General features: G+C 62.3%; 36 protein-coding genes. 15 read left to right on the forward strand and 21 right to left on the reverse strand.

The features are described 5' to 3' along the window. The 4 genes from BSZ35_RS11500 to BSZ35_RS11515 form a co-directional block, all read right to left on the reverse strand. Positions 1-289, reverse strand: a 289-nt coding sequence (locus BSZ35_RS11500) for a PAAR domain-containing protein (RefSeq protein ID WP_181149313.1), incomplete at its 3' end; no start/stop codon positions are given. A gap of 170 nt (positions 290-459) precedes the next feature. Beyond that, positions 460-738, reverse strand: a complete 279-nt coding sequence (locus tag BSZ35_RS11505) for a hypothetical protein (RefSeq protein ID WP_105012571.1) — start codon at positions 736-738, stop codon at positions 460-462. A 108-nt stretch (positions 739-846) separates the two neighbouring features. Continuing rightward, positions 847-1,266, reverse strand: coding sequence for a hypothetical protein (locus BSZ35_RS11510; protein WP_105012572.1), 420 nt, complete (start codon positions 1,264-1,266; stop codon positions 847-849). 507 nt (positions 1,267-1,773) lie between these two features. Next, on the reverse strand, positions 1,774-5,751 hold the full coding sequence (locus BSZ35_RS11515) for a hybrid sensor histidine kinase/response regulator transcription factor (RefSeq protein WP_181149314.1): 3,978 nt from the start codon (positions 5,749-5,751) through the stop codon (positions 1,774-1,776). Positions 5,752-6,459: 708 nt separating this feature from the next. Between BSZ35_RS11515 and BSZ35_RS11520 the strand changes: the two genes are divergently transcribed. Together BSZ35_RS11520 and BSZ35_RS11525 are read left to right on the forward strand one after the other, a co-directional pair. After that, on the forward strand, positions 6,460-8,814 hold the full coding sequence (locus tag BSZ35_RS11520) for a TonB-dependent receptor (RefSeq protein ID WP_105012574.1): 2,355 nt from the start codon (positions 6,460-6,462) through the stop codon (positions 8,812-8,814). Positions 8,815-9,038: 224 nt separating this feature from the next. Next, positions 9,039-10,253: a PepSY-associated TM helix domain-containing protein gene (locus tag BSZ35_RS11525; RefSeq protein ID WP_105012575.1), complete on the forward strand. Its 1,215-nt coding sequence runs from the start codon at positions 9,039-9,041 to the stop codon at positions 10,251-10,253. Between the two features lie 381 nt (positions 10,254-10,634). On the opposite strand, the gene BSZ35_RS11530 is transcribed toward BSZ35_RS11525, so the two are convergent. Continuing rightward, the gene (locus BSZ35_RS11530; protein WP_146110067.1) at positions 10,635-12,062 is read right to left on the reverse strand and encodes a hypothetical protein; all 1,428 of its coding nucleotides are present in this window, start codon (positions 12,060-12,062) and stop codon (positions 10,635-10,637) included. Between the two features lie 177 nt (positions 12,063-12,239). On the opposite strand from BSZ35_RS11530, the gene BSZ35_RS11535 reads away from it, so the two are divergent. The 3 genes from BSZ35_RS11535 to miaB all read left to right on the forward strand — a co-directional run bounded on the left by BSZ35_RS11535 (position 12,240) and on the right by miaB (position 15,899). Then, complete coding sequence (locus BSZ35_RS11535) at positions 12,240-13,502, forward strand: hypothetical protein (protein WP_146110068.1); 1,263 nt, start codon at positions 12,240-12,242, stop codon at positions 13,500-13,502. A gap of 99 nt (positions 13,503-13,601) precedes the next feature. Then, the gene (locus BSZ35_RS11540; RefSeq protein ID WP_105013819.1) at positions 13,602-14,273 is read left to right on the forward strand and encodes an ABC transporter ATP-binding protein; all 672 of its coding nucleotides are present in this window, start codon (positions 13,602-13,604) and stop codon (positions 14,271-14,273) included. A 111-nt stretch (positions 14,274-14,384) separates the two neighbouring features. Continuing rightward, positions 14,385-15,899 carry a tRNA (N6-isopentenyl adenosine(37)-C2)-methylthiotransferase MiaB gene (gene miaB / locus BSZ35_RS11545; protein WP_105013820.1) on the forward strand — a complete coding sequence of 505 codons (1,515 nt, stop codon included), beginning with the start codon at positions 14,385-14,387 and terminating at the stop codon, positions 15,897-15,899. A gap of 170 nt (positions 15,900-16,069) precedes the next feature. On the opposite strand, the gene BSZ35_RS11550 is transcribed toward miaB, so the two are convergent. After that, entirely contained in the window at positions 16,070-16,330 is a 261-nt protein-coding gene (locus BSZ35_RS11550; RefSeq protein ID WP_105012578.1) for a hypothetical protein, read from the reverse strand. A gap of 485 nt (positions 16,331-16,815) precedes the next feature. On the opposite strand from BSZ35_RS11550, the gene BSZ35_RS11555 reads away from it, so the two are divergent. Next, positions 16,816-17,316 (forward strand): hypothetical protein, encoded by a 501-nt coding sequence (locus BSZ35_RS11555; protein ID WP_258096198.1) that lies wholly within the window; start codon positions 16,816-16,818, stop codon positions 17,314-17,316. An 11-nt stretch (positions 17,317-17,327) separates the two neighbouring features. Here the strand turns inward: BSZ35_RS11555 and BSZ35_RS11560 are convergent, their stop codons facing one another. The 6 genes from BSZ35_RS11560 to BSZ35_RS11585 form a co-directional block, all read right to left on the reverse strand. Next, on the reverse strand, positions 17,328-18,167 hold the full coding sequence (locus BSZ35_RS11560; protein WP_105012579.1) for an MBL fold metallo-hydrolase: 840 nt from the start codon (positions 18,165-18,167) through the stop codon (positions 17,328-17,330). Positions 18,168-18,344: 177 nt separating this feature from the next. Beyond that, positions 18,345-18,842, reverse strand: a complete 498-nt coding sequence (gene mscL / locus BSZ35_RS11565; protein ID WP_105012580.1) for a large conductance mechanosensitive channel protein MscL — start codon at positions 18,840-18,842, stop codon at positions 18,345-18,347. A gap of 702 nt (positions 18,843-19,544) precedes the next feature. Beyond that, positions 19,545-20,951, reverse strand: coding sequence for a YARHG domain-containing protein (locus BSZ35_RS11570; RefSeq protein ID WP_105012581.1), 1,407 nt, complete (start codon positions 20,949-20,951; stop codon positions 19,545-19,547). 162 nt (positions 20,952-21,113) lie between these two features. Next, a complete protein-coding gene (locus BSZ35_RS11575) occupies positions 21,114-22,286 on the reverse strand; it encodes a hypothetical protein (RefSeq protein ID WP_105012582.1) in 1,173 nt (390 codons plus the stop codon). A gap of 150 nt (positions 22,287-22,436) precedes the next feature. Beyond that, positions 22,437-23,594: an aldose epimerase family protein gene (locus BSZ35_RS11580; protein WP_105012583.1), complete on the reverse strand. Its 1,158-nt coding sequence runs from the start codon at positions 23,592-23,594 to the stop codon at positions 22,437-22,439. Between the two features lie 66 nt (positions 23,595-23,660). Further along, entirely contained in the window at positions 23,661-26,495 is a 2,835-nt protein-coding gene (locus BSZ35_RS11585; protein ID WP_181149316.1) for a CHAT domain-containing tetratricopeptide repeat protein, read from the reverse strand. A gap of 644 nt (positions 26,496-27,139) precedes the next feature. On the opposite strand from BSZ35_RS11585, the gene BSZ35_RS11590 reads away from it, so the two are divergent. Continuing rightward, positions 27,140-30,865, forward strand: coding sequence for a multifunctional oxoglutarate decarboxylase/oxoglutarate dehydrogenase thiamine pyrophosphate-binding subunit/dihydrolipoyllysine-residue succinyltransferase subunit (locus BSZ35_RS11590; protein WP_105012585.1), 3,726 nt, complete (start codon positions 27,140-27,142; stop codon positions 30,863-30,865). A gap of 152 nt (positions 30,866-31,017) precedes the next feature. On the opposite strand, the gene BSZ35_RS11595 is transcribed toward BSZ35_RS11590, so the two are convergent. The 4 genes from BSZ35_RS11595 to BSZ35_RS11610 form a co-directional block, all read right to left on the reverse strand. After that, on the reverse strand, positions 31,018-31,803 hold the full coding sequence (locus BSZ35_RS11595) for a class I SAM-dependent methyltransferase (protein WP_105012586.1): 786 nt from the start codon (positions 31,801-31,803) through the stop codon (positions 31,018-31,020). 154 nt (positions 31,804-31,957) lie between these two features. Beyond that, positions 31,958-32,737 (reverse strand): queuosine precursor transporter, encoded by a 780-nt coding sequence (locus BSZ35_RS11600; RefSeq protein ID WP_258096199.1) that lies wholly within the window; start codon positions 32,735-32,737, stop codon positions 31,958-31,960. Between the two features lie 300 nt (positions 32,738-33,037). Then, on the reverse strand, positions 33,038-33,418 hold the full coding sequence (locus tag BSZ35_RS11605) for a DoxX family protein (protein ID WP_105012587.1): 381 nt from the start codon (positions 33,416-33,418) through the stop codon (positions 33,038-33,040). Between the two features lie 99 nt (positions 33,419-33,517). Beyond that, entirely contained in the window at positions 33,518-33,856 is a 339-nt protein-coding gene (locus tag BSZ35_RS11610) for a hypothetical protein (RefSeq protein ID WP_105012588.1), read from the reverse strand. Positions 33,857-34,226: 370 nt separating this feature from the next. Here BSZ35_RS11610 and BSZ35_RS11615 point away from each other — a divergent pair, with 370 nt between their 5' ends. From BSZ35_RS11615 to BSZ35_RS11645, 7 genes are all read left to right on the forward strand, one after another. Next, positions 34,227-36,098, forward strand: a complete 1,872-nt coding sequence (locus tag BSZ35_RS11615) for a glycoside hydrolase family 15 protein (protein ID WP_105012589.1) — start codon at positions 34,227-34,229, stop codon at positions 36,096-36,098. Between the two features lie 118 nt (positions 36,099-36,216). Continuing rightward, positions 36,217-36,579 (forward strand): thioredoxin domain-containing protein, encoded by a 363-nt coding sequence (locus tag BSZ35_RS11620; RefSeq protein ID WP_105012590.1) that lies wholly within the window; start codon positions 36,217-36,219, stop codon positions 36,577-36,579. Between the two features lie 363 nt (positions 36,580-36,942). Beyond that, the gene (gene gnd, locus BSZ35_RS11625) at positions 36,943-37,854 is read left to right on the forward strand and encodes a phosphogluconate dehydrogenase (NAD(+)-dependent, decarboxylating) (protein WP_105012591.1); all 912 of its coding nucleotides are present in this window, start codon (positions 36,943-36,945) and stop codon (positions 37,852-37,854) included. An 83-nt stretch (positions 37,855-37,937) separates the two neighbouring features. After that, a complete protein-coding gene (gene zwf, locus BSZ35_RS11630; protein ID WP_105012592.1) occupies positions 37,938-39,449 on the forward strand; it encodes a glucose-6-phosphate dehydrogenase in 1,512 nt (503 codons plus the stop codon). Positions 39,450-39,553: 104 nt separating this feature from the next. Further along, the gene (locus BSZ35_RS11635) at positions 39,554-40,582 is read left to right on the forward strand and encodes a kelch repeat-containing protein (RefSeq protein WP_105012593.1); all 1,029 of its coding nucleotides are present in this window, start codon (positions 39,554-39,556) and stop codon (positions 40,580-40,582) included. 104 nt (positions 40,583-40,686) lie between these two features. Next, on the forward strand, positions 40,687-41,325 hold the full coding sequence (locus BSZ35_RS11640; RefSeq protein WP_105012594.1) for a DsbA family oxidoreductase: 639 nt from the start codon (positions 40,687-40,689) through the stop codon (positions 41,323-41,325). A 382-nt stretch (positions 41,326-41,707) separates the two neighbouring features. Further along, on the forward strand, positions 41,708-43,372 hold the full coding sequence (locus BSZ35_RS11645) for a HAMP domain-containing sensor histidine kinase (protein WP_105012595.1): 1,665 nt from the start codon (positions 41,708-41,710) through the stop codon (positions 43,370-43,372). Between the two features lie 175 nt (positions 43,373-43,547). Here BSZ35_RS11645 and BSZ35_RS11650 read toward each other — a convergent pair whose 3' ends face one another. Together BSZ35_RS11650 and BSZ35_RS11660 are read right to left on the reverse strand one after the other, a co-directional pair. Continuing rightward, positions 43,548-45,785 carry a carbohydrate binding family 9 domain-containing protein gene (locus tag BSZ35_RS11650; RefSeq protein WP_105012596.1) on the reverse strand — a complete coding sequence of 746 codons (2,238 nt, stop codon included), beginning with the start codon at positions 45,783-45,785 and terminating at the stop codon, positions 43,548-43,550. 642 nt (positions 45,786-46,427) lie between these two features. Next, complete coding sequence (locus tag BSZ35_RS11660) at positions 46,428-47,255, reverse strand: zinc metalloprotease HtpX (protein ID WP_105012598.1); 828 nt, start codon at positions 47,253-47,255, stop codon at positions 46,428-46,430. 193 nt (positions 47,256-47,448) lie between these two features. On the opposite strand from BSZ35_RS11660, the gene BSZ35_RS11665 reads away from it, so the two are divergent. Continuing rightward, entirely contained in the window at positions 47,449-48,498 is a 1,050-nt protein-coding gene (locus tag BSZ35_RS11665; protein ID WP_105012599.1) for an aryldialkylphosphatase, read from the forward strand. A gap of 14 nt (positions 48,499-48,512) precedes the next feature. On the opposite strand, the gene BSZ35_RS11670 is transcribed toward BSZ35_RS11665, so the two are convergent. The 3 genes from BSZ35_RS11670 to BSZ35_RS11680 form a co-directional block, all read right to left on the reverse strand. Further along, on the reverse strand, positions 48,513-49,244 hold the full coding sequence (locus tag BSZ35_RS11670; RefSeq protein WP_105012600.1) for a CPBP family glutamic-type intramembrane protease: 732 nt from the start codon (positions 49,242-49,244) through the stop codon (positions 48,513-48,515). 44 nt (positions 49,245-49,288) lie between these two features. Continuing rightward, complete coding sequence (locus BSZ35_RS11675; RefSeq protein WP_258096200.1) at positions 49,289-50,314, reverse strand: LysM peptidoglycan-binding domain-containing protein; 1,026 nt, start codon at positions 50,312-50,314, stop codon at positions 49,289-49,291. A gap of 271 nt (positions 50,315-50,585) precedes the next feature. Then, positions 50,586-50,915 carry a tetratricopeptide repeat protein gene (locus tag BSZ35_RS11680; RefSeq protein ID WP_105012602.1) on the reverse strand — a complete coding sequence of 110 codons (330 nt, stop codon included), beginning with the start codon at positions 50,913-50,915 and terminating at the stop codon, positions 50,586-50,588. Positions 50,916-51,119 lie beyond the last annotated feature (204 nt).

Consider the following 51,119-nt stretch of genomic DNA (forward strand, 5'->3'; position numbering starts at 1 on the left):
CGCTGTTGATCATCACCGTCGGCTCTCCGCCCACGATCGTGTCCGGCGGGCCGCTGCACGTGCACACGTCGCCCATCCGGGCCGCCGGCATTCCGTTGATCAGAACCGTGGGCGCCCCCATCGAAATCGGGCCGTCCACGTGTGGGGTCGGGCCCGGGTTGCACATCGGGCACACGTGCATGTCGCCCTGGCGGGCGGCGGGCAGGCCGTTGATTAACACTGTCGGATCTCCCACGGCGATCGTCCCGCCGTGGGCCGTCGGGTCTCCCTGTCGCGCTGCTGCCGGCATAGAAGAGGATAGACGTTATTCGAGAAGTGATTTACCAAGGCCAAACACTATATAACTTTAATTTAATTCACCACTGATACAGAAAAATGCAAATGGCGGCCCGCAGAGGAACCGCCACTAGACATAGAAAACTGAGTGAATGATAAATCACCCCTAAACCTTGGCTGTCCTCACGACGATACGGTGGATCGTTCCCGTTTCCAATGCCGCCCAAGTACCGTTCCGTCCCTGGGCTTCCGTTCCGTCCAGTCGGCCACGGTCCACCCGTCGAGCCACGACAGAGCCGGACGAAAGTCCGACATCGGATAGGGATTTTGAGTTCGGCCCTCGTCCTGCTGCCGTGCGTCCCATCCTTCCCGAAACGCCCGATAGCACTCAGGCTCCTCAAATGGATGATAGGGATTCTGAAATGGATCCGGTGACCGAGTGTCCTCCGAGGAAGTGTTCATACTGAGCTGAGAAATGTGCAGGGATGTGCGCAGTACAGGATCAGAAAATCCACGAAGCCCCGCCTGCTACCCCTTCCGGCGGGGATCCGTGGCCCCCATCACAGCACGCTACAGAAGGAAGTTCTGCAGAATGGTCCAAACCCCGAGGCCCATGCCGACGAGGCCCAGCGTGACCTGATATGGCGAAAGCTTCTCGACGGTCTCGTCGAGCTTCTCGTTTGCCTCCTTGCTGCTGCTAAACGACTTCAAGACCCCCACACCGAGCAACAGCCCGAGGAGAAGCAGAATGGCGCCGTTGGCTGTCATCGTCCACCACTGCACGGGAAACTCCGTCATCCAACTCATGCGGAAGAGCACCTGGTTGATGACGGTCCAGCCGCCCCAGAGGGCCGAGACGGCACCGATCCAGCCCTGGTAGGGGGCCAGCTGATCGATGAGTTCCTTCGCATCCGGGCGTTTGGAGATGACGAAACTGGAGCCGCCCAGCATGCCGAGAACAGCAATCCAGATTCCAGTGACCAAACCCATAGTATTGTGAATGTTGTTCGAGAGAAGAGCGGACATCGGCGGACGCCTCTGCTGTCCGAGGTCCCGGTTCAACCGACGGTCCGTATTTACCGAAAGACGGGAGAGAGCGGCTTTACATTCCGTCCCGAATGTTTTGCAATCTGTCCCAAACGGCAGATTATCTCTTCGTTCATTCACTTTAAGATGTCAAAAAGTGGGCATAGAAGGGGGTGGTAGTCAACGAGTTACGGAGAATTGTAGGGGCAGGCGTCTACGCCATGCCGACGTGTGGAAAAGTCCTATTGGATCCCAGCGGCGTTCATAGAGAGGGGCCTTTGTCTCACTGTCCCAGGGGATCTCATGTCAAATCCGGGCGCTTAATGCCCAACCATAAAACTGATTTGTAGCGTCGTTGGACTCCAACGGCGCTACGGAAGCCGCTTCCTTCAGCGCAGGAATGGACGTTTTCCCCTTTTGCCAAGGAAAGGCCTTTTCGTACCTGATGCCTGCAGCCGGACGTCGCATCACTCACCCGCTTTCAGCCGAAGCTGTCTTTGTGACGGCACTCGGGGGCTGCCCGGCGTACGAACGAAAGGCCCGACTAAAGCTGGAGAGGCGCTCGTAGCCCACGGCGTACGCTACCTGCGTAACGGTTCCGCGTTCGTCTCGCAGGAGGGAGGCCGCCTGCTTCATACGCTCGTTCGTAATGAGGGCCGACGGGGTCGTGTCGGTTTGTTTCTTGAACGCCCGATACAGAGCTGAGCGGCTCATGGCCAATTCGTCGGCGAGGGCTTCCGCATCGAAATCAGGGTGCGTCAGGTGTTCTTGAACGGCCCGTCGCGCTTTTCGCTCGATCTCAGAATCGACACTCGTCTCGCTTGCATCCGGCTCGGCAGCGTCCAGCTCGGCGCGAAGCCGTTCGCGGAGGCGTTTCTGGAAGGTAATGACGCCTCCCACGCGTTGTAGCAACACATTGGCGTCGAATGGCTTGGTGATGTAGTCGTCTGCTCCGGCTTGAAGGCCCTCCACCTCGTCGCCGGTGCCGGCCCGGGCCGTGACCATGATGACGGGAATGGCCTGCATTTCCGGGTCGTCCTTCAGCCGGCGCGTCATCTCATGTCCGTCCATTTTTGGCATCATCACGTCTGCCAGAACGACGTCGGGTAGTTGGGCCCGAGCTACTTCCAGCCCCTCTTTTCCATTCGATGCGTCAATGACGTCGAAGTCCGGCGTTAAGATGGAGCGCACGTATCGTCGCACGTCCCCGTTGTCCTCGACGACGAGGATACGCTTTGTTTGGGGATCCGAGGACGAGTCAGCGTCTGTGGAGTGACCGTTGGTGTGTTCAGCGACGCTGCGTGATGTGTCGCCGGAGGCGTTCGACGAGGTCGATGCCGGAAGGGGCGGTGGGGCTGAGGCCATCTCGGGAAGAGGGGAGTCCTCCGAGGCCGCGTCCACCGATTCGGCAAGATGAGCATCCGCAAGATGATCGCGGCCACGCGGCAGATGCACCCGGACGGTCGTGCCCTCTCCCGCGGTGCTGTCGAGGTCGATGGTGCCGCCGTGGAGGTCAACCAGGTCGCGAACGAAGGCCAATCCAATCCCCGCCCCCTCCTGCGGGCGAGTTGTGGCACCAGAGGCCGAGCGGGCCTGTTGGAAGCGATCGAAGACGTCGGCCTGTGCATCCTCTGGGATGCCTGGTCCCGTATCGGCCACCGCTACCTCGACGGTCTCGTCACGAGGGGTAACGGCCACGCGAATGGTGCCGCCCTCGGGGGTGAACTTGATGGCGTTCGAGAGGAGGTTGCGGACGATGTGCCCCAGCGCCTCTCGGTCCACGTACACCGGGTCCGCGTCGGGGGCGTCGGCCGATGGCTTCTCAACCGTTAGCGTGAGATCGTTGCGCTCGGCGAGGGGCACGAACGACCGCACGATGCGCGGAACTGCGGACGAGAGAGAGGTGGGACGGGCGTCGAGCCGGTAGCTTCCGGCGTCCATACGTGCGATCCCAAGCACACGGTCGACCAGCCGGAGAAGTCGCTGGGCATTACGTTCGATGACGTTCAGCTGCTCGACGTCTTCGTCGCTGAGGTGGCGGCAGATTCGGGATCGGAGGTCCTGTACCGGCCCTAAGATGAGGGTGATTGGCGTCCGAAACTCATGACTTACGTTCGCAAAAAACCGCGTTTTCGCCTCGTCCAGTTCCTTCAGCCGCTCGGCCTGTTCGGCCAGCTGTTCCTTCTGTCGTTCAATCTCCTCCGTTCGTTCCGCAACCGCAGTTTCCAAGGTCTCCTGTCGTTGCCGCAGCTGACGGGTGCGCAGTTGCACCACTCCGGCTACAATTCCGACGGCAGCGAGAAAGTACAGGCCGTACGCCCATCCGGTGCGGTACCAGGGGGGAAGGATGGTAAACGCGTAGCGAGCGGCTCGGGTGGTATCGCCGTAGGCCAGGCGAGCCCGCACCGCAAACGTGTAGGAGCCGGGGGAGAGGGTTCGGTAGGTCTGCTCGGTGCGGGAGGCCCACTCCGACCAGCCAGCCTCTGTTCCTTCCATCCGGTACTGGTATTCAACGTCCTGGGGTTGAACGAGGCTCGGCGTGCCGTAGGTGATCCGAACTCCTCCTCTCGTTCGCACCCGAGGCGCGGTGGGGCCGGCAGCGAGTAGGGAGTCGGTGTCGTACTCGTACACATGATGGATGAGGGACGGCATTGGCGATCGGGGCCATGCTCGTTCGGGCACATGACGGACGATCCGCCCCTCCCACGTGCCAAACCACACGGTACGTCCGCCTCTTTCGATCTCAATGGTGCGGCTCCGGTCGCCCTGCAATCGGTGAAGGCGACCGGGGGCCCAGCGCCACGTGTCCCCCGTCCGGCGCCAGCGTCCCGGGCCGACCCCCGTTGAGCCCCAGGTGCGACCCTGACGATCCGTTTGCACCAGTAGACGGCCGGCGGTCCCGCCGATGGGGGGAGACGCGAGAGCTGCGTATCGAGTAAACAGAGACGACGACGTGGGCGTGTAGCGAAACGCTCCGATCCGGGTCCCGAATATGACTTCGCCCTGCCACCGGTACGGCTCGATCGGTCCTTCGGGCAGCCCGTCCGAGCGCCCAAAGCGGTCGATGTGAACGGAGTCTCTCGCGCCAAGCCCCCGGATTCGGTACAGTCCATCCGGAGAGGTGCCCACCCACAACTTTCCGTCGTCGTTCTCCGCGACGACCCGGGGATCGTTGGGCAGAGCAATGGGGGAACGTTCTTCCGTCCATTCACCCGCCGTCCGCCGAAAGACCCGGAGACCCGCCTCCGTGGCCGCGTAGATGCGAGTAGAGTCGGTTCGAGATCGGAGAAGGTCGAACACCTGCTCGCCCCGAAAAAGGTAGTCGACGCGTCCGTTCGAGCGGCGCCGGGCCAGGCCGTGTACCGTACCGGCGAGGAGGGCGTCGCCCATCGTCAGAAAACACCAGCTCGGCGTGTCCTTCGTTTTCCGGCGAAATCCAGGGGCACGGACAAACGACGCAAGCGTGTCGGAGGAGGACTGCAGCCGATACGTTGCTTTGGTTGTGGCGGCGTAAAGCGTGTCGTCGTGGCGCGTAATGTCAAGGATGATGCCTTCGAGGCCGGTTTCCGTGCCAAACTCCGTGAACGGGGCGCCGAAATCGTACCGAAGAAGGCCGCCGTCGAGGAGGGCCCAGAGGCCTCCCTCTTGGTCCTCGTACAGCCCAGTGACCGGATTGCCGCGGGCCTGCAGGTGCCGCCGCACCGTTCCGTCCGGAGCAAGAAGCAGAAGCCCCCGGTCGATCGTCGCAATCGCGATGGTCCCGTCCTGCAGCCGACGACCGTCGTAGAGCCACGCATCTTTCAATATCGGGTCGGCTCCGGTGTCAAACGCTCGGAACTTGGTGCCGTCGCGCAGGAGAAATCCCTGGAATGCCCCCACGAGCAGGGCATCGTTGCCGTGAGGGAGGAGGAACCGCACCGACCGATCGGCAAGCTGTGCCCCTCCGGGGACGAGCTGGAGGGAATCGCCGCGGACCGTCATGAGTCCCTTTCCGGACACGTTGACGTAGAGGGTGCCCCGTACCACGTCCGCGTGTTGGAATTCCGTGCCCGAGATTGTCCACACCTGCATGGTGTTCGTTGACGACGTCCATCGGAAGAGTCGCTGCTCGGACTGAAAGTACACATCGTTGCCCACGACCTCGGTCTGGACAATTTCACCGACGGAGCGGTGTTGCTTCGGGAGATTGCGGAGGAGGGAGACGAATTTAAGGTGGCCGGTTGAGTCCATCCGGATGCGTCCAAAGTCTCCCTTCGCGCCCACGTACACCCGTCCTCGTTCGGTGGCTCCCAAGGACACTGCCGGGGAGCCGTTGCCCATGGGAAGCGTCTGCCATCCGCGTCCGTCGTAGAACACCACCCCTGCGGTGTTGCCCACGTAGAGGCGGCCACTGGAGTCCTGCACGGCATCCCAGTTTTGTCGCGTGGCCCCGTACGTCTCAGGCGCCACGTACCGTTGAAATGGGCGTCCTGCTTCCGGATGAAATGCCGACGATCGGGGGGCGAGACGAATGGAATCCGAGACTGAATCATGCGCAACAGCACTCGATCCCGTTCCTGCAAATACGAGCAGGATGACACTGAGAACGAGACCCGGCAGTGAATCCTGAGGAGGGTAGCAATGCATTGGCCGACGGGCTGACCTGAATGAGAAGTGGAGGGGGGATGGGAAAACTGTCCGTCCACTACCAACATGTTACGATGCACAAAATCAGATCCTTAGCCCACTCTTCAGGAATGATCCATGCGAATCGGAAATAACGGATGTCGTTGTCCTACGTGGCGGGCCCTACTCCGTCTACTGTCGTGAGCGTCCCGCCGGCGCCTCTAGCATCGAGGCGGGGCCGATCCACGTCTATCGCGCCGCATTTCGCCCACCTTCCGTTCTGTCTTCGAGAGCTGCTGGACCGGCCACTGCCCGCCGAGGTGCACCGGAAAATGATGCTTCGGCTTCGCTCCTCTCTCTCTGGCACCGAAGGGCTCTACTGAAGGATCGTCTCCTCCCCTCACTCGGATTGTTCATCAGCTCCCGGTTGCCTTCACATGGCTGTTTCCAGCATCTGTGAATCGCCGATGAGAGGATTGAGACCCATCCGTCTGGGGCTTATTTATAGTCAGTCCAGATAAAGAGATCATCCTCGGAACGTTTATCGACTCTATGCTTCCCCGAAGACTTGCTACTATTTTCTGCCTCCTTCTTTTGGCTGGTGCTCTGGTCCCCACGGCCAGTGCCCAGGACACTCGCATTCGCGGCACTGTGTTGAATGCGCAGGATCAGCCGATTCCCAACGTGAACGTGGTCCTCACACGGTCGGACGATGGTACTCGCATGGCGGGAACGACCACCGGAGCCGACGGAACGTTTGTGATCGGGTCCGTAGCGGCCGGTACCTATCGGATCGCGGCCTCGGCCGTCGGCTATACGAAAACGAGTTCTACGCTCACACTCGAGAGCGGCTCGCGGCAAGTGACCCTTCGCCTTCGCCAGAAGCGGTACGGGCTCGAGGAGGTCGTTGTCAGCGCGGCGCGGAGCCGACAGGACCTGGGGAATATCGCCTCCTCGGTCTCTGTCCTCAGCCCGCAGGACCTGGAGTCGCAGAGTGCCGTGACGGGGGATCTCGGGGATATGCTGGCACAGACGGTGCCTGGCCTTGCGCCCAGCAACGGGTCGCTCAGCAACTTCGGACAGACGATGCGCGGGCGCTCCCCGTTCGTTATGATCGACGGAGTCCCCCAGAACACGCCGCTGCGGGACGGCGCGCGCTCGCTGCGCACCTCCAGCCCGGAGAGCATCGAGCGGATTGAGGTGGTGCGCGGGGCCAGCGCGCTTTACGGCTACGGGGCCACCGGCGGCGCCATCAACATCATCACCAAAGAGCCGACCGCTGAGCTGAACGCGACCACTGAGGTCGGGATTCGGGGATCCTCAGCGGACGTTGAGGAGAGCTTCACCGGGCGCATTCATCAGTCGGTGTCCGGCCGAACGAACGGGATCGGTTTCGTCGCCAGCGGGAGCTACGAGAACTGGGGACAGTTCTACGATGGAAAAGAGAACCTGATTGCTCAAGATCCACGCGGGCAGGGCGGTCTTGCGGGCGCGAACGAATGGAGTCTGTTTGGAAAGGCGGGCATTCCCGTCGCGTCGTCTCAGCGCCTCTCGGCCTCCGTCAACTACTACACCTTCCGGCAGGATCTGAAGTACGGGCGTCAGGCGGGCGAATACGGCGAGACGCCTACCTCCGCCACGACATCGACCGGGACCTTGCCTCCGGAAGATCCTGGCACCGACAACATTGTCGGGCAACTGCGATACGAGCACAACGACCTGATCGGAGGGCAGGTGTCGGCACAGGCCTACGTGCAGGACTTCAAGACGTACTACGGATACTCGACGTTCTTCCCGGGCGGCGGACAGCCCTTCATTGAGTCGACGAAGTTCGGTCTGCGCCTCGATGCGACCACGCCGCTCGGCTGGACGGAGGGGAGTCAGCTCCTCTGGGGCGCGGATGCTCTTCGAGATCAGACGGCGCAGCCGCTCGTAGACGGACGCATCTTTGCGCCGCAAATGACGCAGACGAGTGCGGCACCGTTTGTGCAGCTCCGCGTGCCGCTGCTGTCCGACCGGCTCACGCTTCGCGGCGGGGTGCGGTACGAGGCCCTCTCGGTCGACGTGGTCGACTTTACGACGCTTCGGGCACAGTTTGACACGGACGGCGACGGCACGCCCGACCAGCGCAACGATGTGGAGGGCGGCACGCTGACCTACGATAATTTCGCCTTCAACGCGGGCGCTGTGCTCACGGTCGCCGAGCCGTTGGACATGTTTGCGTCCTTCGAGCAGGGATTCGCGGTGAGCGAGATTGGGCGCGTGCTTCGCAGTACAACGGCTGCGTCCGTGAACGCCCTGAATCCGGAAGCGAAGACGGTCAATAGCTACGAAACCGGTCTGCGACTGGGGACGCAGCGTCTCAGTGCAACCGCTACAGGGTATTACACCACCTCTGAGCTTGGCAGCTCCTACGGCGCCAATTTCGAGATTGTGCGCTCTCCGGAGCACGTCTACGGCGTGGAGCTTACGACCGACGTGCAGGTGACGGATCCGGTGGCGGTGGGTGGAACGTTCTCCTGGGTCAAGGGCGTGCGTGACGCGAATGGAAATGGAAGCTACGAGACGCCCCTCCCAGGGAATCGCATTCCGCCCGAGAAGATCACGGGATACGTAGAGGTGACGCCGCTGAACGGGTGGACAAGTCGCCTTCAGGTGCTGTATTCGGGGCGCCGGGATGTCTTTGACGGTCCGCCGTACACGTACGCCCAGGGCAGTGTCTCGCCATACACGGTGGTCGATCTGTCGAGTCGGGTCGAGGTGGGGCCCGGTGCTTTGACGATCGGGATTGAGAACCTGCTGGACAACTACTACTTCTCCGTCCGCTCCCAGTACCCCGCCCTTCCCGGCTCATACACGCCGGCGCGCGGTCGCAACGTCAACCTCTCCTACTCGGTCACGTGGTAACGCTCTTCCGGTACCAACCCCGCACGCTTCGTTGGGGCATGTAGGTTTGGATGCGTGAACGTGTGGACGTGGTGGGGCCTGCACACGTCCACACGTTCGCCCCCGCCGCAAGTACGGGGCAGGCGTGCCAGGCCTCTCAATATGCTGAAAGTCGACGGACGCCGTATCTCCTGAAACAGGATTCGGGATGAGCCGAGGTTCTACTGAATAAGTCTGCTCTGGAAATGTCGACGCTGCGTCGCGTCTCATCCTGGCTCCACCTGTACGGGGGGCTCGCATTGGGCGGGCTTCTCATCGTGATCAGCGTGAGTGGAAGCGCGCTGGTTTTTAAAGACACGCTCGATCGCTGGCTGCGGCCCGATCTTCTTCGGGTCGAGCCGGCGGCGGAGCGGGTGGGGCTAAATCGCGTGATGGACGCTGTGCAGACGGCGCATCCGGAGGCGACCCCTCGTCTGATCGAGATGCCGTTCGACGAGGCAGGTCCGCTCACAGTTTGGCTGGCAGAGGACAACACGCACGTCTACGTCGACCCGTACCGCGGGGCCGTACTCGGATCGCGGGCGCCCGACGAAGGGGTGATGAACACGATCTCACACCTTCACATCGATCTCCTCGCTGGAGAGACCGGGCTTCTTCTCGTCGGCATCACGGGCCTGCTGCTCGTCGTGCTCACGATCACGGGTCTCGTGCTGTGGTGGCCGCGTCGCCTGAAAGGGCTCTGGAATGCCCTCCGCATTGCGTGGCGGCACGGCGTGCTCCGCTTCAATTATGACCTGCACCGTGCAGGCGGCTTCTACACCACCCTCTTTGTGTTGCTAACGGCCCTCACGGGGAGTGCCTTTGCGTTCTATCCTACGACACAGCAACTCATTAGCACCGTTACGGCCTCGGAGCCGTGGCCGCCTGCTCCGCCAACCGTCGAGGCTCCAGCGGACTCGACCCGAATGCCCGCGGTCCTCGACTACGACGCTGCTTTAGAAACGGCCCTCGACCGGCTGCCCGGGGCCGAGCCGAGCTTCGTATACGTGCCGCAATCCTCGACCGCCCCGCTCACCGTTCGGGTTCGCACGCCGCCGGAGTGGCACCCCAACGGGCGCAGTTTCGTCCACCTCCACCCGACGAAAATGAGCATCCTCCGCGTCGATGATGCGCGCGAAGCCCCGGGCGGAGCGCAGTTTCTGCAGACCTTCTACCCGCTCCACGTCGGGGCCGTGGGGGGGCTGCTGGTGGCGTGGCTCTACGTGATTCTCGGCCTTGCTCCCGCCATTCTATCGGTCACCGGCACCATCATCTGGTACAAGCGCTGGCGCCGCACCGATGTTGACGACGCGCCCGACCCGGATGAGGTGGGCACTCGGTCCGTACAGATGCCTCCGCGACTGGAGGCCGTCACCAAAGGAAGCGACCGTCGGGGGGCGTCTCAGCCGACGCAGTCTTAGCTCGACTTTGGCCATTTGACTTCGACCAATCGTCGTTTCTAGAAGATGGAGGCCGGTAGGCGTAGTATTTATTTGATGTCGGGGGCAAACCGCGACATGGAAATAATCAAAAAGTGCCTCAATCCGCTGGAATAGGCAGTTTTTCGGTCATCCGAAAGCGCCAAAGTCGAGCTTAGAACCTGTTTTCATTTACGCCCGTCTCCACATCCGATGCCGATATTTTCGTAGACGAAAAGCACATCGGAGCGTATACGCCTGCATCCCCGGCGGGGAGGAACAGGTCCGCAGTCGTAGCGTCCTGCCGAACTCACAGCGTGTGAAATTAAAACAGCTTCTTAGCGGCACGCTCTTCTATAGAGATCGGCGACGAGTCTGGGACATCTACTGACGAAACCGCGACTCAACGGCGTTCGTGAAGTGCACGGCAGCGTCGCTGTAGATGTTGACTTTGTGGGCCCGAAACACGTCGCTCGCGATGATCTGCGACGCCTGTCCCCAACTGTCGGCCCCACAGATTCGTCTCAACACCTGCTTGTAGGCGGTTCGGTCCCCCCCAAAGAGCTGCCGTACGTAGACGGAGCGGTGCGGGGGGTTTTTGACCCCGAGGGCTTCATGCTCAAGGGATTCCAGGTCTCCGCTCGGGGGGGCAGAAGACGAAGCGGGGGACGAGGATTCTTCCGCGCTGTCGGGGGGAGAAGACATCGCTTCTGAGAGACGCTCGTCACGCTCGCTACGAAATCGCGCCCACAAGGGCGTCTGGGTTCCGTTTTCGCTGCCGTCTTCCGTTCGGGAGGCGTCGGTAGAGGAAGAGTCTGGGGAAGAGGAGGGAGGGGGACGTCCCTGCTGGAATCGTTTCCAGAGGGGGGTCGACTCGTCGTCGTTTGACTGCGGCTGAGCGGCCCCGCTGCCTTCGGGCCGGGCCGTTCCGTCGACGCCCCAGATGTCGTCGTCTGGCGTCGGTTCTGGCTGTGACGAGGGGGGCTCCGGCCCCGAGGAGGCGGGGGGAGTGGAGGAGCGCTTCTTTGAGGGCGAGGCCCGGTCGGGCGGGGGGGCAGATGTCGCTTCTTCGATGAGTCGATGCAGAGCGGTGGGACCCACCTGCTCGTGGCCGTCGCGGGCGTAGGCGTCCAGTCGCCGTTCGATGGCCGAGCGGTCCTTTTCCGCAAAGAACGTCTCGACTGCTGAGATGGGCACCCGCTCATGTCCCGTGGCCCGACGCGCGATCTGAAAGAGCGGGTCAAGGAGTCGAAGCCACCGGTCGGCGCTGTAGTTGGCCGTGATGCGCTCGTCAATCCGATGAAGGAATCGCTCAAATCGATCGCGGTCCAGGGCGTCCAGGTCGCGCTTTTTGGCAAAGGCGTGCACTGCCTCGCGCAGGTAGCTGTAGGAACTGAAGAAGTTCATGCGCCAGAGAATCTCCGGCAACCGGAGGGCTTCCTCCCGCTCGGCGTACACGAAGTCGGTGAGCACGTGCACTGGGCGCACGAGGTGGGCCGTCGTGTGATGGGTGGCCTGGCGGAGGGTCGTTTCCCATTCGGAGGCAGGGACCTGCGTATGGGCCTCCATCGCGTTGAAGAACGTGCGGACGGCCTGCTCCATGTCGGGATGGTCGTAATTGACCCAGTCGCTCCGGGCCCGGCGGAGGCGACGGGCCTCTCGGCGACTATGGTGGCGAAGCAGTTGACGGAGAAAGTGGGCCACCGGCTCCGGCATGGCGTCGCCCTCCCAGTCCGCTCGCGTGTAGGCATGGTCGGCCGGGAAGGAACGCAGGAGGCGCTCATAGAGAGGGTCGGCAAGCGAGCGCGGCATGGGCACGCGAAACGTTCGAGGGGTTGGGCGTTCAGTGGAGAACATGTACACGCGTCCGGAGGGAGAGGTTTTCCGGGAGATTGTTCCGAATCTTCCTGTGCGGGCGTGGACATCGGGAGGACGTGCTTTCTACCTTTGAACAACGGCTGCTCTGCTTTCGACAGTGCCTTTCTTTCCGTGCCGAACGCTGCCTCGCCCCTTCCCCCGACGTCCTGGACACAGCGTGTAACTTACGGATTGTTGCTGGCTGTGCTGTGCGGGGCGGCTGGTATACTTGCGGACGGGGCGGATCTTGCGTCGCGGGCAGCCGGGCTCCGTCTGTGGACGTTGGCGGCGGCCGGCCTGTTTGCGATGGCCCCTCCGAACGTCCTTCTGCCCGATCCGAACGCGACGACGCTTCAGTTGCTCAACTGGTCGCCAACGCGCCTGCTGCGATACCAGCTGGGACGCTTTGGCCCCCTTTTGGGGCTTGCGGTGCTTCCGGCCGTTCTTATTGCCTTCGTTGATCCTGCGGCGCCCCTTCGACACCTTGGGGCCAAGGCCACGGCGCTTGGACAGGCCGTCCTGTTGATGGTGGGGACCGCAGGGGACAGCTTTGCCCACTTTGCGGGGCTTGGGCCGCGGTCGCAGGCCTGGCAGGAGGGACAGGCCGGGCAGTGGTATGGGCGTGCCGTGGAGGAACGGGGGCAGGGCATTAGTTTGCCGCGCGGGCTTGTCCCGGCTCTTTTTGCCACTACGCGCTGTTTCGTTGTGGCGCTCATTGCAGTGCTCCTGACCGGGGCAGGGGCGCAGGCGGGATCGGGACTATGGACCTGGGGGCCGGGGCTCGTTCTCCTCGGTTGGGCAGGCGTCCGGCTCTGGCGGGCCCGCGCCGCGTACGACCGGCACTTCTACCACACGACGGCCTTCTACGAGGAGGTGATGGGCGGTGGGACCCTCCAACTCGACGGCCGGGAGCCGCTCCCGATCGACGCGTTGTACTGGGTGCCCTCCCGCTGGCGGCCCGCCGTCTGGGCGAGCCTTCGCCAACTGGATCGGCGTCTCCCGCTGGGGCGGCTCGTGGCCCTCGCTCACGCTGGGGTCTGGTTGCTGTGCATACGGGGGACGGACTCGGCTCTGGTGGCGGGGGGGCTCGTCCTCCTCTTTCTGGCCCAGACGGCCACCTGTGCTCTCCTTACCGCCCCTACCGCGGCCCCGCTCTCGTTTCAGCGCACCCTCCAGTCTGTGTCCGACTGGATGGCCACCCGTACTTTTGTAAATCTTCGTTGGCTGCCGGCCCATGTGGGCAGCCTCGTGATCATTGTTCTGTTCGACGATGCGTACGGCATGACGTGGGTGCTAACGTGGAGCACCGTACACGTCACACTCGCGTTTGGGGCGGCTGTTGCGGCAACGGTCGCACATGAAGGGTGGGGGCGATTTCGGCCGGAGGCGGCGTGACATCTGGTAGACCGCCTCCGGCCGGGTTCGACGGACCGATGGTTCGTTTCTACGCAATCTGTTGACCATCCCGACAGGCCGGTGGCCTGTCTCTACATCATGGCTTCTCCTCTGGTTCTGGACTCTGTCACGAAACGATACGGCGACGGGCCGGCCATTCTCAATGGCCTGACGCGCACCTTCACTCCGGAATCGCTTACGTTGCTCGTGGGCCCGAATGGGGCCGGAAAGACGACGCTGTTGCATCTACTTTCCGTTCTCTCCTATCCCACCAGCGGCACGGTGCGGTACGGAGATCTCGATGTGCATGCACATCCCTATCGATATCTCGCACACGTAGGCCTCGTCCACGCCGATGCGCAGTTGCCCGAGCATCTGTCGGCAGTCGAGCTGCTAGAGTGGATTCTTCGGAGCCGCGACGGCTGGACCAAAGAGGCGCCCGATCGGATCGACGCACTTCTCACCCGGCTCCGTCTCGACGAACGACGGGAGAATCTGATCGGTACCTATTCGAGCGGCATGACGCAGAAGGCGCAGATCGCCGCTGCCCTCGTGGCCGAGCCGGACGTCCTGCTCATGGATGAGCCGCTTCGGAGTCTCGACACGGCCACGGCCGACGCGGCCATCGACCTGCTGGAGGCCTTTGTGGTCGACGGCGGCCTGGCCGTCGTCGCGAGCCATCTGACGGGGGCGCTCACCGACATTGCCGACACGACGCTTGCCCTCGACGACGGGACGTTGTCGCCCGTACCGTCGGCAGAGGCCGGATGAGACGGGGAACGTTCGTCCGCGCCCCGAATGCAAGAAAAACCCCTCCGAGTCGCTCTGAGGCACCGAGGAGCGGCAGGCGACGACTCTCCCTTCGAAATCCCGATCAGTATCATGGAGCCGATTGAAGACATCGACGTACTGTCCGAAGACGAGGTGCGCCAGCGCGAGGCCGGCGCCGGATCAACGGAGGACGAGAACCTGGACCGCATGAAGCACGGCTACGACGAGGCGGCCGGCGGCAAGCAGGTTTACATCGAGACCTACGGCTGCCAGATGAACGTGGCGGACTCGGGCGTGGTGGCGTCGGTGTTGCAGGAAAGCGGCTACGGCCTTACGCAAGATCAGGACGAGGCCGATGTGGTGCTGCTCAACACGTGCGCCATCCGCGAGAACGCGGAGCAGAAGATTCGTACGCGGCTCGGCATGCTGCGTGCCGAGAAAGAAAAGCGCGAGGGAGAACTCATGATGGGGGTTCTCGGCTGCATGGCCGAGCGGCTGCGCGAGAAGCTGCTGGAGCAGGAGGACTTGGTCGACGTGGTGGTGGGTCCCGACGCCTACCGCGATCTGCCCCGCCTCCTGTACGAGGCCGACGCCACGGGCCAGGCCGCGGTCAACGTCGAGCTTTCCAAGCAGGAGACGTACCAGGACATCCAGCCGGTGCGCTACGACTCAAATGGTGTGAGCGCCTACGTCAGCATTATGCGGGGCTGCGACAACATGTGCACCTTCTGCGTGGTGCCGTTCACGCGCGGCCGAGAAGAAAGCCGCTCGGTGACCACCATCCTGTCGGAGGTCTCGCAGCTGGTAGAGGAGGGCTATAAGGAAGTCACGCTCCTGGGCCAGAACGTGAACTCGTACCACTACACCGACGACGGCACCAGCGTGAGCTTCGCCGAGCTCGTGGACCGCGTGAGTCGCGTCTCGCCCGAGCTGCGGGTGCGCTACTCCACGAGCCACCCCAAAGACTGCACCGACGAGCTGCTGCAGGTCCACCACGAGCGACCCAACGTCTGCAACTACATCCACCTGCCGGTGCAGCACGGCAACACCGAGGTACTGGACCGCATGCGCCGCACCTACACGCGGGAGGAGTACCTGGCCCTCACGGAGCGGGCAAAAGAGCTGTGCCCGGGCGTCTCCCTCTCCACCGACATTATCGCCGGGTTCTGCGGCGAAACGGAAGAGCAGCACCAGGACACCCTCTCGCTGATGGAGGAGGTGCGCTACGATCACGCCTACATGTTCAAGTACAGCGAGCGCCCGCAGACCTACGCCGCGCGCAAGCTGGAGGACGACGTGCCGGAAGACGTGAAGCAACGCCGCCTCGAAGAGATCATTGAGCTCCAGAACCAGCACTCCAAGGAGAGCAACGAAAGCGAAATCGGCCGCGTCCACACGGTGCTCGTCGAGGGCACGAGCAAGAAGAGCGACGAGCAGCTCTTCGGCCGGACGGACACGAACAAGGGCGTCGTCTTCGACCGGGAGGACTACGAGCAGGGCGATTACGTGAAGGTCCGCATCGACGACTGCACCTCCAGCACGCTCCTGGGCACGGCGATTGAGAAGACGACCCTCGAAGAGGCGGCGCGGACGGATTCGATCACGATGGCGCCGGCGGTGGCGTAGCTTCAGCCATCTGCTCAGTTCTGGTAAATGCTCTTCGCAAGAGCATGAAAGTGGTCTACGACTCGACTGAAGCGGTGTCTATACGGGGCCAGTCCGTCGCAGTATCAGATCTTCTGCTGTAGTACTGAGGGCGGCTTTGTGCCCAGACGGTACAAGCGTCTCACGTACGGCTACCGGCTCCGCACCCGCTCCTCGTCTACCTCGCCCATCATCAGCACCGTCCCGCCGCTGATCGAGCCAAGGTATTTTCGGCCAATGCCGAGCGGCGTGGCGTCGGTCTTGTATACGTGGACCGTAAGCTCTCCCTCCAACTGTGAGTTTCGGTTGATCTCCAGGAGTGCTTCGATGAGTTGCTCCTCGTCCTCATACGGACCGATGCCGTCGACCGGTTCTCCAGCGACGTGCACGCGGTACAGGCGGGGATTGGACATGCGAAGAAGTGATCGCGCTCGAAAAGAGAGGCGCTGAATTGAGAAATTACACGGGAGGTGCGGGCAAGCGGGTCCGAGCCTCGGGAGAATATACAAACTGTGCGCAAAGAACACGACCGTCGTCGTTTTCCGTGCGCTTCAGAACCTGTCTTTAGGTTCAATTCTCTTCCCTTTCGCAATCGGGATTCTGAGCTAAAGACCGAATTAGCGGCCGCGCACCAGCAGAAGGGTTGCGTGTGACGATAAACAACCGATATGTCCGGTGTAATGCAACAAATTGCACCGGTCTGGTCGAGGAAGCGTTTGGTTGTACACGTTTCCGAATTCCTCCGACCGGGGGCTGGGCTCGTGGAGAGACGGGAAGGTGCCCTCGTCCAGAGAAGGGATTTCCCTGTCACCCAGGCAATAGGTTGACAGAGGTTGACGAGGGCTTTATCATTTGTTCAATGTTTCTCCACAAAATATATTCCCGGAGGTGATGCGCCATGCGTTGGATCCGCCGCACGCTTCTCGTCGCACTCTGTTTGATTCTAGCGGGGCCAATGGGAGCGTGGGGGCAGCTTCCGACCAATGAATTGGAGGGGACCTGGAAAATGATTTCGCGAGAGTTGGTGTATCCGGACTCGGTTGTGGATCAGAGTGACGATTGGGGGCCGGGGTTCAAAATTCTAAACTCTACCCACTTCGCCTGGGGACGTGAAACGAAGGATGGCTCGCAGGTACTTGCCGGAGGCGGCTGGTACGAGTACCATCCGGAAAAGAACGTCTACATTGAGCACATACAGTACCACTCGGATCCGGCCCTTGCAGGGCAGACCATTCGGTTTACGGCCCGTGTCGAAGGGGACACGTGGTACCACATTGGCAAGCTGGGCGACTTTAAATTGCGGGAGGTGTGGAAGCGCGTCGACCCGCAGAGCGTGAAGCAAAAGATCAGTAACGAGGGAAGGGGCCAGCCGGAGACGTCTCCCGAAAGCAGTCAATAGCGCTGGGCCACTCAGTCCACGATGGCACTTGCGTCGGCAACCTCGTCGAGGCAGGAGGCGATGAGGTTGTGCTTCGAAAAGTCGCCGCCGGTCATCCAGTACAGCATGCCTTCCCGGCCCAGGATCTCGTCGGTGATTTCGGGGACCGCGAGCTTGTCGTAGCGGTAGCGCCGCCGAACGACCCCGCACAGGGCCTCCATATACTTTACCTTGTCCGCGAGGGCCTGTCGACCGTCTTCGACCACGCCTTGGTGTGAGCAGAGTACGGTGTCGAAGTCGTGTTCGAGGACGTTGTGGATGCTCTCGATCAAGCGTGGGGCGTGCTCGTCCATCCGCAGGTACTCGGGACGACGGGTCACGTACAGGTCGGCGGCAAATAAGAGGTCGTGGGCCGGAGCGAGGTAGCACACCATGTCGTCCGTGTGCCCGGGGGCGGGGAGGGTACGGAGCGAGGTGCCGTCCGCCAACGTCAGGGACTCGGGGACCGGTTCGGCCTCTATCGGACGAGGACGTCCCCACACGATCCAGCGGTACGTTTCGAGGGAGATGCCCCGGCGGAGACGGTCGAGACTTTTCTCGGGTGCGTACACCGGCACGTCGAGCAGCTCGCGAAGGCGGGCGGCATTGCCGGCATGGTCCTCGTGGTGATGGGTCAGAAGCACGCGGTCGATCCCGTGCTCTTCATCCTGTTCGATGGCGAAGCGACGAACCGCCCGCCACTGATTGGGCGGCCCGGTGTCGATGAGCGTTCGTCCGATCCGATAGCAGGCGGCCTTTAGGTTGAGTCCCAGACCGTATCGGCCGGCCCGGAGGCCCTCAACGGGGCCGTACGTAATCCGTTCGTTGCTCATCGATGAACGGGTTCATGCAAGAGAATTCCGAAGGGAAAAGAGAGGCGGGGCTCCCTTTTCCGGTCCAACTGTGCAGCGGATGGTCCCCGCGGTGAATTCCCGAGTGAAGCGCGAACCGCAGCGTCATTCGGGGAAGCGAAGGCATCAAAACGCATGCCGATTATGTGCCCGGGTGCGTTATTTTTCAGAGGCCGCCGCGGTCGTGTCCGCAGCCCCTTCTTCTTCCGGAATTTGCGAGGTGCAATGCGGGCACCGTGTGGCCGTCAGGGCCACGTCCGACACGCAGTACGGACATTTTTTGACCGTGGGTGCGGCCGGTTCGGGAGCGACGTCTGGCATGCGCAAGCGATTAATGTACCGTACGAGCAGGAAGACCGCGAACGAGACAATCAAAAAACTGACGAGACTGTTCAGGAACACCCCCATGTTTAACGTCACCGCGCCGGCCGACCGGGCGGCCTCCAGGGTGGCGTACGGACCGGGCGTCGTGCCGTCCTTTAGCACGAGAAATAGATTGGTAAAGTCTACATCCCCCATTAGAAGGCCGAGCGGGGGAGTGAGCACGTCCTTCACTAGGGACTGAACGACGCCGTTGAAGGCGGCTCCGATAATGATCCCTACGGCCATGTCTACAACATTTCCACGAATTGCAAACGTTTTGTACTCGTCAAGCATGGTCGGCCTCGTGTTGTAGGAATGAGCAGTGCCAGACGTATTTATTGGGGCGCCTCATTAACGTGAAATGCCCGCAGGATGTCCACACTCTTCGAGAATCGTTGCAAAGTGTCCCGTTACCGGAGAATAGCAGCAGAACAGCGCTTCGGAGGAGGCGGTGTGTTGGTTGTATACAAAATCCGACTCGCGGTGTCGGGATCCTGGGAGTGGCGTGCATCAGAATGATGGGGAATGCCATTTCCGAGGACGCTGGGCCCGCCTTCGACCGTCGGGGGGCCGGCACGCAAAACTACAGAATCTCGTGACGGCCGCACCTTCCAGTCGGACGCGTTACCAGCAGTGCTTCCAGTTCCAAGTTCTCATTGGGGGCACTGAGCGGTTGCGATGGTTCTCGGAAGTGGGTCCTGAATGTGCCTACGCGATTCATCTTATCCGGGCAATGGTCCGTTTTGAAGAATTCCGCGCCACGATCCTTGGGGCGCAGCACTAGACTGTGAGACCGCACTACGCAATTCGGTTCTTTGAGCGGATTGTACCGTCGACTGAAGAGGAGTGTATAGGTCCAGCTCCGTTCCGTGAAGGAATCGTCGTCTTTGGAACGGGGGCTTCCCGCACTCCGATACGGGATCTCAACCGGGGGAAGTAGGCCCTCGTAATTGGTTTGGCCCCCACGAGAGATATCATGATCCACGGGAATTGGGATTATTCGATGCCCACGGCCGCCCACCGACCCTCAATGCGCTGGAAGACGTACCGCCCCCCATTTTTCGTGGGGGCAAGATGCCCCAGGTACGGATGGCATTTTGTTTCAAACGGATCGTCGAGGGCCAACGACCAAGGGGAGGACAGGTCGGTATTGGTCTGTGGGTCCAACGGATGAGTGTCGGGCACTTCCCTCAAAAACGTTTGTCGGTCCGGAAAGGACCGAGCCACCTGCCTTCGGAACGTCGGGGAGGAAAGGGTGGGATTGCTGCCATCCCCAAATGGAAAGTGGAAGTAGTCCGCCAGTTGTTTGGTATTTCCCTCTTCAAGTGCCTGAGTAAAGCGGTCGAACCACGCGTCGAACCCATCTTTCGCCCCGCACAGGCGATCTGGGGCTCCGGTGTGGAGGACCAATGTTGCGTCTTGTGCCAGTCCCGAATCAAACAGCGGCCAGACCTCCGCAATGTATTCCCCCGATTTCCACCGCATCGGGTCGTACGGCTCCGGTCCCGTCCATTGGAGATTTCCGTAGTGGGTGGGCTCCCCAAGGCGATCGACGATCGCCAGAATTTCTCGGTCAAGAGCGGCGAAGTCCCGTGCCTCTTGTTCGTCCCGGGCCGGTTCCATCAATTCAGGGCGCGAGAATGGCACCCGCACCTCTGCCACTACCTGCCGGAGGTGACCGGTCGAGTCCGCGTACGCCGCAACGCGTGGCCCCCACTGCAGGAGGGTCGTATCGGCAACAGAACCCTCAAATCGTATCCCTCCCCGATTGCTACGTTCGACCGACTCGGGCAGTGCTTCGACAGCAGTGCCGATTCGGAGGCTGTTCGCAAAGCCGGAGGGGGCTTCGGAAGGAGCGGGTCGTGCGTCCTCAGCGGAGGACTGGCGGTTGGTGATTGCGCTTTTGAGGAGGTGGGCCTCCATGCGTGCCTCCGGTCGATTCCAAACGCGGTCCCATTCAATGGGAGGCACCTTCTCTTTCAGACGCCAGTGTACGGCACGTCGGGCGCGCAGCTGGCCGAGCGTCAGTTCTGCCTCGAATTCCGCGATGAGCTTTGCATTGTGCTTGTCCCGAGCCGAGAGGGCGTCGGGGTCGAAGGACCCCGGCTCGTACCAGGCGTGGGAGCGGAAGTGTTTGTCGATCCAAATGGTCGAAAACTCATATCCGGCGCGGGCATAAATGGCATTTCGAGTGAGCGAAAGCGTGCGAAGCTGCCGCCCCTGCAGGTGCTGCCGTGTCATCCGATGATCGGGGTAGCAGGGCGAGTCGGCCAGATCGGCGGATTGTGCCTTCACTACACCTCCTGCAAGCCCGATAGGGCTACCGAACAAGAGCACGATTGCTCCCAGGGCCCACCCCGTCCCGTTGAAGAGCATCGGGGAAAGAAGGGAACGAAGTGTCATAGGGATTAGCGACGACGGGGCGATGAGAAGTGTATTCAAAATAAAATTACAAGTCAGTAAATTTTTATAGAGGGTAGGTATAGAAGGTTCCTGAATAGTTCCTGGAGGGCGAGGAGGTATGCCGATTCGTCGCAACTGTCCGTGTGTTCGCAGACGTCCAAATCAGGACATCCGCGTGGGGGCATGATCGGCAATGGCCGACGCCACGGTGTCGACGCTGTCGGTCACTTGCAGTTCATCGGCATAGGGGGTGCCTTCAGCCAGCGTTTGAAGCAGCGGATAGATCGGCTTCTCGTGCGTCCAGTAGTCTTCGTCGAAGAAAATCATTGGGCTGGCCGCCCCGAACGTTTCATAATGATTCTGTGCTGCATCCATAAATACCTCCTGGATCGTGCCGGCACTGCCGGGAGCGTAGATGACGCCGTACTTGGCGATGGCCAGTAGCCCATCCTCTCGGATGGAGTTGGCGAAGTACTTGGCGACATGCGTGGGGAAAAGGTTGGACGGCTCGTGACCGTAGAACCAGGTGGGAACGGCGAGACTCTCGGTGCGCTCGGGGTACTGCTCCCGCACAGCGAAGGCGCGGTCGAAGTAGGACTCGTCTTTGTAGTGCGGAGCGTCGGCCAACGTGTCGACGGCATCGTGGACGGCACTCTTTTCGTAATGAGCGAGGGCGGTTTCGTAATGAGCGAGGGCGGCACCAAGGTTGGCCGCTTCCATTGCACCGGGGCCACCCCCCGTAGCAACGAAAAAGTCTTGCCGCGCCAGCCGCCATCCGATGCGTGCCACCTGTCGGTACGTTGCCGTGTCACGCCCCAGTCGATGACCGCCCATCACGCCCACCACTTTGCGGGAAGATCCGTCGTGCAGCAGGTCGCGCAGGGCATCGTCGATGGCGTGGTCGTGAATGCGGAAGGCGAGTGCGTCCATCACAGGGGCGTCGCGCCCGTCGAGCTGTCGCTCGGAAAAGTAACGATAAATGCGGGCATCCACTGTGTCTTCTCGGGTGTCGGGCGCGCCCGGTTCATAGCCGTCCATCAACTCACTGGGGGTGTAGAGGGAGGCACGGTACGGATTGAACGGCAGTCCCACGAAGGCAGGAAAAACAGTTCCCCCCGTTTCCCGAACGTGTCGCTCGGCTGCCGCGCTTAGCCGACAGCCCAGAAAGCACGCATCTTCGACGTCGACCGACAGGAGCACGGTTTCGGCGGCGTCGCTCGTCAGGTCGAGGCCTTGTAGGACGACGTTTTTCAGATTGCCGTGGGTGTTGACGTGGTGGCGGAGCGCCTCGAGGGATTCAATTTCGGTGAGTTGCGATGGACAACACTCGTACATAGCAGAGGGAAAACGATAGAAGCAAACGGGTGGGGGGCACGCTCTGGGGGTGGGTGCAGAATCGGCACGAGACCCACTCTGGGAATCCATCTGGGCCGCTCCAGGAGAGGGCGTCTGGGAGCCGAAAGGGGCAGGATATTGCGCGCGCCACTACTGCGCGTCCCGGACGGAGAACTGGTAGGTCGTGCGCGAGGTGTATTCCTCGTCGGGCCGGAGGATCGTCGAGGGAAAGTGGGGCTGGTTGGGGGAGTTGGGGAAGTGCTGCGTTTCCAGCGCCAGTCCTTCCCGCTTCTCGTAGAGCTCGCCCTTTCCGGAAAACGACCCGTCCAAGAAATTGCCGGAGTAAAACTGCACGCCCGGCTCAGTGGTGCGTACAGTCAGGAGGCGCCCTGTGTCCGGCTCGTAGACTCGGGCGGCAAGCCGTAGTGTATCGGACGGGTGTTCCGCAAGGACGAAATTATGGTCGTATCCGCCGCCGTACTCAAGCTGCTTGTTGGTATTCTCAATTCGGGCGCCGATCGGGGTCGGCTCGGTAAAGTCGAACGGTGTACCCGCCACCGAGCGCAACTCCCCAGTTGGGATGAGGGTCGAGTCCACCGGTGTAAACCGATCGGCGTAGAGCTGCAACTCGTGGTCGAGAATGGGACCGTCCCCATCTCCGTCCAGATTGAAGTAGCTGTGCTGCGTGAGGTTCACGGGGGTCGCCTTCGTGGTCGTGGCGTGATAATCGAATGCCACCGTATTGTCGGGCGTGAGCGTGTACGTGACCTCCACGTCCAGCCGCCCCGGATAGCCGCCGTGGCCGTCCGGGCTGGTGTGGGAAAAGACGATGCCCACGCGGTCGTCCTTCTGAAACGGCTCGGCGCTCCACACCACCTGATCGAAGCCTTCGCGGCCCCCATGGAGGTGATTGGGCCCATTGTTGGTGGCCAACGTGTACGTCGTTCCGTTCAGCGAAAAAGTGCCCCCGGCAATCCGATTGCCGTAGCGTCCAATAAGAGCCCCAAAGTAGGGGTTGGCCGCCCGATATGCCGTGCTGGTGTAGGCCGACAGGGAATCGAAGCCTAGCACCACATCGTCCAGGGTGCCGGTTCGGTCCGGGACACGGAGAGAGGTGATGATGCCCCCGTAGTTGGTGACCTCCATCGTCACGCCGTTCGGGTTGGTGAGTGTGTAAAGATCCACCGAGTCGCCATCCGGTGTGACGCCGAAATTCTCCTGCTTCACGTGTGCGGAGGGAGACTCGCCGCCGCCCGTACAGGCACAGAGCAGGAAGGTCATCAGGAAGAGGGGAGAGATTCGGAGCATTCGTGTTCTAGTGTGAGGAAAAAAAGCAATTGCGGTTCCAAGGGGCCGGCTGACGTCGACGGCGTCTCAGTGAGACGCCCGGTGCCGTCGTGCGTCGCCCGCGTCCCACCCGTAGTGGACGAACGGTGCCCAAAAGCGGGGGGCCTGCAGGCGCTCGCCGTGGTGACCCGCCGCAAAGGCGCGCTTGGTTTGTGCCATCGCCTCCGACCAGGAGATTCCATACGTCCATGCCCGGCGGTAGACCGATTCCATGAAGCGGCTCGACGACGCGTCGTAGATGGCCCACAGCGACACGGCAACCGATCCGGCTCCGGCTCGGAGGAAGGCCTGTGCAAGGCTGACAGCCCCACTCCCGCGGTAGATGCGTCCGAGGCCCGTTCGGCATGCAGACAGCCCCACGAACTCTGCATCTAGCTCCAGGGTCGCAATTTCTCGCATGTTCAGGTAGCCATCGACTGCGCGGGGGCCATCCGTAGACCGGTCCGTCGTCGCGGCGGTGCCGGATTGTGCCGTTCCCACCTCCGAGAGCACGAGGGCCGATAAACTCGGCTCTTCCGGTACCACGAAGCCGTGGGTGGCGAAGTGCAAGGCTCGGTAGTCGTCGAGCGTTCCCGCGTCCGACATCCGGTGAAGGGTGCGCTCGCTTGCTTGGTGGCCCACCAGCAGCGTCGAAGCACTCGTCATCCGCTGCAGCGACCGGACCTCTGTGAGCGTCCCCGAGAGGTTTTGCCAGCGTCCGGGGCCGTATCCCAGCTCTCGATAGGTGGCAGCCGGCTCCGTCGATGGGGAAGAGGACGGCATACGCTCCGACTGGGAAATCGTATCGGGGCGGGCCGTGCGGGCACTTGCAACCAGCGAGTGTCCGGAGTCGAGTCCGGACGTGTCGGCGGCGTACGTGCCGGGATTGTACACGACGCCGCCGAGGGCAAGCAGGGATCGGCGGTCCGCCGTCTCCTCGGGGGCATGGCGCTGCTGTAGGAGGCGAAGGACCCGAAGGGATTGAGCATACCGCACGCGCCACTGCTCGACCACCCGTGTGCCGTTCCAGTTCTGTAGCACCTCAAACGGGAGATAGCTCAGTGCCCCATCGGGCACGACGATCAACTCGTCGGCGACGGCAAGCTCTTCTGAGATTGGGTCGAGGAGCAACTCGTGGAAAAACTGCCCAAGCTGTTCCCGGCGCTCGGTGGACAGTAGTTGCCGCTTCGGGGGGACCGACACGTCGTGACGATAGAGGCGCACGAGGGCGGCGAGGGTGCCGTCTGTGCCGGTCCCGACCTGCACGCCTTTCGCCTGGCGGAGCATCGAGGGGCGACGGGCAGCCCAGGGGGTCTCGTCGTGTCGGCGCAGTCGGTCGAGGGCAGAGGCGTAGCGACGCTCTGCCTGCTCCAAAATGGGCTCGTCGTCAATCTCTTGTGCCCGCACCGAATCGCGGGTCACGACAAGAGCGATGATGGGACGCTCCGTGTCCGTGTTGGCATAGAGAACCGCGGCTTCATCTTCCCCGATGGCGTTCTGCAGCGAGTCGACGGGGGGAACGTGTAGCGATGAATCCTCCTCCGCAATCTGTTCGGCCAGCAGGCGTGCACGCCCCTGTTCGTACGCCCGAAGGGCGGCCGCCTCGCGTCCTGCCTGGACGCGAGTCATTACGAGCGAGTAAAAACGGCCAATTTCCTGCGCAACGAAGTCGCGCCGATTGGTTCCGGACGCCGTTTCCAACAGGGTCTCCGTGACCGAAATGGCCTCCTGAAGCACCGAGTCTGCCCTTGCGTATTGCCTGTCGGCGTAGTACGTAAGGGCAATTCCATCGAGGGCCGTGGCGATACCGGTTCGTCGGCCCAGCTCTCGGTTGATCTGCAGGGCCGCCCGGTGCGTGTCGAGGGCCGCTTTGTATTTTTTTCGGCTTCGGTACACCTCCCCCAGGGCGACGAGGTTGATGGCCACGCCCGCTCGATCGTTCAGCTTTCGGTTGATCCGGATTGCGTGCCGCAGGGTTTGTTGGGCCTCTTGGTGGCGCCCCTCCCACTGATGCAACTCCCCAATATTGCTTAGATTGGCGGCAATACTAGACGGGTCGTTGATCTCGCGGTTGATCCGAAGCGCCTTCTGATATACGTCTAGGGCCTCCTGGTAGCGCTCCTGTCCCTTCAGCGCAATTCCGATGTTGTTGAGTGCGGCCGTTGCGCCCTCTTTGTCGTCTCGCGACCGGTGCAGTTTCAAGGCCTTGCGATGATAGCGGAGGGCCTCCGCGTACCGACCCTGACTCCGAAGCACGAGTCCAATGTTGTTCAGGTAGCTTGCCTCATCGTCCGGAAGGTCCAAGGTGCGAGCCAACTCCAGGGCTTCGCGGTAATTGCGCAGTGCTAGGTCGAACTGGCCGCGTTCGTCCTGCACATTACCGAGATTATTCAGCCCCTTTGCCACATTCTCCTGGTTGCCCAGGGTTCGGTGCAGTTCGATCGATTCCCGAAAGTGCTTTTGGGCCTGGTCGTACTGCCCCCGACGCCACTCGATGAGCCCGATGTTGTTGAGGAGGTTGGCGCCCTCTTCGCGGGCCCCGGCTGCCCGGGTTGCCGCGGCAGCCTCTCGAAAGGCAGCAAGGGCCTCCGAATAGTCGCCCGCCCGGTAATGCACCACCCCGATCTGGCCAATCGTTTTGGCGGCCTGGGTTGAGGATCCGGCCCTGAGGTAGAGCTGACGTGCCCGTTGATAGGCCTGAAGGGCCGAGGAGAACTCCCGCGCTGCTTCGAGGGAATCCGCTCGGGCAGCAACCGCATCCGCTTGCTGTCGTACCGAGGACGAATCGGAAGGCTGAGCGTGAAGGGGCAACGGGGGCCCTAATACTGCGAGACAAAGGATGCCCCCGAGGAGTGCCGTGGTCCACGACGAGTGGATAGGCATAGCGTAGTGAGGATGGGCAATAAAGTGCCAGACGACTGCAAAGGTCTGTTGACGATGTCTCCCGGCCGGGGGGTGGGGACCCGGAGTCGGGACGGCAGACAGATCCTTTTCTTCATCATTTTCGAACGTACAAATCATTTTCCATAATCCGAACCCTCCACGAGCCATTTCCGGGGTGTGCTGTCGTCTTCGAAAAACAAAGGCCCGTTTCCCGTTCTTCCCTGAGGCCGTCATAGCTCAAGGGGCGAGCATGCCCGTTCATCCATATTCAACACAGCGTGTTCACTTCAACCTCGGCCCGCTTCTCGCAGCTTGATTGATCGTTAGGACCGCTCTGTGCGATTGTGAGGGGGGGCGGGGGAATGCCATACACAGAGGTTCGGAGCGATGAGCGATTCCATGTCGTTGCAATAGCCCCAGCCGTGTAGAAAAGCAAACCAGACGCTCGTACCCTCGCCGACGGTGATGTTAGGGCGGCAGAGCCCCCGCAGATGTTCTGTTTGCCCCGGCCCTCGTTCCTTCTTGACAGGGATCCCAATGTTCAATCGTCTCGGCCTGAATCCTCGGGGGCAGTGCGCCGTACCTCATAGGTGCCCTTTGAGGCTGCCGCTGTTTTCTGTCCACTAAACTCCTTTCGGTCCACTGTGAGCTCCCTCGGATTCAATACGGGCTACATCGAAGAACTGTACAAGCAATACCTGGACGATCCCGACAGTGTGAGTGAGAGCTGGCGGGAGTTCTTTGCGGATTACCACCCGGACGCCTCGTTCGTCCCGACGACACAGACGACGGGCGATGGCGAGCCGACGGCCCCGCCGTCCGATCAGTCGACCGAGCCGGCTCCGGACGCAAAACCGGAGGCGCGCGAGGCGCCGTCGGAGCCCACTGGGGACGGGGCCGCGCCCGCCATCCGCGCCGCCTCGGCACCCTCCGTGGACGAGGACGAGGTGGAGGTACAGGCGCTTCGCGGCCCGGCAGCCAAGATCGTCGAAAATATGGAGGACAGTCTTGGCATCCCTACGGCCACCTCGGCCCGCACGATGCCGGTGAAGCTGCTCGATGAAAATCGGTCCCTCCTCAACGACTATCAGAAGCAGGTAGGGGGAGAGAAGGTGTCCTATACCCACATCATCGCCTATGCGCTGGTGCAGGGGCTCAAGAAGTACCCGGACATGAACACCACCTTCCGCCGGGATGAGGAGGGCACACCGCAGCACGTGAAGCCGGACCAGATTAACCTGGGCCTTGCGATCGACATTGAGCGGCGCGGCAAGCGGACCCTGCTGGTGCCCAACGTGAAAGACGCCGGCAGCCTTAACTTTGCCGAGTTTCTGGGCATCTACAACGACATCATCGCCCGGGCCCGAAATAACGACCTCGACCTGTCGGACTTTCAGGGCACGACGGCCACACTGACCAATCCGGGCATGATTGGCACGTCGATGAGTGTGGCGCGCCTCATGCCGGGGCAGGGCGTGATCGTGGGCGCCGGAGCCATTGGTTACCCGCCGGAGTATCGCGGCTACGATCCCGCGGTGGCGAGCAAGGCGGGCGTCTCTCCGGTCATGACGCTCACGTCCACCTACGACCACAGGGTCATCCAGGGCGCTACCAGTGGCGCGTTCCTCAACTACATGGAGGAACTGCTGATGGGCGACCACGACTTTTACCACGAGCTGTTCGGCGACCTGGGCGTGCCGTACCAGCCGTACAGCATGGCTACCGATTCGACGCCGCAGCTCGGCCAGTCCGCGCCGCAGGACGAGCTCGACATGACCGAGAAGCAGGCGGCGGTGCTCCAGTTGATCCGTGCGTACCGCGTACGGGGACACCTGCAGGCCGACACCAATCCGCTGGGGTACGAGTGGCAGTACCACGAGGAACTGGACCCGGCCTCGTACGGCCTCACGATTTGGGACCTGGATCGCGAGTTCATCACCGGTGGACTGGGCGGAGAGGAGAAGCTCCCGCTCCGCGAAATCTTGTCCATTCTGCGGAAGGCCTACACCAGCAAGGTGGGCACGGCCTTTATGCACATTTCTGATCCCGACGAGAAGGACTGGATCCAGAACCGGATTGAGCCGATGCGGAACGCGGAGCCGCCCTCGGAGGAGGAACGCCACCGCATCGTGCAGAAGCTCAACGCGGCGGAGGCCTTTGAGCGCTTCCTGCACACCAAGTACATCGGTCACAAGCGGTTCTCGCTGGAGGGGGCGGAGACGATGATTCCCCTCATCGATACGCTGCTGTCCGACGCCGCCGATGCGGGCGTTGAGGACGTGGTGATGGGCATGGCGCACCGCGGCCGCCTCAACGTGCTGGCCAACATTATCGGCAAGCCCTACGAGGAGATCTTCTCCAAATTCGAGGGCAACATCGACCCCAACACCACGCAAGGGTCGGGCGACGTGAAGTATCACCTGGGCGCGGGCGGCTACGTGACCTCGCCCAATGGCAATAAAATTGAGGTCTCGCTGGCCTCGAACCCCAGCCACCTGGAGGCGGTGAACCCGGTGGTGGAAGGCATGTCGCGCGCCAAGCAGAACCTGCTACGCGACAAGCATCCGGAGGCGACGGAGGATGACTACCACGACGCCGTAATGCCCTTCCTCATCCACGGAGATGCGGCCTTCTCCGGGCAGGGCGTAGTGGCGGAGACCCTCAACCTGAGTAAGCTGCGCGGCTACACGACCGGCGGCACGGTCCACCTGGTCATCAACAACCAGATTGGCTTTACGACGCCGCCGGGCGATGCCCGTAGCTCGACGTATGCGACGGACCTGGCCCGCGCCATCGAGGCGCCCATCTTTCACGTCAACGGCGACGATCCGGAGGCGTGCGTGCGCATCGCTCGCCTCGCGTTCGAGTACCGGCAGCGGTTCAACAAGGACGTGGTGATCGACATGATGTGCTACCGCGTCCACGGCCACAACGAGGGAGATGAGCCGACCTTCACGCAGCCGCTCCTCTACGAGAAGATCGAGGAGAAGCGCTCCCCGCGGAAGCTTTACACCGAGATGCTGCTGCGCCGCGGCGACATTGAGCCGGACGAGGCCGAGCAGATGCTCGACGACTACCGGGGGCGCCTGCAGGAGGCCTTCGACCGTACGAAGGACCTCGAGGAGAAGGATGCCGACGAGGCGCTCGAGCAGCGCATTCAGCGGAAGGGGGACCGGCGCCTGCCCGAGGTCGATACGGGCACGAAGCCCGAGTACCTGGAGCGCGTGGTGGAGGTGCTCACCAACTTCCCCGACGACTTCAACGTCCATCCCAAGTTGAAGCGCCAGTTCGACAAGCGCGACGACCTCTTCTACGACCAGGAGCGCATCGACTGGGCCTTTGCCGAGGCGCTCGCGTTTGGGTCGCTGCTGCAGGAGGGGACGCGCGTGCGCCTCAGCGGGCAGGACTCGCGCCGCGCCACCTTCAGCCAGCGGCACGCCGTGCTCATCGACCAGGAGACCGGGGAAGAGTATACGCCGCTCAACAACCTGAGCGACGACCAGGCCCGGCTGCTCATCTACGACAGCCTGCTGTCCGAGTACGCCGTGGCTGGGTTCGAGTACGGCTACTCGGTGATGGACTCCGACGCGCTGGTGTGCTGGGAAGCACAGTTTGGCGACTTTGCGAACGGCGCGCAGCTGGTTTGGGACCAGTTCGTGAGTGCGGCGGAAGAGAAGTGGGGGCAGACCTCCAGCCTCGTGGCACTGCTGCCCCACGGTTATGAAGGACAGGGGCCGGAGCACTCCTCCGCCCGTCTGGAGCGCTACCTGCAGCTCTGCGCCGAGCAGAACATGATTGTCGCCAACTTCTCGACGCCGGCCAACTATTTCCACGCTCTGCGCCGGCAGGTGAAGCGCGACATTAACAAGCCGCTCATCATCATGACGCCGAAGAGCCTGCTGCGTCATCCGAAGTGCGTCTCGACGCCCCAGGAACTGGCTGAGGGCGGTGTGCAGGAGGTCATTCCGGCGGAGACGGACCCCGCCGACACCACGCGCCACATTCTCTGCAGCGGCAAGGTGTACTACGACCTCGTGAAGGCACTGGAGGACGACGACCGGCGCGACGAGATTGCAATCACGCGGCTGGAGCAGTTCTATCCGTTCCCGGACGCCGAGCTTACGGCCGAGCTGGAACGCTATGCCGACGTCAACGAGACGGTGTGGGTACAAGAGGAGCCGCAGAACATGGGCGCCTGGACGTTTGTCGAGTCTCGCCTCGACGCGCTACTGGACGACGTGCACGGCCACTGCGAGCAGCGGATTCAGTACGTGGGGCGACCCGCCAGCGCCAGCCCGGCTACCGGCTCCGCCAAGGTGCACGACCGCGAACAGGAGCACCTCGTGAATGACGCGATTGATGTCAGCTAGAGACACTTGCATTCTCGACGTTGCCTATCGTCTCCCTGAATCCCCTTTGCTTGTGTGAAAAGTAGGGACGACCGGGGGCCGAGTGAAACGAGGTCATGCTGCCTCAGTGCCGGTCGTCCCTACTCTAGGTCAGGCCTCGACAAGAAGGCTCCCTATTCCGACTGTTGAGGCGATTCCGGCTTCTCAAAGACCATAAAGTGCTGCCGGGGAAGCATCTCCTTGGTGGCCACCCACTCCAGGCCCACGGCGGCCATCTCCTTTTTTGACTGCGCCTCCGACATTTTGTGGAGGCGCTTGATCGGGATGTTCGGGTCTTCCTTCCGGTACTCCACCAGGTAGACGCGCCCGCCGGGGACGAGGGCCTCTACGAGTCCGTTCATCATCTCGCGCGGATGGGAAAACTCGTGGTAGGCGTCCACCATGAGCACTGCGTCGATCGAGTCGGCCGGCAGCTTCGGGTCCTGTACGGTGCCGCGGACGAGCGACACGTTATCGATGCTGCGGTCCTGTATGCGCTGCCGCATGATGCTCAGCATCTCCGGCTGGATGTCGACCGCGAACACGCGCCCGTCCGGCACCCGCTCAGCGATGCGGAACGTCATGTAGCCGGTGCCCGCCCCGATGTCGGCCACCACGTCGGTCGGATCCAATTTCATGCTGTCGAGGACGAGGTCGGGCCGCTCCTTCGTCTTGCGTTCGGGCCGTTCCAACCACGCGGCGCCACGGTGCCCCATCACCTGCGAGATCTCGCGCCCCATGTAGACCTTCCCGATTCCGTTCCGGCTCGGCTCTTTTTGGGTATAGACGCCGGACGTGTCGCTGCTAGCGCCCGGCGGAGACTCGGGGGATTGGCTTCCGGCGGCGGGCACAAGGAGCAGACTCACGCTGAGGAGTAGCACACCGCTCAGAAGCGGTCGAAGGGAAACATGGACTGACATGGCAGCAGAGGGGGTTGAGGCTGGAAGCCATTCACCCCAATCAGACGACTCGGCCGGTTCCACGGTTGGTAACGAGCCTGAAATCATTGCCCGGACCGCCCCCTCCCGTTCGTTTACTGCCTCTTTCCTTTCTCCCTTCGCCCAAACAAGGAGGCTACTGTGGCACTCCGTTCGCCTCCAGCGCGGCCTCCTCTTCCTGAATCCAATTCGTCAAGTAGTGGGTGGCCACGTAAAAGAGGGGCGTGTCGAGTGCGGCGATGCCGATCTTGAAGACGTACTGCCCGAACACGATGCCCTGCCACGTTTCGAAGCCAAGGGGGGAAGTGCCGGGATTGCCGTCTACTTCCGGCCAGATGACGAGCGCGATGGTGACGACCATGATCGTGTCGACCAGTTGGCTGAAGAAGGTGGAGCCGTTGTTGCGAATCCACATGTACTTCCCGCCCGTGAGCTTGCGCCAGAACTCGAAGATCTGCACGTCGATGAACTGGGACGTGAGGTACGCGATCATGGAGCCGAGCACGATGCCGGGCAGCAGCCCAAACACCGAGTTGAAGGCCTCCCCACTTACAGGAGACTGCGCGTAGGTAGGGGCGGCATTCGCGATCCACACTACGATGGTGATGAACACGCTCACTACGAAGCCCGCCCCGACGACCGTATTCGCGCGCTTCCGGCCGTAAATCTCTGAGATGAGATCCGTGGCCAGAAACGTGACCGGATACGCGATGATGCCGCACGAGAGCTCCTGTCCAAACAGGACGAAGAACTTGCTCGCGATGGCGTTGGTGATGACGAGTGCCCCGATGAAGATGCCGGCCAGCACCGTGAAGGCCCGTTCGGCACGGGAGGGGTCGGCGTTGCGGAGCCGGTCGAGGTCGTGCGCCCGGAAGGTCACGTCGGGCTCGGCGGTCTCGGTTGCAGAATCGGACACGGGCAACGGGGGCGGCTGTGGATGAAAAGTCTCACAGTCTCCAAAACCGGAGGTGCCCGGTTCGTTTCCTGGATGCTCCATTCGTAACGGAAACAATGCGACCGGGACATTTCCCCATCCCCATACGCGCACAGCTGTATCGTCAACCGAAAGACAACGCTTCTCAGCGACCGCCTCTGATCTGTGGCGTGATACGTGAGGCGTGATACGTGAGGCGCGAAGATGCTACTCACGCCACCTCACGTATCACGGATTCACGCGTATGTCGGTGCTTTGCTCTCTTTCATTGAAGCAGGAGATTTACGCAGTCACAGCCGTTTCCTCCGCCAGCACGTACTGGTGATAGGCCGTATACGATGTCATGAGGAGGACGAGGGCCACGACGGGCATGACAAGGGAGGAGACCGGGTCGCCCACCATGAGGTGGCTGATAAAGGCGGCGATGAAGTCGAAGGTAAACCCGGCGTATGCCCACTCTTTTAGCGAGCGGGGAAGTGGAATGAGCAGGATTGCTGCTCCCACGAGCTTAGCAATGCCGAGGAGGATGTGGAAGTAGTCGGGGTATCCCAGCCGTTCGATGGTCTGCGCAGGAGCGTCGGCAATGAAATACATCGTCCCGGAGAACGCGGCAAATAGTGCGATGAGGCCGGTAGCACCCCAGTAGAGATACTTGGAATTCATCGTGTGAGTCGAGGTTGTGGAGACGTATTGTGGTGGAAGGAAGATGGGCCGTTCTCCGCCCAGCAAAAGCAGTCGTCAGTGGAAAGGAGAACGCGGTCGTTACATGCCCTGCGCCAGATTCCAGTACGGAAGGACGGCGTCCTCAATGTATCCCTTAACGCCGTCGCGGCCCGTCATTTCCAGCCACACAGGGCCTCCGCTGGATGACACCTCTAGCGTGAAGTGAAAGAACGGGCAGCACAGGCGCTCGCGAGAGACGAACACACCGGCGGCCTGTACTACATCCGTTTCTGCAGGCAACTGAAAAGCATACCCGTCGGGCAGCTCTTGAAGATCGACAATCTGACCGAAGAGGGCATTCGACACTCGACGGTGGTCCTCCTGGTGCTCGTCGTCGATCGCCGACGGATCGCAGGCAATCGGAGGGGACTCGTTCATGAATCGTTACTAGTTTATGGTCATTGTTCGATAATTCGACAACTGTAAAACAGAAGCACGAAGTGTGTTTCCTGAAGTGATCGGGGGGCGATGCGCCCACCGAGCGTGTGCAAGTGGTTGGGCAGGAAGGGGCTCTCCGCCTCGGTTGTCTGATCGGTTTTCGGCGGGAAATTTGCGGATACTGGGGGAGGGAGGCACAGCACTGCGTGCTGCGGTCGTGCCTCCCCCGAACAGTCTTTCGGGGCCGACGTAGTCTGTAGGTTGCTCACAACTTCGTGAGGCGAAGCGTCGGCACCGGGGCGCTTAGCCCCCTCCCTCACGGTCATGATGGTATCGTCCGTTCTTCCTGCATCAACCTCACTCCGCGTAGATGTCCGTTCCCCCCACGTCGAAGCTTGCGATCAAGACGGACTACCGACCGATCGAACATTACGGCCTGATTGGCGACATGCACACGGTTGCTCTTGTAAGCAAGGGGGGGTCGATCGACTGGTGCTGCTTGCCCCGGTTTGACGGACCCAGCGTCTTTGCTCGTCTTCTGGATGCTGAAAAGGGGGGGCATTTTCAGATCAAGCCCCAGACGGACACGATGACGACCAAGCAGTTTTACTGGCCGGAGACCAACGTGCTAGTGACGCGCTTTCTGTCGGGGGAAGGAGTGGGTGAGGTCTGCGACTTTATGCCAGTGACGGGCCGCGCCAACGATCCGCGGCACCGCCAGATCATCCGCACGGTGCGGGCGGTGCGCGGCACTGTCGTCTTCCAAATCGACTGCCAGCCGGCGTTCAATTACGCACGCGACGAGCACGAAACGGAACTCATTCGGGAGGGGGCCTGCTTCCGCACGTCGGACCATGCGTTGAATCTGGCTGCGGCCGTCAACCTGCAGAAGCATCGGGACGGCGTGAGGGGCGACGTCACGCTGAACGAGGGCGAGAGTACGACGCTCGTGTTGCGCGACATTGAGCCAGGGGGGCGCTGCGTGCGCACCCTTTCGCCCGAAGAGGCCGACCAGGCCTTCCGCGACACCGTGCAGTACTGGCGCGACTGGCTCTCGCAGAGCACCTACACCGGCCGCTGGCGCGAGATGGTGCACCGGTCGGCCCTCACCCTTAAGCTGCTCACCTACGAGCCCACCGGGGCCATCGTGGCGGCGCCCACCTGCAGCCTGCCCGAAGACATTGGTGGCGAGCGGAACTGGGACTATCGGTACACCTGGATTCGGGACGCCACCTTTACCCTCTATGCGTTCCTGCGCATCGGATTTACGGAGGAGGCCCGCAACTTTATCGACTTTCTGTCGCAACTCTACACCGAGGAGGCGGCCGGAAAGGGGCCCCTGCAGGTCATGTACGGCATTGATGGGCGCACGGACCTGACCGAAGAAACGCTAGATCACCTGGAAGGCTACCGAAACTCCGCGCCCGTTCGCATCGGCAACGGGGCCTACGACCAGCTCCAGCTCGACATCTACGGGGAGCTCATCGATGCCATCTACCTACACGACAAGTACGGCGTCCCAATCTCCTACGAGACCTGGCAGTCGGTGCGTACCTTCGTGAACTGGGTCTGCGACAACTGGGACCAGACCGACGAAGGGGTGTGGGAGGTGCGAGGGGGACAGCAGCACTTTTTGTATTCAAAGCTCATGTGCTGGGTAGCTGTGGATCGAGGGCTGCGCCTGGCCCGCAAGCGTTCCCTTCCAGCCGATGAGCCGCGGTGGCGGGCGTGCCGGAACGAGATCTACGAGGCCATTATGACCCGGGGATGGAATGAGGAGCGAGAAGCCTTTACTCAGACGTTTGGGGGGGAGGCGCTGGATGCGTCGACCCTCATGATGCCCCTGGTGCGCTTTATCTCGCCGGGCGACGATCGGCTTCTCAAGACCCTGGATGCAACCCTCGCCTCGCCCGACGACGGGGGACTGGTGTCCAATGGGCTCGTCTACCGCTACGACGCGCACGAGACCAACGATGGGATGGACGGAGCAGAGGGCACGTTCAACATCTGCACGTTCTGGCTCGTGGAGGCCCTCACGCGGGCCAGCGAGGCGGATCCATCTCGTTTGGAAGACGCACGCCTCGTGTTTGAGCAAATGCTCGGCTATGCCAATCACCTGGGTCTCTACGCCGAAGAGACGGGCACCCACGGCGAGGCCCTGGGCAATTTCCCCCAGGCGTTTACGCACCTCGCGCTCATTAGCGCTGCCTACAACCTCGATCGCACGCTGGACGGGCAGTGATTGTGGGTACACTTCTTGCAGACTCCCCCAATCGTAACGTCTGTGCCTCCGGCTCTACCGAGAGGCGTACGGGTCTCTCGTTCGACTATCGCACTCGCTCCGCAATTTCGCTCTTCCTATGCCCGACGTCGAACACGCTCACACCTTCAGCTTCGACGAGCTTCGGAATACTGTCCAGTCGTCCGAAGGGCCGGTCCTAATCGACTTTTGGGAGCCGCGGTGCACCGCCTGTCGGGCCACGCTCGATACGATCGACCGTCTCGCCTGTCGGGTCAGTGGGCATGGCGTAGTGGGGACGTTCAACGTGCACGAGAATCCGGAAGCGGCGCGTTCGCTAGGGGTGGAGACCGTGCCCACGCTCATTGTGTTTCGGGATGGGGAAGTCGAGTCGGTGTTGCAGGGGGCCGAGAAAATACAAAACTTCGTTGACCGGATCGACGAAGAGGTCTTCTTTGGTAATCCGCCGACGTGTGAGACGTAGGGAGAAAGGGAAGGGCGAATGCTGAAGGCCCCCTCAATGCGTTGGTTCTCCAACCGTCCATGCAGTTCTTGTTCGCCCCGATGCAGTCTTGAGTGGGGGGCGTTGCCAGCCGGTTCTCCGGCTGGATGTGGAAGCGACGGGAGGCAGGTTCAGCCACTATGGCGTTGGAGCTGGCAACGGCCCGTGGGGTTGTGCGTACGAGGGTTTCTCCCTACGTTGGCTCCTAGCGGTGCGGGCAACAGCCCTCTCGTCGCGATGCAATGTGGTCGGCCTCGTCAACTCGAAGGCTCCACACAGGATTGGAGATCGGACCGCTTCTGTCCTCCCACACGCTCTGTTTGTCAAAACGACGCTTCCCTGACCATGCAAATCGGAATGATCGGACTCGGCAAAATGGGCGCGAACATGTCGCGCCGCCTCCTGCAGGACGGCCACGAGGTGGTCGGCTTCGACCTCGACGCAGAGGCCGTTCAGGAGCTTGAGGAGGACGGGGCCCACGGCGCGACCGAGCTCGACGCTCTCGTCGACCAGCTTGACCCGGCGCGCGTGTGCTGGATGATGGTGCCGGCGGGCGACCCGGTGGATGCCACCATCGACGACCTGCTTCCGCAACTTGAGGACGGGGACATTCTCGTGGACGGCGGAAACTCAAATTACAAAGATACGCTTCGCCGGGCCGAGCGCGTACAAGAGGCTGGCCTGCACTACGTGGACGTGGGCACCTCCGGCGGCGTGTGGGGCCTGGAGGAAGGGTACAGCATGATGGTGGGGGGAGCGGAGGCCGCCGTCGACGTGCTCCGTCCGGCCCTCGAAACGCTCGCGCCGGGGCCGGACAAGGGCTGGGGCCACATGGGCGAGGTGGGCAGTGGGCACTTCGTCAAGATGGTGCACAACGGCATTGAGTACGGCGTCATGCAGGCCTATGCCGAGGGCTTCGACATCATGCACGCGAAGGAAGAATTCGATCTGGACCTGAAGCAGGTGGCGGAGACGTGGCGCTTCGGGAGCGTGGTGCGCTCGTGGCTGCTGGACCTGACGGCTCGCGCACTGGACGACGATCAGGAGCTGCCCGACGTCGCGCCGTGGGTCGACGACTCGGGGGAGGGCCGTTGGACGGTGAAGGAGGCCATCGACCTCGACGTGCCGGCCCCGGTGATCACCGATGCGCTCATTTCGCGGCTCGACTCCCGCGTGGAAGACTCCTACACGCATAAGCTCCTCGCTGCCATGCGCAACCAGTTCGGCGGGCATGACGTCAAGAGCAGTGACGAGTGACGAATTGCGAATGTCGAATTGGACCGACCGCACCGTCGTCACTCCCCGCTCCCCATTCGCAATTCGAAATTCGCAGTTCGATCATGCCACAGATTCAGCCGCACCTGTTCGTCATCTTCGGCGCCACGGGCGATCTCACGAAGCGCAAGCTCATTCCGGCGCTCTATCATCTCATGCAAGATGAGGATGTGGCCCGGCGCTGCGTGGTGTTGGGCGCGGCTCGCTCCGACTGGTCGGACGAGCAGTTTCGAACGTCGGCACAAGAGGCCCTTCGTGAAAAAGGATACTCCGAGGAGGCAGTGTCGACGTGGTGCACCCGCAACCTCTTCTATCAGTGCCTCGGCGACGACGGCGACGACTACGCCGCCCTGGGGGATCGTATCGATCAGCTGGAGCGTCACCTCGACCTGCCCGGCAATCGGGCCTTCTACCTGTCGCTCCCCCCGAGCATTTACGGGCCTGCGGTTGAGGGGCTTGGGGAGGCTGGGCTGAGTGAGAGTCCCGGCTGGACGCGGGTGGTGGTCGAGAAGCCGTTCGGATACGACCTGCCCTCGGCCAAAAAACTGAATGAGACCGTCCACCGCCACTTCGATGAGGATCAGGTCTACCGCATCGACCACTACCTCGGCAAGGAGACGGTGCAGAACCTGATGGCCTTCCGGTTCGGCAACGCGATTTTTGAGTCGCTCTGGAATCGGGAGCACATCGAGCGCATCGAGATTACGGTGGCGGAGGGTCTGGGTGTGGGGGGACGCGGCGGGTACTACGACCAGTCGGGCCACGTGCGCGACATGGTGCAGAACCACCTGACCCAGCTCCTTACGCTCGTCGCCATGGAGCCGCCGTCGAGCATGGATGCCAATGCCATCCGGCAGGAGAAGGTGAAAGTGCTCAATGCCGTTCAGCAGCCGAATCCGGAGACCGACGTCGTCTTCGGCCAGTACCAGTCCGGTACGGTGGAGGGGGAGTCCGTCTCAGGCTACCGCGAGGAGCCGGACGTGCCCGATGACTCGACGACTGAGACGTTCGCGGCCCTGCGCCTCAACATTCCCAACTGGCGGTGGCAAGGGGTGCCGTTCTATCTGCGCACCGGCAAGCGGCTGCCCACGAAACTCACGCAGATTGCCGTCCGCTTCGAGGGGGCGCCCGTCTCTCTCTTTCAAACCGATGGACAGCCGTGCATTCCGCAGGGGGCCGACTGCGAGGCGCGCTCCAACGAGCTGCTCATCACCCTGCAGCCGGACGAGGGATTCGACCTCCGCTTCGAGGTGAAGGCGCCCGGCGACAACGGCAACGGCACGATGAACCTGGAGACTCAGCAGCTGAGCTTTTCCTACCAGGATGCTTTCGGCCCGGTGCCTGATGCCTACGAGACGCTTCTCCGCGACATTATCGTGGGAGACCCCACGCTCTTTGTGCGGGGAGACGAGGTGGAGGCCTCGTGGCAGCTCTACAGTCCCCTGCTGGATGCGGAGCGGCCGGTGCACCCGTACGCGGCCGGCACCTGGGGCCCCGAGGCCGTCGATCGCTTGTTGTCCAACTGGACATCGGGGGCTCGTGAGCGCGTGCCCCAGCGGGCAGCGGAGGGAGCGTAAGCGACGCCCGTTGCAAGTCGGGGGGGCGAAACGATCAGGCTCGTCAAGAGTGCGCGCTCCCACCCCCGCGCCGGTTTCTTTGTCCCCGTCTTCCGTTGTTCGCCATGCCGCACACCCGCCGCCGATTTCTTCGCCTCGGAGCTACCGCCGCTGCCGCTCTTGCGACGACGTCCTGGACGGGGCGTGTCGCGGCAGGTGCCTCCCCGGCGGAGTGGCAGACGGCGCCGTCCCTGCCCGGGCGCATGCAGGAGGTGTATTGCACGACCTGGAACGAGCAGATCGTCGTCGCGGGCGGCCTCCGTTCCGGGCCTGACAGCAACCGGAAATTTGCGACACTGTCGGACACGGCGCTGTTCGACCCGGCGACCGATACGTGGCGCGAGGGGCCTAACCTGCCCGCTCCGCGCCACCACATCGTCCTGGCGACGGCGAACGAGACCGTGTACGGCTTCGGAGGATTTGTCGGCGAGTCGCTGCAAAACGGCTTTCAGTTTCGGGACGACATGTATGCCTTCGACGGGGAGGAGTGGACGCGGGTCGGATCCATGCCCGTTCCGCTCGGGGAGACCGTGGCCCTCGCAGTCGACGATCGAATTCACCTCGTGACTGGGAGCCTGCACGGAGCGGATACGCAGGGCGGGACGGGCCGGCATCTCGTCTATGATCCGTCGACCAATGACTGGAGCGAGGCGGCACCCGCGCCCACTGCTCGCAGCAGTGCCACCGGGGCCGTCCTCGACGGACACCTGTACGTGGCCGGCGGCCGAACCCCCACGAACGGACTCACCAATCTGGGAGCGCTGGAGCGCTACGATCCGGACGCCGATGCCTGGACGGAATGTCGCCCCCTGCCTCAACCGTCCGGGGGGCTCGCGGGGGCGGCCCTCGACGGCACGCTCTACGTGTTCGGGGGCGAGTACTTCGACGGAGCGGGCGGCGTCTATGAGCACACGTGGGCTTACGACCCGCAGGCCGACGACTGGACCGAGCAGCCTCCTATGCCCACGCCGCGCCACGGCCTGGCCGGGACCGCACTCGACGATCGCGTCTTCGCCATCGGCGGCAACACCGCCGCGGCCATCGGCGCGGCCACGGCCGATACCGTCGAAACGCTCATTCCCGACGCAGACTGATGGTCTACTGCCGCTTCTTCGTACGGAGACCCCTCGTGGGCGGGCGTCGATGCGAGGGAGGCTTCAAATCCGGCGATTCTGATTCACCAACGACATGATCTGTCATGACAATTGACGTCTACGCCGACATTGCCTGCCCCTGGTGCTACGTGGGCCGCGCTCGGCTACAGCAGGCCCTGACACAACGCTCCGACGTGGAGGCAACGCTCCGATGGCGTCCCTTCCAGCTCCAGCCCGACATGCCGACCGAGGGGCGCGACTTCCGCACGGTCCTCGCGAACAAGTTTGGCAGCTGGGAGCGTGCTCAGCAGATGTTCGAGCGCATTCGGGAGCTGGGGGCGGAGGAGGGGCTCACGTTCGACTTCGAAGCGATCGAAGCGGCCCCGAACACCGCCGAGGCACACCGGCTCGTACTGTGGGCGGAAGAGCAGGGCGCGGGCGACGCCATGGCCACTGCTCTGTTTCGGGCCTACTTCTCGGAGGGACGGAATGTCTCGACCCGCGACGTGCTGGTTGATTGCGCCGCAGAGGTCGGGTGCGATCCGGATGAGGCCCGTACGATGCTGAACGGCGATGCGTACGTCGAGGCGGTGCGCGAGAGTCAAGAACGGGCCCAGCGCCGCGGAATCACCGGCGTGCCCTGCTACGTGTTCAACGAGGAGCACGCGGTGACGGGGGCGCAGCCGACGGAGGTATTCGTCGAGGCGATCGACGCCCTCAACACTGCCTCGACGAGCGAGTAAAGGCAAGCGGGATTGGTAAGAATGTTTGCAGACGTTCCCTCAAATTATGGGTATGATATCTTTTTGCATTTAGGAAGTTTTTGTGGGGTGTTTCAACTCTTCTGGAGAGGGGCGCTGAACGTGAGTCAACAACGTCCCTAGAAGCGATCTCGTCGTGCCATTGCCCAGCCCGTCTGCCTCATGCAAACTGAAGTGGGGGCAGGAGCGTTTGGAGGCACGGTCTTCGCTTGAAAGACGGGTGCCCGATTCTTTCGGAGTCATTTTGTAGTACGTATTTCCTGGACACGACCGTTTGGCAAAGGGGTACAGGGAGGGCCGGACGACGACTTCGGAATGGCATTTCTTTCCCTTTGACCTGCTCGCACGTCTTTGTTTTCTGCTAATGAAAGATGATCGCACGGATCTTTGGTCGGATGAATCGGAGCTCTCGCAGGAGAAGGGGGGGGCCACAGCCTCTGTTCCCAGCACCGCGGCAGCGGCGCAAGAGGTCGATGAGGACGACCTTGAGACGGCCCTCAATGCGGTCGTTCACGACAGCCTTGCGCCCATCCTCGTCGGGCTGAGCACGCTATATCTTGTGCAGATGGTCACGCACATGCTGCTGCTCTCCCGGCCGAATGCCGTCTACATCTCGATGCTCGCGGCCGCCTCGTCGGTGATTCTCCTCCTGCTGCGCATTGTGCTTACGGGGGTCACGCCGGAGAGCGATCGAGTGTATGTCTTGAGCGCCCTGACGTTTGTTATTGCATTGACGAATACCCTCTGGTCGCAAGTGCTGACCAAAGAGGTGGAGGTGGTGGTCATGGCCCTTCTGCTGGTGGGAACGGGGTTCGTATTTTTGTCGAAATGGTGGTTTACGGCCGTCCTGGCAGTGTCGTTGTTTAGCTGGCTCCTCGTGTCCGGACTGGTCCACGCACCGGAGGCGCTCTTTTTTCCGGCCATCGGGCTTTCTGGGGCGGCAGCTCTGGCGACCATGATGCACGTGGTGCGCCGGCGGACCAACCGGCGCGCCGAGCGGCTCCGGCGAGCGACCGAGCAACAGCAGGAGGCCCTTGCGCAGGCACTCATGGTCAAGGAGTATCAACAACGGCAATTGGAGAAGTCCGAAGAGTCCTTACAGGATGCGCTTGGCGACCTTCAACAGACCAAGAAGGCGCTCGAACATCGTGAGCAGGAGCTGTCCCGAACGGTGGAAGAGTTGACCGTAGCCAAAGAGAAAGCCGAAGAGGCCAGCCAACTCAAATCCGCTATGCTTGCCAACATGAGCCACGAGGTCCGGACGCCCCTCACCTCCATTTCGGGATTTGCGGAGGTGCTCACGGAGGAAGCCAGTGGGCAGGAAAAGCAATTTGCCGCTATGATCCACGAGAACAGCAAGCGATTGCTCGACACCCTGAGTTCAGTCCTTCGCCTCTCGAAGCTGGAGGCTGGGAAGCAAAACCTGCATCTGGAGTCGGTGGATCTTGTCGAAGAGGCGGAGGCCATTGTCACCGAGCAGGCTGAGCGGGCCGACAACGCGGGCATCACTCTTCAGCTCGACCTCTGTGAACAGTGTGCCTGTGTGTTGGACCCGGGGGCAGTGCAACGCATCCTGCGGAATCTCGTCGGAAATGCCATCAAATTTACGGAGGACGGCGGTGAGGTGGCGGTGCGAGTCGCTCGCGTCCACCGGGGCTCCGATGCCGATCAAGCCGAGGCGTCCTTCACGCATGCGCGAGTGGAGGTAGAGGATACTGGGCCGGGCATGAGCGAATCGTTTCAGGAAAGCATGTTCGAGGCGTTCCGGCAAGAATCGGAGGGCCCCCGTCGCACGCACAAAGGGAGTGGATTGGGCCTATCGATTACGAAAGAGCTGGTCGAGCTTCTGCACGGAGACATCACAGTTGAGAGCGAGCTAGGGGTGGGCACCCGTTTCACGATTCATCTGCCGCGTCATCCAGAGTCGGAGACTTCCGACGGGGCGACATCCGGGGCCGCCGCGTACACGAACGGCCGGGAGCACCGCGAGAATGCGCACGCATCCGCCGAGACCGACCCCGGCGAGTAGGGACGGCCCATCCATTCATATCATAGCTCCCCCCGATCCCAGGTCGTGAAATGGTCTGTAGCGCCAATGGACGCCAACGGCGCTAGGGAAGCCGTTTCAGGCAGCGCAGAACGGAGCGCGGTCTCCCCGACGAAGGGCTCCTTTCGGCACCCGACGCCTATCTCAGGGCATGGCGTTACAGTCGGATCGTATAGGTGAGCTTGGCGGCCGTCTCGGCACTCCGTGGAGAGAGGTGCCCGTCAATGGAGCGCCAGTTGTGGGTGTAGACGAGATAGAGGTCGCTTCCGGGCTCCAGAATCCACCGGAGGCGAGCAAAGAGGCCGAGGCGGTCGCTCAGGTTGTCGTATTGCAGCTGGGAGGTGATGGCGAGGTTGGGCGTCAGGTCCACGTTGCCCTCGAAGCGCAGGAGGTGCGTTCGAAAGTCGCCCTCCGCTAGGTTGACCCGGCGGTGTGCCCAGTTGACGCTGGCATTGAGGCCGGGGAGGGGGCGTACGGTGGTCCCGAGGGACAGCCGGGTGCGCGTGCCGGACCAGAAGCCGCCGTAGCCGAACTCGGCCTCGCCCGACACGGTGCGGTACGCCGCCGTTTCGGCCTCCGTTTCCATTCCCCACGTTGGGTAAGTTCCGGTCGGAAGAAGGATGCTGCCGTCTCGCAGAATGTCGAACGACTCGTTGAGGCGCTCGAAGTTGCGTTCAACCTCCACCTCTACCCGATCTCCGGTTGTGAAGAACAGCTCCAACGGCGTCAGGGTGAAGTTGACCGTCTGCGGCTCCAGGGCAAGATCCGTCAAGTACTCGAAGTCGGCGACGAACTGAATTTCACGGACGACGGCGTTGGTTTCGAATACCGGGTTGTATCCGATAGTGGGCTGGAGACGGCGAAAGCTTCGGCGACGGACGAATCCCACTGCGGGGTCGTACGCATTGCCGAATTCCCGGTACGACATATGGCCAAACCACGGCTGGTTCGGGTAATTGAGGCGGAGCCCGCGGGTAGTGCGATGGCCCCAACTCGACGTGTCGGATTTCAGCGGAGCGTTGTGCCAGACGAAGAAGGCCTGGAACTGGAAGTTCTGATTGCCGAACAGCGAGGAGGTGCTGAGCTCCATGTCCGCCCCCAGCGTGTGCCGGTTGTCGAGGCGCGCGAACCGTTCCCCTTCCGCTTCAGTGGCCCGGCGCGTATAGAGCACGCCCACCTGACTTTCACTGCCGACGTTGCGCACGGCCCGTGCCACGGTGAAGTCTTCACGGGGCCACGAGGTGGTGTCCGACACGACATTGTCCGTCGACCGGGTTCGCACTTGAAAAAGCCCGACGTTGTAGCGCCCCATCCGCCCGTTCATCCGCGCCCCGGCGAGGATAGGAACGGGACTTCCGTCCACGAGTCCGATCCGCCGGCTGAAAAAGGGATACTGCGCGCTGCGCGGGGCAAAGTCGAATACGCTGGAGCCCTCCAGGAAGAAGTCTCGCTTTTCGGGGAAGCGGAGCGGAAACCGAGTCAGGTTAACCCGTCGCTGATCCACTTCCACCTCGGCAAAGTCGGTGTTGACGGTGAGGGCCGTCCGGAGGCTGGGCGTAAACGCGTAGGAGAGGTCGCCCCCGACATCGGCCGTCCCGTCGGTGGATCGGCCCGAGTCGGTCCACGAACGGCTTCCCTTCGCGAGCCCGAAGGGGGTTACGTCGAGCCCGACTCCCGATGATTCCGCTCCGACGTTGCGGAGCGTGCCCATGTGTTGGGGCCGGAAGATGCCTTCGTCGCGTTCGTGCCCGGCCCACAGAATTTCTTCGTTCTCGACCCGGAGCGTGCGCTGCACGTTGAACCCCCAGGTGGTCTGCGTTGGGTCGAATTGAAGCGTCCGAAACGGAATGCGAATCTCGGCCGTCCAGCCGTCCTCATGGCGACGCGTCTCGACGGTCCAGATGCCGTCCCACGACTTGTTGAGGCTAGAGCCCTGGCCGGAGGAGAGCAGGCCGTCGCCCCGCAGGCCCAGCGGATTCGTTTCGAAGAAGTAGGCGTTGCGGCCGTCGTTATAGGGATCGAGGGTCCACATGAGCCGGTCGTCGGAGCCCAGCGAGGCGTCCCGACGCAACTGGTAGGCTCGAATCGCGTCCGGGTCGCTGTAGAAGAGGGTAACCCCGAGGTAGAGGGCCGTTTCTCCGTAGAGGACCCGGATCGCTGTCCGTTCCGATGGGGGACCGCCCTCCACCGGTTCCTGCTGGGTGAAGGCCGTGCTCTTCGGCGCTTGGTCCCAGACCTCTTCGTCGAGATGCCCGTCTAGCTGGATTGGGGCCGCGCCCTCGACGGCGTGAGCGCGGAGGGATTCGGAGGAGGTGGGTTGGGCGGCGAGAGGCAGAGGGGCAGCCCCGAGAGTCAAAAGGGCCAAAGCAACGACCGGAATCAAACGAGAACGCATCGGCACAGAACGCGCATCGTGAAGGGGAGAACGAGGCCCAGGTGGGAAGAGGGAGGATTACCATACTATTACCTCGCGCGAAAACAGTGCCGCCGTGCACCCCGAGGGGGGAGTGCTTCACAGACAAAGAATGTTGCTTAGAATAAGTCTATGAAGCGGCCAGCAACCAATATGCGATGTACAATCATCGCTGCGCCTTATGTCGATGTCTGCACTCTCTGTAGGATTACGAAATAGCCGCAGTACGACGCTGCTTTCTTCGCATGTCTCCGTTCCTTCTCGTGAGGATGTGCATTTTTGGCCGGATCCAAAAATGCACGAAAAAGATCGCGGCTGTGAAGAAAATGCCTGACCTCTACTTCGGTCACGCGGAAATTCTTCGAATCTCGCTCCTGACAATCTGTGATTGTCTCGCTCAGACAGCGAAGAATTTCCAGGGCGCGCTTCCTCCGAGAGGTCCGGGCGGCATTTTATTTCATGAGTCGCTACGCTCGTCTCTTCAAGGCCGGAAGAGTCTTTCTTTCCCTGGTGTCCCCTAAGAAGACTACATCCGGCGTTTAATCTCATAAAGTCACACAGAGTGCAACGTTCTTCTTGTAGAGGGAGAGCCGATTCCAAGGGACAGTCTCCAGAAAGAAGAAATTATGCACCCCGAGACATCTCCTCCAGCCGGGTGATTCGCTCCTCTGTGGGCGGGTGGGTAGAGAAGAGCTTCCGCATGCCACTAAGGCCGCCCGAGAACGGGTTTACGATGAACATGTGCGAGGTCGCCTCATTGGCCCCGCGCATGGGCCGCTGCTGGGCCACCTGCTCCATCCGGCGCAGGGCGTTGGCGAGGCCGAGCGGATTGCCCGCAATCTCGGCCCCGTCGCGGTCGGCGGCGTACTCCCGGCTGCGCGAGATGGCCATTTGAATGAGCATGGCGGCCAGCGGAGCGAGGATCATCATCAGCAGGGAGGTGACGAAGCCCTGCTCGCGGTCGAAGAAGATACCAAACCGGGCCAGCAACGTGATGGCCGCCGCGAGGGTGGCCGCCACGGTGGACGTCAGCATGTCGCGGTTCTTAATGTGGGCCAGCTCATGTGCGATGACGCCTGCCAGTTCGTCCCGGTCGAGCGTGTTCATGATGCCTTCCGTTACGGCCACCACGGCGTTGGCTGGGTTGCGGCCCGTGGCGAACGCGTTCGGCTGGTCGGACGGGATGATGCAGACCTTCGGCATCGGGAGGTCGGCCCGCTGGCGCAGGCGGTCCACCATGTCGTGCAGCTCCGGGGCCTCAGCGCGGCTCACCTCCTCGGCGCCGTACATGCGCAAGACGATGGAGCTGCTGAACCAGTAGCTGACGCCGTTCATGCCGACGGCAATAAGAAAGGCGAGGATCATGCCGCCGGTGCCGCCCAGCGCCTGCCCGATGAGGGCAAACAGGACGAACATGACGGCCATGAGCGCGGTGGTGCGAAGGGTGTTCATGAAGGAACAGGTTGAGTTTAGCCATCCAAATACTGCGTGCCGATATACGACAAACCCCGTACCACAGTTCACGTCCCTGCCGATTTGACACTGTGGTGCGTATCCGCGGCGCACAGAGCGTGAACATCCGCTGGGAGGGGTAGTACAGGCTCACAGAGTGTTCACAATTGTGGTCATTGTTTTGCAGTTCTCCATGACGCGGCGCGATCTTCTCAAGATTCTCGGTGGTGGGTTGGGGGCGAGTGCGGGGCTAGGGACGTCTCTCGCGCCCATGGCCCGCGACCGGCAGGACAGCACCGTTCGCCCCGCTGCAGAGGGGCAGATTATGACCGTGACTGGTCCTGTCCCCCCGGAGGAGTTAGGCACGGCCCTTCCGCACGAGCACGTACTCTCGCGATTTGGAAGGCCGCCGGCGCGCCGACCGGACTACGATCTCCGAGACGTGTTTGAGACCGTCGTTCCCATTCTCAACGACGTGCAATCGGCCGGGTGCGATGCCATTATGGACTGTACGGCGGCCTACTTTGGTCGGGATCCGCTCATCATGCACCGCCTCGCTGAGCTTACGGGCTTGCACCTTCTCACGAATACCGGCTACTACGGCGCCGTGGACGACCGCTACGTGCCCGACCACGCGTACGACGAAACGGCTGCGCAGTTGGCCGAGCGTTGGCTTGCGGAGTGGACCGAGGGAGTGGACGGGACCGGCGTCCGGCCCGGCTTTATCAAAACGGCTGTCGACAGTGGCCCTCTCTCCGACATCGATCGGAAACTGGTGCGAGCGGCCGCAAAGACGCACAAGAACAGTGGCCTCCCCATTGCCGTGCACACGTCCGACAACGTGCCCGCCGCCCGCGAGCAGCTGTCGGTGTTGAAGGAGGAGGGCGTCGATCCGTCGGCGTGGATTTGGGTGCACGCCCAGAACGTGGCCGATCTCGACGCGCTTGCGGAGGCGGCCGAGCAGGGGGCCTGGATCGAGTTCGATGGCCTCGCGCCCGGGGACGAGATCGAGCATCACCTGGCGCTCGTGCAGGCCATGCAGGAGCGCGACCTGCTGGACCAAGTGTTGCTCTCCCACGACGGCAGTTCGTACCCGCCCGGCAACGCGGAGCCGCGCCCCTTCGACACGCTTTTTCGCACCTTTCTTCCTCGGCTCCGGGCTGCCGGCATCGACGAGGAGACGATTCGGAGGCTCACGGTCGAAAATCCGCGCGAGGCCTTTACGGTCCGGGTCCGGACGTAAGGACGACATGCACACTACCCAAACAGGCCCGTCACCACCATCACGTCGTAGAGGGCATGGGTCCAGGCGGCGACGCCGAAGCCGCGCCACAGGAAGAGCACATTCAGAGCCAGCCCAAAGGCAAAGCGGAACGTGACGGACGGAAGCGCAAACGGATCGCCGAGGGGACCGATGTAGTGGGCAAGGCTAAAGAGGGCGGCGCCCAGAATGGCGGCCAGCAGATAGGCCGCGTTGTGGTTGTCGAAGAAGGGCCGGAAGAGAAGCGCGAGGCCGCCGACCAGCAGCACGCGGAAGAGCAATTCTTCATAGAGCCCGGCCCCAATGGACAGGGCCAATTGCGTCCAGAGGTCGCCCTCTAGGGGAGGGATGACGGCAAAAAGCGCCGCCACGAGGTTCGACACCAGCAGGGCGACCACGATCGCGTACACGATGCTTTCCCCCACAATTCCGGCGAAGTACCGCCCTCGAACCGGAATCGTCTTGTCCCGGTCCAGGAAGTACGCTGCCACGGCAGCGACGACAGCAATGAGGATCAGAATGAGTCCCCCTCGTGCCCCCGTCATCGCCAGCAGATCTTTGAGCCATACTTCTGTCCCCACCCGTACCGGACGGCTTGCGCCGGTGTTTACGGCCACGATCATCGCCTCGTAGAGCACGAAGAGCGGAAGGGCACTCAGCACGCCGTAGGTGGCCGAACGCGTGAACCGGTGATAGGCCCGCAGACCGGTTGGGGGATTGGAACGCATGCGAATGAGGGACGAGCAACGAAGAAGGGACGGAGGAGCAGAGGTTAGTCCGAGTCGTTTGCGACCCACACCACGCGAAGGGCGACGGGAGGCTTCTTTTCGGTGTCGAGGCCCAGTTCCGTGGCGACAGCGTCCGACACATCCAGTAGTACGCCCTCCTCAATCGGGCCACGGTCGATCACGCGGGCAAACGTGTGGTTCTCGGGGTCCTGAGAGGAGAGCAGCACGACGGAGTTGAATGGGAGCGACGGATGACTCACGACGAAGTCGTTAGGAGCGTAGGTCGTGCCACTTGCCGTGAGGCGTCCCGCGTAGGCCGCCGGATAAATGGCCACGCGGCCCGTGGAATCGGGGGCCGCCCATTCGCCGGGCGGCGGGAGGTCCGTGCCGCCCCGACCCGGAATCGTCAAGCGCTGGCCTGGCTTCAGGGTGTTGGACTCAAGGTCGTTCTCGGCCTTCAGGGCGCGGACGCTCACGCCATACTCGCCCGCAATGCTGTAGAGGGTCTGCCCTTCATCCACGACGTGCGTTGGGGGAGCAAAGCGGCGAGGCAACCGGAGGGATCGACCGGACGAGAGGGGGGCGGTGGTGCTATCGTTGAGGGCGTAGAGGGAGTCGGTGGTGGTGCCCAGGCGAAGGGCCAGGTTGACGAAGGTGTCGCCCTCTTTGGCCGTGTAGCGGCCATACGGGCGTGGGGGGCGGGTGGTGTCCACGGAGGGAGAAGGAGCGTCAGGCGTAGTCGTCTCCTCGGATGCGGCGGGATCCGTCTCTGACGGGGGGGGCTCTTGCTGATCGGAGTTCTGCTGAGAGGGTTGGGACGGCGGAGCCTCCGTCGAGGAGGTCGACGGTGGACGAACGCGGAGCGTCTCTCCCACCTGTAGGTCTGTATCGTCGAGGCCGTTCCACTGCATCAGGGTGCGCACCGACACGCCAACCTCCTGGGCAATACTATAGAGCGTGTCGCCCTCCTTTACCGTGTAGGTCGAGTCCGTGGTTTGTGCGTGCACTGGCGAGGAAAGGGGGGCCAGCGCGACCGCAAGACCCAACATGGCGGCGACAAGACGACACATCGCAACAACGAACTCGGTCAGGTTAAGAACGGAAACGGAACCGTCAGGCAGGCCTCGAAGCTCCGTTTGCGGAGGATGCCTCCGAGCCGTAGGGGCCCGAAGGAGCGCACCAGAAAACGAGGGGACAGCCCAGTTCTTAGAGTCCCTATCAAAACAACGATTAGGCAGGTCCTTCTGAGCCTGTCGAAGAAGCTTCTTGGTGCGGGCAGCCACGTTTAGGGAGCTTCTTCCACGATGGTCAGGAGGACGTGCCCGGTTTTGATAGGGACTCTTAGTCAAACCCGACGCCTTCTGCCTTCAACTTCGCGTCCTGTAGCTCGGACAGGTCCTTCTGCGCCTTCTGCTCTCGGGCCACCGAAATGCCCTGCTCGTACACTGCCAGTGCGTCGTCGGTACGGTCGAGCCGCTCGTACAGCTTGCCCAGGTGGTAGTACGTGCCCACGTAGTCCGGATCCGTTTCTACCAGCTCCTCGAAGAACGCGAGGGCCTTTTCCGTATTGTCGTGCTTCAAATGCTCCTGCGCAAGGGCAAAACGGGTGAACGGATCGTCCGGATCCTCCTCGTAGAACTCCTTCAGCTTTGCCAGCCGATCAGTACTCATCACAGAGAGAACAGTGGTCCATAAAACGACGGACGTACCTGTACGAACATCCCTCCCCACGAGTTGTCCCTAGGAACAGCAATTGGCGGGTGCACGGGGCCCCGCAACCTTGTGCGTAGCACACGCACCCTTCTTGCGACGAGTTCGCAAAGAAAAATGATAGAGCGCGAGGGAAAGGACCTCACCACGAGCCGCCCGCTCCCC

This window comes from Salinibacter sp. 10B (genome assembly GCF_002954405.1).
Lineage (GTDB): Bacteria > Bacteroidota > Rhodothermia > Rhodothermales > Salinibacteraceae > Salinibacter.

Excerpts from the sequence above, each read along its gene's own strand:
- BSZ35_RS11505 (WP_105012571.1), bottom strand. The coding sequence starts at position 738 with ATGAACACTTCCTCGGAGGACACTCGGTCACCGGATCCATTTCAGAAT.
- BSZ35_RS11510 (WP_105012572.1), bottom strand. The coding sequence starts at position 1,266 with ATGGGTTTGGTCACTGGAATCTGGATTGCTGTTCTCGGCATGCTGGGC.
- BSZ35_RS11520 (WP_105012574.1), top strand. The coding sequence starts at position 6,460 with ATGCTTCCCCGAAGACTTGCTACTATTTTCTGCCTCCTTCTTTTGGCT.
- BSZ35_RS11525 (WP_105012575.1), top strand. The coding sequence starts at position 9,039 with ATGTCGACGCTGCGTCGCGTCTCATCCTGGCTCCACCTGTACGGGGGG.
- BSZ35_RS11530 (WP_146110067.1), bottom strand. The coding sequence starts at position 12,062 with ATGCCGCGCTCGCTTGCCGACCCTCTCTATGAGCGCCTCCTGCGTTCC.
- BSZ35_RS11540 (WP_105013819.1), top strand. The coding sequence starts at position 13,602 with ATGGCTTCTCCTCTGGTTCTGGACTCTGTCACGAAACGATACGGCGAC.
- miaB (WP_105013820.1), top strand. The coding sequence starts at position 14,385 with ATGGAGCCGATTGAAGACATCGACGTACTGTCCGAAGACGAGGTGCGC.
- BSZ35_RS11550 (WP_105012578.1), bottom strand. The coding sequence starts at position 16,330 with ATGTCCAATCCCCGCCTGTACCGCGTGCACGTCGCTGGAGAACCGGTC.
- BSZ35_RS11555 (WP_258096198.1), top strand. The coding sequence starts at position 16,816 with ATGCGTTGGATCCGCCGCACGCTTCTCGTCGCACTCTGTTTGATTCTA.
- BSZ35_RS11560 (WP_105012579.1), bottom strand. The coding sequence starts at position 18,167 with ATGAGCAACGAACGGATTACGTACGGCCCCGTTGAGGGCCTCCGGGCC.
- mscL (WP_105012580.1), bottom strand. The coding sequence starts at position 18,842 with ATGCTTGACGAGTACAAAACGTTTGCAATTCGTGGAAATGTTGTAGAC.
- BSZ35_RS11570 (WP_105012581.1), bottom strand. The coding sequence starts at position 20,951 with ATGACACTTCGTTCCCTTCTTTCCCCGATGCTCTTCAACGGGACGGGG.
- BSZ35_RS11575 (WP_105012582.1), bottom strand. The coding sequence starts at position 22,286 with ATGTACGAGTGTTGTCCATCGCAACTCACCGAAATTGAATCCCTCGAG.
- BSZ35_RS11580 (WP_105012583.1), bottom strand. The coding sequence starts at position 23,594 with ATGCTCCGAATCTCTCCCCTCTTCCTGATGACCTTCCTGCTCTGTGCC.
- BSZ35_RS11585 (WP_181149316.1), bottom strand. The coding sequence starts at position 26,495 with ATGCCTATCCACTCGTCGTGGACCACGGCACTCCTCGGGGGCATCCTT.
- BSZ35_RS11595 (WP_105012586.1), bottom strand. The coding sequence starts at position 31,803 with ATGTCAGTCCATGTTTCCCTTCGACCGCTTCTGAGCGGTGTGCTACTC.
- BSZ35_RS11605 (WP_105012587.1), bottom strand. The coding sequence starts at position 33,418 with ATGAATTCCAAGTATCTCTACTGGGGTGCTACCGGCCTCATCGCACTA.
- BSZ35_RS11610 (WP_105012588.1), bottom strand. The coding sequence starts at position 33,856 with ATGAACGAGTCCCCTCCGATTGCCTGCGATCCGTCGGCGATCGACGAC.
- BSZ35_RS11615 (WP_105012589.1), top strand. The coding sequence starts at position 34,227 with ATGTCCGTTCCCCCCACGTCGAAGCTTGCGATCAAGACGGACTACCGA.
- BSZ35_RS11620 (WP_105012590.1), top strand. The coding sequence starts at position 36,217 with ATGCCCGACGTCGAACACGCTCACACCTTCAGCTTCGACGAGCTTCGG.
- gnd (WP_105012591.1), top strand. The coding sequence starts at position 36,943 with ATGCAAATCGGAATGATCGGACTCGGCAAAATGGGCGCGAACATGTCG.
- zwf (WP_105012592.1), top strand. The coding sequence starts at position 37,938 with ATGCCACAGATTCAGCCGCACCTGTTCGTCATCTTCGGCGCCACGGGC.
- BSZ35_RS11635 (WP_105012593.1), top strand. The coding sequence starts at position 39,554 with ATGCCGCACACCCGCCGCCGATTTCTTCGCCTCGGAGCTACCGCCGCT.
- BSZ35_RS11640 (WP_105012594.1), top strand. The coding sequence starts at position 40,687 with ATGACAATTGACGTCTACGCCGACATTGCCTGCCCCTGGTGCTACGTG.
- BSZ35_RS11645 (WP_105012595.1), top strand. The coding sequence starts at position 41,708 with ATGAAAGATGATCGCACGGATCTTTGGTCGGATGAATCGGAGCTCTCG.
- BSZ35_RS11650 (WP_105012596.1), bottom strand. The coding sequence starts at position 45,785 with ATGCGTTCTCGTTTGATTCCGGTCGTTGCTTTGGCCCTTTTGACTCTC.
- BSZ35_RS11660 (WP_105012598.1), bottom strand. The coding sequence starts at position 47,255 with ATGAACACCCTTCGCACCACCGCGCTCATGGCCGTCATGTTCGTCCTG.
- BSZ35_RS11665 (WP_105012599.1), top strand. The coding sequence starts at position 47,449 with ATGACGCGGCGCGATCTTCTCAAGATTCTCGGTGGTGGGTTGGGGGCG.
- BSZ35_RS11670 (WP_105012600.1), bottom strand. The coding sequence starts at position 49,244 with ATGCGTTCCAATCCCCCAACCGGTCTGCGGGCCTATCACCGGTTCACG.
- BSZ35_RS11675 (WP_258096200.1), bottom strand. The coding sequence starts at position 50,314 with ATGTGTCGTCTTGTCGCCGCCATGTTGGGTCTTGCGGTCGCGCTGGCC.
- BSZ35_RS11680 (WP_105012602.1), bottom strand. The coding sequence starts at position 50,915 with ATGAGTACTGATCGGCTGGCAAAGCTGAAGGAGTTCTACGAGGAGGAT.